General features: G+C 68.3%; 45 protein-coding genes, 1 tRNA gene and 1 pseudogene (1 of these 47 running past the window's edge). 15 read left to right on the top strand and 32 right to left on the bottom strand.

The genetic code is table 11. From position 1 onward, the window contains the following. The 10 genes from AC1DKV_RS22485 to AC1DKV_RS22440 form a co-directional block, all read right to left on the bottom strand. Positions 1–156: the 5' portion of a hypothetical protein gene (locus AC1DKV_RS22485; protein WP_441612870.1), read on the bottom strand. 399 nt of this gene lie to the left of the window's left edge; the window shows 156 of its 555 coding nt (coding positions 1–156); its start codon is at positions 154–156; its stop codon lies beyond the left edge, outside the window. 296 nt (positions 157–452) lie between these two features. After that, the gene (locus tag AC1DKV_RS22480) at positions 453–1,481 is read right to left on the bottom strand and encodes a branched-chain amino acid ABC transporter permease (protein ID WP_441612869.1); all 1,029 of its coding nucleotides are present in this window, start codon (positions 1,479–1,481) and stop codon (positions 453–455) included. Then, complete coding sequence (locus AC1DKV_RS22475; protein WP_441612868.1) at positions 1,481–2,365, bottom strand: branched-chain amino acid ABC transporter permease; 885 nt, start codon at positions 2,363–2,365, stop codon at positions 1,481–1,483. Before AC1DKV_RS22475 ends, AC1DKV_RS22480 begins: the two co-directional genes overlap by 1 nt. Positions 2,366–2,497: 132 nt before the next feature. Then, entirely contained in the window at positions 2,498–3,706 is a 1,209-nt protein-coding gene (locus tag AC1DKV_RS22470; RefSeq protein ID WP_441612867.1) for an ABC transporter substrate-binding protein, read from the bottom strand. A gap of 99 nt (positions 3,707–3,805) precedes the next feature. Beyond that, a complete protein-coding gene (locus AC1DKV_RS22465; protein WP_441612866.1) occupies positions 3,806–4,531 on the bottom strand; it encodes an ABC transporter ATP-binding protein in 726 nt (241 codons plus the stop codon). Positions 4,532–4,540: 9 nt separating this feature from the next. After that, positions 4,541–5,317: an ABC transporter ATP-binding protein gene (locus AC1DKV_RS22460; protein ID WP_441612865.1), complete on the bottom strand. Its 777-nt coding sequence runs from the start codon at positions 5,315–5,317 to the stop codon at positions 4,541–4,543. A gap of 311 nt (positions 5,318–5,628) precedes the next feature. Beyond that, complete coding sequence (locus AC1DKV_RS22455) at positions 5,629–7,371, bottom strand: GMC family oxidoreductase (RefSeq protein ID WP_441612864.1); 1,743 nt, start codon at positions 7,369–7,371, stop codon at positions 5,629–5,631. 130 nt (positions 7,372–7,501) lie between these two features. Next, positions 7,502–8,461, bottom strand: coding sequence for an alpha/beta hydrolase (locus tag AC1DKV_RS22450; protein WP_441612863.1), 960 nt, complete (start codon positions 8,459–8,461; stop codon positions 7,502–7,504). 49 nt (positions 8,462–8,510) lie between these two features. Beyond that, the gene (gene cueR, locus AC1DKV_RS22445) at positions 8,511–9,017 is read right to left on the bottom strand and encodes a Cu(I)-responsive transcriptional regulator (RefSeq protein WP_441612862.1); all 507 of its coding nucleotides are present in this window, start codon (positions 9,015–9,017) and stop codon (positions 8,511–8,513) included. Beyond that, complete coding sequence (locus AC1DKV_RS22440; RefSeq protein WP_441612861.1) at positions 9,014–11,473, bottom strand: heavy metal translocating P-type ATPase; 2,460 nt, start codon at positions 11,471–11,473, stop codon at positions 9,014–9,016. The genes cueR and AC1DKV_RS22440 overlap by 4 nt, the downstream gene beginning before the upstream one ends. Before the next feature lie 248 nt (positions 11,474–11,721). Here AC1DKV_RS22440 and AC1DKV_RS22435 point away from each other — a divergent pair, with 248 nt between their 5' ends. Further along, entirely contained in the window at positions 11,722–11,916 is a 195-nt protein-coding gene (locus AC1DKV_RS22435) for a heavy-metal-associated domain-containing protein (RefSeq protein WP_441612860.1), read from the top strand. Positions 11,917–12,031: 115 nt separating this feature from the next. Here AC1DKV_RS22435 and AC1DKV_RS22430 read toward each other — a convergent pair whose 3' ends face one another. From AC1DKV_RS22430 to AC1DKV_RS22400, 7 genes are all read right to left on the bottom strand, one after another. Beyond that, on the bottom strand, positions 12,032–12,760 hold the full coding sequence (locus AC1DKV_RS22430) for an OmpW/AlkL family protein (RefSeq protein ID WP_441612859.1): 729 nt from the start codon (positions 12,758–12,760) through the stop codon (positions 12,032–12,034). A 286-nt stretch (positions 12,761–13,046) separates the two neighbouring features. Then, positions 13,047–14,024, bottom strand: coding sequence for a delta(1)-pyrroline-2-carboxylate reductase family protein (locus tag AC1DKV_RS22425; RefSeq protein ID WP_441612858.1), 978 nt, complete (start codon positions 14,022–14,024; stop codon positions 13,047–13,049). 114 nt (positions 14,025–14,138) lie between these two features. Then, entirely contained in the window at positions 14,139–15,143 is a 1,005-nt protein-coding gene (locus AC1DKV_RS22420) for an aldo/keto reductase (RefSeq protein WP_441612857.1), read from the bottom strand. Between the two features lie 104 nt (positions 15,144–15,247). Next, positions 15,248–17,488 (bottom strand): penicillin-binding protein 1C, encoded by a 2,241-nt coding sequence (gene pbpC / locus AC1DKV_RS22415; protein ID WP_441612856.1) that lies wholly within the window; start codon positions 17,486–17,488, stop codon positions 15,248–15,250. Between the two features lie 5 nt (positions 17,489–17,493). Next, positions 17,494–18,195, bottom strand: a complete 702-nt coding sequence (locus AC1DKV_RS22410) for a lysoplasmalogenase (RefSeq protein ID WP_441612855.1) — start codon at positions 18,193–18,195, stop codon at positions 17,494–17,496. Then, a complete protein-coding gene (locus AC1DKV_RS22405) occupies positions 18,192–24,248 on the bottom strand; it encodes an alpha-2-macroglobulin family protein (protein WP_441643307.1) in 6,057 nt (2,018 codons plus the stop codon). Before AC1DKV_RS22405 ends, AC1DKV_RS22410 begins: the two co-directional genes overlap by 4 nt. A gap of 113 nt (positions 24,249–24,361) precedes the next feature. After that, the gene (locus tag AC1DKV_RS22400) at positions 24,362–24,835 is read right to left on the bottom strand and encodes an Lrp/AsnC family transcriptional regulator (RefSeq protein WP_441612853.1); all 474 of its coding nucleotides are present in this window, start codon (positions 24,833–24,835) and stop codon (positions 24,362–24,364) included. Between the two features lie 203 nt (positions 24,836–25,038). Between AC1DKV_RS22400 and phhA the strand changes: the two genes are divergently transcribed. The 4 genes from phhA to AC1DKV_RS22380 all read left to right on the top strand — a co-directional run bounded on the left by phhA (position 25,039) and on the right by AC1DKV_RS22380 (position 28,901). After that, positions 25,039–25,989, top strand: a complete 951-nt coding sequence (gene phhA / locus AC1DKV_RS22395; RefSeq protein ID WP_441613048.1) for a phenylalanine 4-monooxygenase — start codon at positions 25,039–25,041, stop codon at positions 25,987–25,989. 175 nt (positions 25,990–26,164) lie between these two features. Beyond that, positions 26,165–26,473 carry a 4a-hydroxytetrahydrobiopterin dehydratase gene (locus AC1DKV_RS22390; RefSeq protein ID WP_441612852.1) on the top strand — a complete coding sequence of 103 codons (309 nt, stop codon included), beginning with the start codon at positions 26,165–26,167 and terminating at the stop codon, positions 26,471–26,473. A gap of 92 nt (positions 26,474–26,565) precedes the next feature. Further along, positions 26,566–27,270, top strand: a complete 705-nt coding sequence (locus AC1DKV_RS22385; RefSeq protein WP_441612851.1) for a response regulator transcription factor — start codon at positions 26,566–26,568, stop codon at positions 27,268–27,270. 26 nt (positions 27,271–27,296) lie between these two features. After that, on the top strand, positions 27,297–28,901 hold the full coding sequence (locus tag AC1DKV_RS22380) for a sensor histidine kinase (RefSeq protein ID WP_441612850.1): 1,605 nt from the start codon (positions 27,297–27,299) through the stop codon (positions 28,899–28,901). Between the two features lie 29 nt (positions 28,902–28,930). Here AC1DKV_RS22380 and AC1DKV_RS22375 read toward each other — a convergent pair whose 3' ends face one another. Next, the gene (locus AC1DKV_RS22375) at positions 28,931–29,533 is read right to left on the bottom strand and encodes an SET domain-containing protein (protein WP_441612849.1); all 603 of its coding nucleotides are present in this window, start codon (positions 29,531–29,533) and stop codon (positions 28,931–28,933) included. Positions 29,534–30,884: 1,351 nt separating this feature from the next. Between AC1DKV_RS22375 and AC1DKV_RS22370 the strand changes: the two genes are divergently transcribed. From AC1DKV_RS22370 to AC1DKV_RS22355, 4 genes are all read left to right on the top strand, one after another. Beyond that, complete coding sequence (locus AC1DKV_RS22370) at positions 30,885–31,163, top strand: HU family DNA-binding protein (protein ID WP_017227089.1); 279 nt, start codon at positions 30,885–30,887, stop codon at positions 31,161–31,163. Positions 31,164–31,412: 249 nt separating this feature from the next. Continuing rightward, positions 31,413–32,405 carry a DUF2272 domain-containing protein gene (locus tag AC1DKV_RS22365; RefSeq protein WP_441612848.1) on the top strand — a complete coding sequence of 331 codons (993 nt, stop codon included), beginning with the start codon at positions 31,413–31,415 and terminating at the stop codon, positions 32,403–32,405. A gap of 107 nt (positions 32,406–32,512) precedes the next feature. Continuing rightward, complete coding sequence (locus tag AC1DKV_RS22360; RefSeq protein ID WP_441613047.1) at positions 32,513–33,310, top strand: class II aldolase/adducin family protein; 798 nt, start codon at positions 32,513–32,515, stop codon at positions 33,308–33,310. A gap of 57 nt (positions 33,311–33,367) precedes the next feature. Continuing rightward, positions 33,368–34,360: a 2-dehydropantoate 2-reductase gene (locus tag AC1DKV_RS22355; protein WP_441612847.1), complete on the top strand. Its 993-nt coding sequence runs from the start codon at positions 33,368–33,370 to the stop codon at positions 34,358–34,360. Positions 34,361–34,588: 228 nt separating this feature from the next. On the opposite strand, the gene rarD is transcribed toward AC1DKV_RS22355, so the two are convergent. Together rarD and AC1DKV_RS22345 are read right to left on the bottom strand one after the other, a co-directional pair. Further along, positions 34,589–35,479, bottom strand: coding sequence for an EamA family transporter RarD (gene rarD, locus AC1DKV_RS22350; RefSeq protein ID WP_441612846.1), 891 nt, complete (start codon positions 35,477–35,479; stop codon positions 34,589–34,591). Positions 35,480–35,594: 115 nt separating this feature from the next. Continuing rightward, on the bottom strand, positions 35,595–36,728 hold the full coding sequence (locus AC1DKV_RS22345) for a TRAP transporter substrate-binding protein (protein WP_441612845.1): 1,134 nt from the start codon (positions 36,726–36,728) through the stop codon (positions 35,595–35,597). Between the two features lie 480 nt (positions 36,729–37,208). Between AC1DKV_RS22345 and AC1DKV_RS22340 the strand changes: the two genes are divergently transcribed. Beyond that, a complete protein-coding gene (locus AC1DKV_RS22340; RefSeq protein WP_441612844.1) occupies positions 37,209–38,972 on the top strand; it encodes a carbohydrate porin in 1,764 nt (587 codons plus the stop codon). Here the strand turns inward: AC1DKV_RS22340 and AC1DKV_RS22335 are convergent. The 10 genes from AC1DKV_RS22335 to def form a co-directional block, all read right to left on the bottom strand. Beyond that, positions 38,956–39,765 carry an aquaporin gene (locus tag AC1DKV_RS22335; protein ID WP_441612843.1) on the bottom strand — a complete coding sequence of 270 codons (810 nt, stop codon included), beginning with the start codon at positions 39,763–39,765 and terminating at the stop codon, positions 38,956–38,958. The two genes, AC1DKV_RS22340 and AC1DKV_RS22335, sit on opposite strands and share 17 nt — an antisense overlap. A gap of 706 nt (positions 39,766–40,471) precedes the next feature. Next, positions 40,472–40,547, bottom strand: a tRNA-Phe gene (locus AC1DKV_RS22330). A gap of 59 nt (positions 40,548–40,606) precedes the next feature. After that, positions 40,607–41,311 (bottom strand): response regulator, encoded by a 705-nt coding sequence (locus tag AC1DKV_RS22325; protein ID WP_441612842.1) that lies wholly within the window; start codon positions 41,309–41,311, stop codon positions 40,607–40,609. Positions 41,312–41,366: 55 nt separating this feature from the next. Beyond that, a complete protein-coding gene (locus tag AC1DKV_RS22320; RefSeq protein ID WP_441612841.1) occupies positions 41,367–43,835 on the bottom strand; it encodes a sensor histidine kinase in 2,469 nt (822 codons plus the stop codon). After that, positions 43,832–44,695, bottom strand: a complete 864-nt coding sequence (locus tag AC1DKV_RS22315; protein ID WP_441612840.1) for a DUF4390 domain-containing protein — start codon at positions 44,693–44,695, stop codon at positions 43,832–43,834. Before AC1DKV_RS22315 ends, AC1DKV_RS22320 begins: the two co-directional genes overlap by 4 nt. Positions 44,696–44,714: 19 nt before the next feature. Further along, the gene (gene rsmB / locus AC1DKV_RS22310; protein ID WP_441612839.1) at positions 44,715–46,076 is read right to left on the bottom strand and encodes a 16S rRNA (cytosine(967)-C(5))-methyltransferase RsmB; all 1,362 of its coding nucleotides are present in this window, start codon (positions 46,074–46,076) and stop codon (positions 44,715–44,717) included. Between the two features lie 242 nt (positions 46,077–46,318). Further along, a complete protein-coding gene (htpX, locus tag AC1DKV_RS22305) occupies positions 46,319–47,179 on the bottom strand; it encodes a zinc metalloprotease HtpX (protein WP_441612838.1) in 861 nt (286 codons plus the stop codon). Positions 47,180–47,332: 153 nt separating this feature from the next. Continuing rightward, a complete protein-coding gene (locus tag AC1DKV_RS22300; protein WP_441612837.1) occupies positions 47,333–47,974 on the bottom strand; it encodes a LysE family translocator in 642 nt (213 codons plus the stop codon). 43 nt (positions 47,975–48,017) lie between these two features. Further along, entirely contained in the window at positions 48,018–49,037 is a 1,020-nt protein-coding gene (gene fmt, locus AC1DKV_RS22295; protein WP_441612836.1) for a methionyl-tRNA formyltransferase, read from the bottom strand. Between the two features lie 237 nt (positions 49,038–49,274). After that, on the bottom strand, positions 49,275–49,781 hold the full coding sequence (gene def / locus AC1DKV_RS22290; RefSeq protein ID WP_441612835.1) for a peptide deformylase: 507 nt from the start codon (positions 49,779–49,781) through the stop codon (positions 49,275–49,277). Positions 49,782–49,943: 162 nt separating this feature from the next. On the opposite strand from def, the gene AC1DKV_RS22285 reads away from it, so the two are divergent. From AC1DKV_RS22285 to AC1DKV_RS22270, 4 genes are all read left to right on the top strand, one after another. After that, entirely contained in the window at positions 49,944–51,116 is a 1,173-nt protein-coding gene (locus tag AC1DKV_RS22285) for a LysM peptidoglycan-binding domain-containing protein (RefSeq protein ID WP_441612834.1), read from the top strand. Between the two features lie 41 nt (positions 51,117–51,157). After that, positions 51,158–52,273: a DNA-processing protein DprA gene (dprA, locus tag AC1DKV_RS22280; protein ID WP_441649827.1), complete on the top strand. Its 1,116-nt coding sequence runs from the start codon at positions 51,158–51,160 to the stop codon at positions 52,271–52,273. 77 nt (positions 52,274–52,350) lie between these two features. Then, positions 52,351–52,755 (top strand): thioredoxin family protein, encoded by a 405-nt coding sequence (locus AC1DKV_RS22275; RefSeq protein ID WP_441612832.1) that lies wholly within the window; start codon positions 52,351–52,353, stop codon positions 52,753–52,755. Between the two features lie 183 nt (positions 52,756–52,938). Continuing rightward, positions 52,939–55,638: a DNA topoisomerase III gene (locus AC1DKV_RS22270; protein ID WP_441649826.1), complete on the top strand. Its 2,700-nt coding sequence runs from the start codon at positions 52,939–52,941 to the stop codon at positions 55,636–55,638. 57 nt (positions 55,639–55,695) lie between these two features. Here the strand turns inward: AC1DKV_RS22270 and AC1DKV_RS22265 are convergent, their stop codons facing one another. After that, on the bottom strand, positions 55,696–56,601 hold the full coding sequence (locus AC1DKV_RS22265; RefSeq protein WP_441649825.1) for a LysR family transcriptional regulator: 906 nt from the start codon (positions 56,599–56,601) through the stop codon (positions 55,696–55,698). A 194-nt stretch (positions 56,602–56,795) separates the two neighbouring features. Between AC1DKV_RS22265 and AC1DKV_RS22260 the strand changes: the two genes are divergently transcribed. Then, entirely contained in the window at positions 56,796–57,101 is a 306-nt protein-coding gene (locus tag AC1DKV_RS22260; RefSeq protein WP_441612829.1) for a hypothetical protein, read from the top strand. A gap of 382 nt (positions 57,102–57,483) precedes the next feature. On the opposite strand, the pseudogene AC1DKV_RS22255 reads toward AC1DKV_RS22260, so the two are convergent. Continuing rightward, positions 57,484–57,671 (bottom strand): annotated as a pseudogene (locus AC1DKV_RS22255) (hypothetical protein); the annotation flags it as partial.

The raw sequence follows: 57,671 nt of genomic DNA, 5'->3' as shown, positions 1-57,671 counted from the left end.
CAGCGGCCGGGCGGCCTGCAGCCAGTCGCTCAGCGCTGGCGCGTCGGCGGCGGTAGCAAGGCGGATATGGGGATACGAGCCGGCAGCGGAGGAAGCGTCCTCAGAAGGCGGTTTATGTGGCGCCGGAGGCACCGCTGATGGGAATTCGGGGGACATGGCAGGCGTCGGGGAGAGAAGCAGATTGTCTCATGTGGCCCTCGCCCTTCTTATGCCGATTCCGCATGGTGGCGTGCGATGCACCAGAAACAGGCATTAAAAAAGGCGTTGCCGGGGATCACCCGGCAACGCCCTCATCTTATATGACACTGCAGCCTAGTGACCGCGCGCCTGTCGTCTCCTCGCTTCCGCCTCCATTTAACCTGCGAAAACCGTATATGGAATGTAACTAAGCGGTGCGTTCCGAACAAGCTAGAAGAAACCCTAGCCCCAAAACCGGGCATGTTGCCCCGTAATCACTCCCGGGCCTTGCCGAAGCGCGCCAGCAGCTCTCCCATGATGCCGCGGCGGAAGGTCAGCACGCAGATCACGAAGATCACGCCAGTGACCATGGTCACCGATTCGCCCAGCGAACCAAACCACTCGATTCCGGTGAGCGAGGCGAGGAAGTTGCCGATATCGCCCAGCTTGTTCTCGAGTGCCACCACCACGAAGGCACCGACCAGGGGACCCGACAGCGTACCCAGCCCGCCCACCAGCGTCATCAGGATCACCGAGCCCGACATCGACCAGTGCACGTCGGTCAGCGTGGCAAAGCCCAGCACCAGCGCCTTGATGGATCCCGCCAGTCCCGACAGCGCCGCCGACAGCACAAATACCATCAGCTTGAAGCGGTCGGTGTCGTAGCCCAGCGAGATGGTACGCGGCTCGTTCTCCTTGATCGCCTTGAGGATCTGCCCGAACGGCGAATGGACCGTCCGCACGATCAGCGCGAATGCCAGCACGATGATCAGCAGCGCCACGTAGTACAGCGTCAGGTCGCTGGCCAGCGGCAGCACCCCGAACAGCTTGCCGCGCGGGATCCCCTGCAGGCCATCCTCGCCGCCGGTATAAGGCACCTGAAGGCAGAAGAAGAACAGCATCTGCGCCAGCGCCAGCGTGATCATCGCGAAGTAGATGCCCTGGCGCCGGATCGCGATCCAGCCCACCACGTAGCCGATCAGGGCGCCCGTCAGCGTACCCAGCACCAGGCCGACCTCCGGCGTCACGCCCCAGGCCTTCATGGCATGGCCGGCCATGTAGGCCGCGCCGCCGAAGAAGGCCGCATGGCCGAACGACAGCAGCCCGGTGTAGCCGATCAGCAGATTGAAGGCGCACGCGAACAGCGCGAAGCACAGCACCTTGAGCACGAACACCGGATACGCCCCGGCCATCGGCGCCACGATCAGCGCCACCAGCAACAATCCGTACCACAGTTTCTTCTGCACGCCCTGCCCCTGTCTTGTCTGCCCCGCGGCCACTGCCGCGCCCGATGGTTGGCTCATCACTTCTCCCTCCCGAACAGCCCGGCCGGGCGCAACATCAGTACGATGACCATGATGAAGAACACCACCGTGGAGGAGGCCTCGGGATAGAACACCTTGGTCAGGCCCTCGATCACGCCCAGCCCCAGGCCGGTCAGGATCGAACCCATGATGGAGCCCATGCCGCCGATCACCACCACCGCGAACACGATGATGATCAGGTTCTGCCCCATCAGCGGCGAGATCTGGATCACCGGTGCGGCCAGCACGCCGGCGAACGCCGCCAGCGCCACGCCGAAGCCGTAGGTCAGCGTCACCATCAGCGGCACGTTGACGCCGAATGCTTCCACCAGCTTGGGGTTCTCGGTGCCGGCGCGCAGGTAGGCGCCAAGCTTGGTCTTCTCGATCAGGAACCAGGTGGAGAAGCACACCACCAGCGAGGCCAGCACCACCCAGGCCCGGTAGTTGGGCAGGATCATGAAGCCGAGGTCGGTGGCGCCGGTCAGCAGTTCCGGTGGCGAATACGGCAGGCCGGACACGCCGTAGATCGAGCGGAAGATGCCTTCGACCACCAGCGTGATGCCCAGCGTGAGCAGCAGGCCGTAGATATGGTCGAGCTTGTAGATCCAGCGCAGCATGGTGCGCTCGATCAACACGCCGAGCAGCGCCACCACCAGCGGCGACAACACCAGCATCACCCAGTAGTTGAGCTCGAAGTAGTTCATGCCCATCCAGGCCAGCACCGCGCCAAGCATGAACAGCGCCCCGTGGGCGAAATTGATGACGTTGAGCAGGCCGAAGATCACCGCCAGGCCGAGGCTCAACATCGCATAGAAGGCACCGTTGACCAGCCCCAGCAGCAGCTGGGACAGCATGGCGGGCAGAGGAATACCGAAGATGTCCATCGCGGGCGTTACCGTTCGCGCACCAGCCGGGATTCGTCGTGGCCTCCCGGGAAGGCGCAGTCAAATGAAGCGAAGCCGCGGCGCCCGGGTCACGAGCCGCCGCGGCAGGGACAACACACTCAGCTCAGGCGCTTACTTCTTGAGCAGCGCGCACTTCGACTCCGCCACCGTGGCGAAAGCCTGGTCACCCGGAATGGTGGCGACCACCTTCAGGTAATCCCACGGCTTCTTCGATTCCGCCGGCGACTTCACTTGCATCAGGTACATGTCGTGGATGCCACGGCCGTCCTGGCGGATATAGCCCTTGGTGTAGAAGTCGTTGATCTTGGCCTTCTTCAGTTCGGCCATGACCTTGTCCGGATCGTCCGTCTTGGCCGTCTCCACCGCCTTCAGGTAGGTGCGGATGGCGGAGTAGTCGGCGGCCTGCAAGCTGCTCGGCATCTTCTTCATCTTGCCGAAGAAGCGGTTGGCGAACTTGCGGGTCTCGTCGTTCATGTCCCAGTACCAGCTGTCGGTCATCAGCAGGCCTTCGGTGTTCTTCAGCCCCAGGCTGTGCACGTCGTTGATGAACATCAGCAGCCCGGCGATCTTCATCGACTTGGTGATGCCGAATTCCTTGGCCGCCTTGATCGCGTTGATGGTGTCGCCGCCGGCATTGGCCAGGCCCAGGATCTGCGCCTTCGACGACTGCGCCTGCAGCAGGAAGGAGGAGAAGTCGGAGGCGTTGAGCGGATGGCGCACCTGGCCCACCACCGTGCCGCCGTTGGCCTTCACCACCGCGGCGGTATCCTGTTCCAGCGAGTGGCCGAAGGCATAGTCGGCGGTCAGGAAGAACCACGACTTGCCGCCCTGCTTGACCACCGCGCTGCCGGTGCCCTTGGCCAGCGCAATCGTGTCATACGCATAGTGCACCGTGTACGGCGAGCACTCTTCGTTGGTCAGGCGCGCCGAGCCTGCGCCGATGTTGAAGTAGACCCTCTTCTTCTCCGATGCGACCTTGGCCATGGCCAGGCCGGTAGCGGAGTTGGTGCCGCCCAGCAGCATGTCCAGGTTCTGCTGGTCCATCCACTCGCGCGCCTTCGAGGCGGCGATGTCGGCCTTGTTCTGGTGATCCGCCGAGACCAGTTCGATCGGCTTGCCCAGCACCTTGCCGCCGGCATCCTCGATCGCCATCTTGATGGCCTCGAGACCGCCCGGGCCGTCGATGTCGGCGTACAGGCCGGACATATCGGTGATGTAGCCGATCTTGACCGTATCGCCCGAGACCTGGGCCGAAGCCGAACCCATTGCCACGCCCGCTACGATAGCCGCCAGAGCAACCGCCAGCCGAGTCATCTTCATTGCTTGTCTCCTTAGTTTCGGCGGCCCTTGTCGCCACCCGTTCCTGCCCTAAAACAATGCCTGCGATGCATGCGCGCCATACCTGTCAGGCGCGCCGCATCAGACCCCAAGCAACTCGTTGAGCACCGGCATCTTGGCCTGCAGTTCCGCCGCGGCGAAACGCTCGACGATGGTGCCGTGCTCCATCACGTAAAACCGGTCGGCCAGCGGCGCGGCGAAGCGAAAGTTCTGCTCCACCATCACCACCGTGTAGCCCTTCTTCTTGAGCATCAGGATCATGCGCGCCAGCGCCTGCACGATCACCGGCGCGAGACCCTCGGAGATCTCGTCGAGCAGCAGCAGGTTGGCGCCGGTACGCAGGATGCGCCCCACCGCCAGCATCTGCTGCTCGCCGCCCGACAGGCGCGTGCCCTGGCTCTGGCGGCGCTCCTTCAGGTTGGGGAACATCTCGTAGATCTCGGCTTCGCTCATGCCGGCGCCGACGCCGCTGCCCTTGGCTTTGAGCAATGGCGGCAGCATCAGGTTTTCCTCGCACGACAAGCTGGCGAAGATGCCGCGCTCCTCCGGGCAGTAGCCGATGCCGCAGTGCGCGATCTTGTGTGTCGGCATGCCGATGGTCTCGGTGCCATTGACGCGGATCGAACCCTTGCGCTGGCCGGTCAGGCCCATGATGGCGCGCAGCGTGGTGGTGCGCCCGGCGCCGTTGCGGCCCAGCAGCGTGACCACCTCGCCGGGGTTCACGGTCAGGTCCACGCCGTGCAGGATGTGCGATTCGCCGTACCAGGCGTGCAGGTCCTTGATTTCAAGTGCGGGCGTTGTACTCATCCTGGCTCCTCAGTGCGCGCCCTGCAGTTCGGCCTCGACGGTGCCCATATAGGCTTCCATCACGCGCGGGTCTTTCGATACCTCGGCGTACGGCCCTTCGGCCAGGATCGCGCCGCGCTGCAATACGGTGATCTTGTCGGCGATCGACGACACCACGTTCATATTGTGTTCGACCATCAGGATGGTGCGTCCCACCGCGACCTTGCGGATCAGGTCGGTGACGCGCGCCACGTCCTCGTGGCCCATGCCCTGCGTGGGCTCGTCGAGCAGCATCAGCTCCGGCTCCATCGCCAGCGTGGTGGCGATCTCGAGCGCGCGCTTGCGGCCGTACGGCAGGTTGACGGTGACGATCTGCGCCGCGTCGGTCAGGCCGACCTGATCGAGCAGTTCCATGCCGCGCGCATTGAGCGCATCGAGCGTGCGCTCGCTGCTCCAGAAATGATAGGAAGTGCCGAGCTGCCGCTGCAGGCCGATACGCACGTTCTCCAGCACCGTCAGGTGCGGGAATACCGCCGAGATCTGGAACGAGCGGATCACGCCGCGCCGCGCGATCTGCGCCGGCTTCTCACGCGTGATGTCGATGCCGTTGAAGAGGATGGTCCCCGTGGTCGGCTCGAGAAACTTGGTCAGCAGGTTGAAGCATGTCGTCTTGCCGGCGCCGTTGGGGCCGATCAAGGCATGGATGGAGCCGCGCCGCACCTTCAGGTTGACGTCGCTCACCGCGGTGAACCCCTTGAATTCCTTGGTGAGGTTCCGCGTTTCCAGGATCGTGTCTTGCTCGTTCATGGTCTCCTGCCCGCCCTCTTGCTGCGGCACCGGCTTCTGGTCGGCACCGCCAAATGGTCAGAACCGTGGCGCTGTTTGCGCCACCACCGCACGAGTCACGCCAATCCAGTTGCGCTCCCCGTGGCTATTGCGGCTTGCACGCCGCTTCTCTTCTTGTCGCCGCCGCCCGGCATGCTCACCAAGGCGCGACGCGCCCTGGGAGGGGCGCGCCAATGTGAGCGCTGCTGCACGGCATATGGGCGTCTATTGTGTGCGTCTGCTGCGTCGCAAAACATCCGGGTTTGCACTGATTATGAAACATGAACCAGATGTCAGGTCTGTGTCGTGGCTCCGTCTTTCTCTTGACCCACGTCATTGAGCGTGCCGCGCGCGCGGGCTTCGGCGGAGGAAACCTGCAGATTGGCGGGCGCGGCCGGCGCCGCGCCCTCGCCCGCCGCGCCGGCCATGCGCCGGCGGCGGTCTTCCCGGATCATGTCGCTGGCGCGCTCGGCGATCATGATGGTGGGCGAATTGGTGTTGCCCGAGGTGATCAGCGGCATCACCGACGCATCGACCACGCGCAGCCCGTCGATGCCGATCACGCGCAGGCGCTGGTCGACTACCGCGCCCGGGTCGTCGGCGCGCCCCATGCGGCAAGTGCCGACCGGGTGGAAGATGGTGGTGCCGATCTCGCCGGCAGCCTGCGCCAGCTGTTCATCGGTCTCGAAAGCCGGGCCGGGCAGCCATTCCTGCGGCTTGTATGGCGCCAGCGCGGGCGAGGCCACGATGCGCCGCGTCAGCCGCAGCGAATCCGCCGCCACCTTGCGGTCCGCTTCGGTGGACAGGTAGTTCGGCGCGATCACCGGCGCCTTGCGGAAGTCGGGGTCGCCGATGTGCACGCTGCCGCGCGAGGTCGGGCGCAGGTTGCACACGCTCGCGGTAAACGCGTTGAAGCTGTGCAGCGGATCGCCGAACTTGTCGAGCGAGAGCGGCTGCACGTGATACTCCAGGTTGGCCCGGCCCTGCGCGGCATCCGAACGCGCGAAGGCGCCGAGCTGCGACGGCGCCATGCTCATCGGCCCGCTCTGGTTGATCGCGTACTGCAGGCCGATGCCCAGCTTGCCCCACCAGCTGCCCGCGCGCGTATTGAGCGTGCGCACGCCCTCCACCTTGACCACGGTGCGCAGCTGCAGGTGGTCCTGCAGGTTCTCGCCCACGCCCGGCAAGGCGTGGCGCACCGCGATCCCGAGCGCCTGCAGGCGTTCGGGTTGGCCGACGCCGGACAGCTCCAGCAGCTGTGGCGTATTGACCGCGCCGGCCGCCAGGATGACCTCCTCGCGCGCGGCCACCGCATGCGCGGTGCCGCCGCCGAGATAGGCCACGCCACTGCAGCGGCGGCCGTCGAAGCTCAGCGCGCTGACCTGCGCCCCGGTGACGATGGTCAGGTTGGGCCGTTCGGCCGCGCGGCGCAGGAAGGCCTTGGCGGTATTCCAGCGGATGCCGCGGCGCTGGTTGACCTCGAAGTAGCCCACGCCGAAATTGTCGCCGCGGTTGAAGTCCTCGGTGCGCGGGATGCCGGCCTGCTCGGCGGCTTCGATAAAGCGCTCCAGGATATCCCAGTGCAGCCGCTGCCCCTCGACCCGCCACTCGCCGCCGGCGCCGTGGAACTCGCTGGCGCCGCGATGATGGTCCTCGCTGCGCTTGAACAGCGGCAGCACGTTGTCCCAGCGCCAGCCGTCGTCGCCCGTCAGGCGCGCCCAGTCGTCATAGTCCTCGCGCTGGCCGCGCATGTAGATCATGCCGTTGATGGACGACGAGCCGCCCAGCACACGCCCGCGCGGATAGCCGAGCGCGCGGCCGTTGAGCCCGGCCTGCGCCGTGGTGCGGTACATCCAGTCGGTACGCGGGTTGCCGATGCAATACAGGTAGCCCACCGGGATATGGATCCAGTGATAGTCGTCGCGCCCGCCGGCTTCGAGCAGCAGCACGCTCACCTCGGGGTCCTGCGTCAGGCGGTTGGCCAGCACGCAGCCGGCCGATCCCGCGCCGACGATGATGTAGTCGTAAGTCTCCATGTTCTTGTCTTTGTCTGGCCTTGCGCCGCGAGTGGAAGGATTGAGGAAGGGCCTGCGCCCTGGCGCGGCCCGCCGTTCTTGGGCTACCGATGCGCGCGATGGTTCATCGCGCACGCCATCATGCACGCATTCACGCCTGTGGCTGCAGGTGCCTGCGCAGCCAGCCTGCCAGCACGTCGAACACCTGGCCACGCAGCGGCTGCGCCTCGTTGAAGATCTCGTGATAGGCGCTGTCGAACCAGTGCGCCTCGCACAGGTCGGGCGGCGCGCCTTCGGCGAAGCGCCGGCTACCGGCCGGGTCGACGATATGGTCGTCGCCGCCCACCAGCAGCAGCGCCGGGGCTTCCAGCATGGCCGCATCGGCCTGCGCCTGCGCCATGCCCTGGATGAAAGTCTCCAGCACGCTGGCGCTGATGGTGCCCTGCACCAGCGGATCGGCGCGGTACCGCGCCACCGCCGCCGCATCGTGCGACAGGTAGCGCGCATTGATCGGATTGGGTACGCGCAGGCGCGGCGCCAGCACCAGCAGCGTGCGATGCACCGCCAGCATCGCGCCGGACAGCCGCAGCGCCAGCGCCGGCGACGACAGCACCAGCGCCCGGATCGGCCGCACGCGTGCGGTGGCGAAGCGGGCCGCCACCAGGCCGCCCATGCTGTGGCCCAGCAGGAACGGCAGTTCCTGCCACTGGCCCACGGCCGCGTCGTGGATCTCGGTCAGGTCTTCGACATAGATATCGGGATGGCCGGCCACCATGCGCGGGCCACCGCTGGCACCGTGGCCGCGCTGGTCGTAGGCGCGCACGCGCAGGCCGAGGCCGCACAGCAGTTCGGCCACATGCTGGTAGCGCCCGCAATGCTCGGCCAGTCCGTGTACCAGCAGCAGCGAGCCGGTCGTCTCGGGAAACAAGGCAGGATCGGGCTGCCAGGTGCGCAGCAACAGTTCGGTGCCGTCGCGCATGCGTTGCCGGCTTTCGGTCGGCACCAGGGGCTGGGCGGGCTGCGCGGCCATGCCGGCACCCTCGCCGGCATGGCCGCCGGCACCGGCGCCCGGCAAGGGCTCGGCAGGGACAGCGGTACTCGGTTGGTCCATCCGGTTGGTCTCCATCTCCGTTCCGCCATGCTGCGCACCCACAACAGCGCTAGGCCGCCGTGCTGTCCTCGCCATGGCGATGGCAGGCAGGCATCCTCATTGCGCCATCGCCATCGCCATCGCCATCGCCATCGCCATCGCCTCCGCCGTCGCCGCCCTCGCCCTCGCCCGGCCGCGCCATGTCGGCCAGGATCGGGCAGTCGGGCCGGTCGTCGCCGCTGCAGGCCTCGGCCAGCTGGCGCAAGGTGTCGCGCATGGCGGCCAGTTCGGCGATACGCTGCTCGAGATCCGTCACGTGGCGCAAGGTGAGCGCCTTGACGTCGGCGCTGGCGCGCGCACGGTCGTGCCACAACGACAGCAGGCCGCGAATCTCGTCCAGCGAGAACCCGAGATTACGGGCACGCCGCACGAAGCGCAAGGTATGCACCGCGCGCTCGTCGTAGCGGCGGTAGCCGCCTTCGCTGCGCGGCGGCGCCGCCACCAGGCCGATCGACTCGTAGTGCCGGATCATCTTCGCGGAGACGCCTGAGGCCTGGGCCGCTTCACCGATATTCATACCTTCTCTCCCACCGGCTTCCAGCGCCGCAGCAGCAGTGCATTGCCGACCACGCTCACGCTGGAGAAAGCCATGGCCGCCCCCGCCACCACCGGGTTGAGCAGGCCGGCGGCCGCCAGCGGGATGCCGATCACATTGTAGAAGAAGGCCCAGAACAGGTTCTCGCGGATCTTGCGCACGGTGCGGTGCGAGATGCGCAGTGCATCGGCCACCAGCACCGGATCGCCGCGCATCAGCGTGATGCCGGCGGCATGCATGGCCACGTCGGTGCCGGTCGACATGGCGATGCCCACGTCGGCCGCGGCCAGTGCCGGCGCGTCGTTGATGCCGTCGCCCACCATCGCCACCACGGCCCCTCCCGCCTTGAGCGCGAGTACGCGCTCGGCCTTGTCGGCGGGCAGCACCTCCGCCTGCACTTCGTCCAGGCCAAGCGCCTGCGCCACGCGCGCAGCGGCGCCCTGGTTGTCGCCAGACAGCATCACGGTGCGCACGCCGGCGGCGCGCAGCCGCTCGATGGCGCGGCGCGCGCCAGGCTTGATGGCATCGCCGAAGGCCACCAGCCCCAGCACGCGCGGTGCATCCTGCGCGCTGGCGTCGATCAGCCATGACACCGTGCGCCCCTCGTCCTGCAGCGCGCGCGCGCGCGGCTCCAGCGCCCCTGCCGCCGCGCCCAGCGAGGCTCTCAGGCGCTCGCTGCCCAGTTGCAGCACCGCGCCGTCCACCGTGCCGGTCAGGCCCATGCCGGGCAAGGCGCGCACCGCGCCGGCCACCGGCGCCGTCACGCCGCGCGCGCGTGCCGCGGCCAGCACCGCGTGCGCCAGCGGATGCTCGCTGCCGGCCTGCAGCGCGGCCAGGCTGGCCAGCAAGCGCTCCTCGGCGCCCGCGCCGGCGTCGGCGGGTACCGCCAGCGCCACCACCTCGGGCTTGCCCACGGTGAGCGTGCCGGTCTTGTCGAAGGCGACCACCGTGACCCGGTGCGCAATTTCCAGCGCCTCCGCGTCCTTGATCAGGATGCCGGCACGCGCGCCCGCGCCGGTGCCGGCCATGATGGCGGTCGGCGTGGCCAGGCCCAGCGCGCACGGGCAGGCGATCACCAGTACCGCCACTGCATCGAGCAGGGCCGTTTCCCAGTTGCCGCCGATCACGCCCCAGCCCAGCAGCGTCAGCAGCGCGATGCCCAGCACCACCGGCACGAACACCGCGCTGACGCGATCCACCATGCGCTGGATCGGCGCCTTGGCCGCCTGCGCATGCTCGACCATGCGGATGATGCGCGCCAGCACCGTTTCCGCCCCCACCGCCACGGTGCGCGCCACCAGCCGGCCCTCATAGTTGATGGCGCCGCCGGTCAGGCGCGCGCCCGGCGCCTTGGGCACCGGCAGGCTCTCGCCGGTCAGCATCGATTCGTCGGCATGGCTGTTGCCTTCGATCACTTCGGCATCCACCGGCACGCGCGCGCCCGGCAGCACCACGATCTCGTCGCCCACCTGCACCGAGGCCAGCGGCACCGTGGTTTCGGCGCCGCCACGGCGCACGATGGCGCTGTCCGGGCGCAGCGCCGCCAGCGCGCGGATGGCGTCGGCGGTCTGGCGCTTGGCGCGCGTTTCCATCCACTTGCCCAGCCGCACCAGCGTGATCACCACCGCCGCGCTCTCGAAGTAGAGGTGCGGCATGCCGTCCGCGCCGCGCCACATCAGCCACAAGGACAAGCCGTAGGCCGCCGAGGTGCCCAGCGCGACCAGCAGGTCCATATTGCCCGCGCCGGCGCGCACCGCCTTCCAGCCCGCCTTGTAGAAGCGCCAGCCGAACACGAACTGCACGGGCGTGGCCAGCAGCCACTGCACCCACGCCGGCAGCATCCAGTGCACGCCGAACCACGCAAGCACCATCGGCGCCACCAGCGGCAGCGACAGCGCCGCCGAGATCGCCACCGGCCACGGACCGGACCAGAAGCCCTCGCCCGGCGCCGCGCCGGCCGGCTGCCCGCTGCTCACGGGCACGGCGCCATACCCTGCCCGCGTCACCGCCGCCGCCAGCGCGGCGGCATCCACCGCGCCGCGCAGCACGGTCACCGCGGCCTGCTCGGTGGCCAGGTTGACCTGGGCGTCGACGACGCCCGGCACGGCCTTCAGCGCGCGCTCCACGCGCGCCACGCAGGACGCGCAGGTCATATCGCTGATCGACAGGTCGATGGCCTGGCGCGGCACTTCGTAGCCGGCCGCCTTCACGGCCTCTGCCGCGGCCGGCAACACGGCCGCGCTGTCGGCCTGCAGCGTGGCCTCCTCAGTGGCGAGGTTGACCGCAACCTGGCGCACGCCGGGCACCTTGCCCAGCGCGATCTCGACACGCCGCACGCACGAGGCGCACGTCATGCCCCCAATGGGCAAACGCCATTCGGCATCCGGCGCGCCTGCTTTCGCGCCCGGCAGGGGGAGGGTCTGGGATTGAGCTGACATGGCTTTTGAGAGTGGTCCTGGTGACGACGAACTCATCATGGACCTTACCATGTTGGGAAGGTCAAGGCCGGATACAAGCAGCGAATCCGGCACGTCATGGCGCGGCGGATGCGGGCGAGAAAGCCCTTGCGCTTCCCACCATGGGAAGGTGCAAACTCCAGGCTAGATTGCAATCCGGCCGCCGCAAGCGCAGCGGTGGGTACGCGCCCGATGCAACACTTTTCACCCGTTCCAGCAGGAGAACCCAGATGATCCAGTTCCAGGTTGAAGGCATGTCGTGCGGCCATTGCGTGGGCGCCATCACGCGAGCCGTGCAGGCGCTCGATCCGGCCGCCAAGGTGTCCGCGGATATCCCCGCGCAGGCTGTCACCGTGGAGGCCACGGCCAGCAGCGAAGCGCTGCGCGCAGCGATCGAAGAGGCGGGCTACCCCGTCAAGGGATAAGGTGCTGGCGGCGGTGCGGTCGCGATGCCGCCCGCTCGCCTGCCCGCGGCCCCAAAGAAAAAGCGCCTCGCAGGCGCTTTTTTGTTTGCCCCGCGCAAGCGCGGGAGAAGTCCGCTCAGAACCGGTAGCCCACGTTCAGGAAGGTCACGACCGGGTCGATCTTGATCTTGGTATGCGACTGGACCGTCTGGTTGCCGGCCGCACCGGCGTTCTGCGCCGTGAAGCTGGCCGTGGTCGACAGCGGCACGTAGGAAACCGAGATGCCGACGAACCAGTTGTCGGTCACGGCGTAGTTCGCGCCCACGTTGAACACCGGGTTCCACGAACTCTTGGCGCTGGCCGACATCGTGGCATTCGGGCCGAACTCGGACTTCACGAAGGTCTGGTTGGTAATGGTTTCGCCGGTAAACCAGGTGTAATTCACGCCAATGCCGATATACGGGCGGAACTTGGACTTGGCATCCAGGAAGTGGTACTTCACCAGCACCGCGGGGCTCCACTGCTTCACACTGCCCAGCATGCCGTACTTGGCAAAGCTGCCCTCTCCCGCGACGTCGTGCTTGGGCGGGATACCGAAAACGAAATCCACGCCGATGTTGTCGGTGAAATAGTGCTCGAGCGAGATGCCGACCGTGTCGGCGGACTGGATCTCGGCGCCGGTGCCGGGCTTGGGCTGGCCAACCGGGAAGCCGTTGACGCTGTCCACGGTGAGCGGGTCGGCCGAGCTGTTCGGCATCACGCGGAACCAGCCCAGGCTGAGGACATTGCTGCCGGCACTTTGGGCTTGCGCCGCACCGGCGATTAGCATGGCAACGCTGGCCACCAGGATTTTTTTATGGGTCATGCCTACTCCTTGAATGCTCTTCTGCCTTGAGGTGAGGCGTGCATTATCCAGTCTGGTGTGAAGCGTCTGTTTCAAACCTGTAACGTTTTCATAGAAGCACCCCCCTAAAGGGCGGGTTAACCATTAGAAAAACGGGAAATCGGCAAGGAATCGGCGCCAAAACTGTACCGAAATTGCGACGCCTCTCCGCCGCGCGTGCTGCTGTGCGGCATAGGCCTACTGGCAAGGAGGGAATTCGGGCAGCGGCCGCCACCCGGAGCGGCTTCGGCCGCCCCTGGCGAATGCCTTACACGGCACCCGATCCGGCCGAAAGGCCGGCGCTGGCCAGCACGCAGGCCGCAAGATCCCACAAGGCATAGCCCACGCTCTTGAACACCAGGGGACTGCCGCCCCGGGCGCGTAGCGCGTCGGCAGCCAGGATGGCCTGCTCGAACGGCTGCACGGTGGCCCAGTCGATACCGGCCTGCAGCAGGTCGCCCGCCTCGTCCTCGATACCGAAGAGGGTGTCGGCCAGCAGGCGGCCATGGGCGGATGCGGCCTGGCACAGCGCGGGCGGCAACTCGCACATCTCGGGCCGGAAGGCGCCCACCGCGGCAATGAAATGGTCGTCGCGCCACAGGCCGCTGTCGAGGTCAGGCAGCACCGGCACGAGGCTCGAAGTCACGGTGACCACCATCGACACGCGCGCCAGCACGCTGCGCACGTCGTCCACCACCTGCGCCTCGGTCCCCAGCGTGCGGGCGTGCGCGGCCAGCGCCTGCGCCTTGGCGGGCGTGCGCGAATGCAGCCACACCCGGCGCGGCGCCAGGCCCGCGACAAAGGCTTCGAGATGCGTCTCGGCCTGCACGCCGGCGCCGATGATCAGCAACTCGCCATCGGGGCGCGGCGCGAACTGCTGGGCGGCAAGCAGCGATACCGCCGCGGTGCGCCGCCCGGTCACGGTGGGCCCGTCCAGCAGCGCCAGCCGCTGGCCGCTGTGCGCATCGGCCACCACCACTTCACCGAGGATGCTGGGCAGGCCGCGCGACGGATTGCCCGGGTGCACGGTGATGTTCTTGGTCATCACCAGCTCGCGGTTGCGCGCCGGCATCACCAGCAGCGTGCCCGCACCGTTTTCGGCGTCGCCGACCGGCAGCGCGATGCGCGGCGGCGCCACGGCGGTACCGGCGCGCAGCTCGGCCAGCATGTCGGCGATGGCGCGCGCCAGTTCCGGGTAAGGCAGGCGGGCGGCGGTCTGGGCGGCGTCGAGCAGGGCGAGGGACACGGCGAATGGCTCCGGAGGCGGTTTGCGATGGCGGATTATCCGCGATCTCCGTCAACGGCCCGCCGCCGGCCTGTCCTGCCCCTGCCTGCCCCACCCTGCCCGGCTACTGCGCGCTCAGCGTGCCAGCAGCGACATGGCCTGCTCCGGATAGCGCGAACCTGCCGCTGCGTCCGGCGGGAACACGGCGTCGATGGCCGCCAGGTCCGCCGCGCCGAGTTTCACGGCCAGAGCCCCCAGGTTGTCGTCCAGGTTTGCCACGCGGCGCGTGCCGGGAATCGGCAACAGATCCTCGCCCTGCGCCAGCACCCAGGCCAGCGCCAGCTGCGCCGGCGTGCATCCCTTGCCGTGCGCGATCTCCTTCACCTTGTCCGCCAGCGCAAGGTTGCGCGCGAAGTTCTCGCCCACGAAGCGCGGGCTGGTGCGGCGATAGTCGTCCGCCGCGAAATCGTCCGGGCTGCGCAGCGCACCCGTGAGGAAGCCGCGGCCGAGCGGGCTGTACGGCACGAACGCAATGCCCAGCCGCCGGCAGGTGCCGAGGATGCCCTGCTCGCCGCCCGCCTCCACGTCGCGCGTCCACAGCGAGAATTCGCTCTGCAATGCTGCGATGGGATGCACCTTGTGCGCGCGTTCCAGCGTCTGCGCGCCGGCCTCGGACAGGCCAAGCCAGCGCACCTTGCCCGCCGCCACCAGGTCGGCCATCGCACCCACGGTCTCCTCGATGGGCACCTGCGGGTCCACGCGATGCTGGTAATACAGGTCGATGTGGTCCACGCCAAGCCGTTTCAGGCTGGCATCGCAACTGGCACGCACGTACTCGGGACGGCCATCGACGCCGCGCGCGACCGGATTGGCCTGATCCCGCACGATGCCGAACTTGGTGGCCAGCACCACGCCGTCGCGGCGATCGGCAATGGCGCGCCCGACCAGGCTTTCGTTGGTATGCGGGCCGTAGATATCGGCGGTATCGATCAGGTTGACGCCGCGCGCCAGCGCATGGTGGATGGTGCGGATGGATTCGGCGTCGTCATGCGCGCCGTAGAACTCGCTCATGCCCATGCAGCCGAGGCCGAGCGGAAAAATCTCCGGGCCGTGGCGGCCCAGCTTGCGTAGTGCGGTCATGCCGACTCCTGGAAAGACGTTGGCGAAACAGCGGGACTGCCGCGCCGGCCGGCACGCGCAGCCTTGCAGCATATGCCTGTTTGGCGGCCGCCGCCGGTGCCCGCTCAGCCGCGCGCTGCGGGCCCCTTCGCCACCGCGCCGCGCACCTCGATGCCGATGCGGTCCACTATCTTGCCGTTGCCGTCGAGCAGTTCCACCTGATGCCGGCCCGGCCATGGCAGCCACGCCAGTTGCGCACCGCGCCCGAGCGGCTTGCCGTCGATGCGCCAGCGCACGCGCGGCGCCGCCTGCCCGCCCGCGCCTTCGGCATGGAACCACACGCGCTGCGCCTGCGGCGGGATATCGGGATCGAGCGCGAACACGGTGCCGTCGGCAGGGCTGGCGATGGCGGCGACGCCATCCTGCGCGGCGGCCCCGGCCTTCGCCACCGGCCGCGCACCGGCCATCTCGACCACGCGCATGGCCGTGCCCGCGAGGAACACTTCCTCGCGCGCCGGCTCGAGATCGCCGGCAAAACGCAGCGCCACGCGCTCCACGCCCGCGGGCATGGCCGGCGCCGCGCTCGGTACCGAGCGATGCAGCGCTTCCATGATGTCGTGCCACACGGGCGCCGCGCCGGAAACGCCCGATACCTCGTGCATGCTCGCGCCGCTGGCGTTGCCGACCCACACGCCCACCGTATAGCGCTGCGACCATCCGATGCACCAGTTGTCGCGCATGTCCTTCGAGGTGCCGGTCTTCACCGCGGTCCAGAAGCGCGTGGTGAGAGGGCTGTCGAGGCCGAACGTGCGCGCCCGCGCGTGACGGTCCGACAGCACGTCGGCGATCAGGTAGCTCGCCGCCGGCGACATCACCGCGCGCGCGGGCGCCGCCGGCGCATCCGCGCGCATCCGCACCGCGCCGTAGCTGCCGCCGTTGGCCAGGGCGCGATACGCATTGGCCAGCGCCAGCAGCGGCACGTCGGCGCTGCCCAGCGCCAGGCTGTAGCCGTAATAGTCGCCTGCCTGCGGCAAGGGCAGGCCCAGCGCGGTGAGGCGCTGGTGAAAACGGTGCGGCGTCACCATCACCAGCGTGCGCACCGCGGGCACGTTGAGCGACGAAGCCAGCGCCGCCCGCATGCTGACCCAGCCAGCGTAGCGGCCGTCGTAGTTCTGCGGCACGTAGAGGCCGCCACCGCCGCCGGTGGGCAGGTTGACGGGCCGGTCGTCGAGCAGCGACGCCGGCGTCAGCCTGCGCGTCTCCAGCGCCTGTTCATAGAGGAAGGGCTTGAGCGTGGAGCCGGCCTGGCGCGGCGCCGCCGCGTGGTCCACCTGGGCGGCGCCGGACAGCACGCCGGACGAGCCCACGTAGGCCAGCACATCGCCGCTCGCGTTGTCGATCACCACCACCGCGCCGTCTTCCACGTTGCGCCCGGCGAGCTCGCGCAGCTGGCGCCCCAGGCTGCCCGCCGCGATGCGCTGCAGGCCAGCGTCGAGCGTGGACGTGATCGACGGCGGCAGCGTGCCCCCCGCGGCCCCCATGCGCACCTGCGCCCTCGCCTGCGCCACCAGCAGGCGCGCCAGGTGCGGCGCAAGGTCCTGGCCGAGGGTCGCGGCCTGCGCGCCGGCCGCGCCCGGCCCGCTGCGCAGCAGGGTCAGTTGCGCGAAGCCGTCCAGCCCTTCGCAGGCTTGCGGCAACTGCTGCTCGCGCAAGATGCCGCACGCACGTTGCGCGACCTGCCCGGCGCGTGCGTTGGGCGCACGCACCAGCGCCACCGCCAGCGCGGCTTCGCGCGCGTCGAGCCCGCTGGGATATTTGCCGAACAGCGTCTGCGACAAGGCGGAAAGACCGACCATTTCACCGCGGAACGGCACCAGGTTGAGATAGGCCTCGAGGATCTGCTCCTTGCTCCAGCTGCGCTCCAGCGCGGCGGCGCGCATGGCCTGCGCCATCTTCTGGCCCACGTCGCGCCCGCTGCCGGCGCGGCGCAGGTCGTCGTCGAGCAGGCCGGCCAGCTGCATGGTCAGCGTGGACGCGCCGCGCGTGCGCGTGTTCCAGAGATTGGCCCATGCCGCCGCAGCCACGCCCTGCCAGTCCACGCCGCTGTGCGCATAGAAGCGCCGGTCCTCGGACAGCACGATGGCGGAGCGCACCGCCGGCGACATATCGGCCAGCGTGACCCAGTCGCCGCGCCGCGCGCGGAAATCATCGCGCACGCGGGACAGCGGCGCGCCGTGGCGGTCGAGCACGATCACATCCGCGCTGCGCCATCCCGCACGCACGCTGTCGAACGACGGCAACGCACCGGCACCGGCAGCACCGCCTGCGCACACCATGCAGGCGGCGACGAATACGGCGCGCAGCATCGGCTTCACTTGCCCCGCCCCGCCACCACGCCCGCCACCAGCAGCACCTGCGCCACCGCGTAGGTCCACCAGATGCCAAGCGCGAAAGTATCGAAAGGGACCAGGAAGCGCGCGCTGCCGATCAGCGCATCGGAAATGGTGAAGCACAGCGCGCCGATGGCGGCCAGCGGCGTGGGCAGCTTCGCCACCATGGCGGCGCAGGCCATGGCAGACAGTGCCGTGACATAGAGGCAGACGGGCACCACCAACGCGCCGAGGTTGGGCCAGAAGCGCAGGAGCATGGCCAGCGCCGCGCCCAGCACCAGGCCGCAGCCGACCAGGCGGTGCGCGCGCCAGTCGCCGGCCATCGGCACGAACAGGCCAAGGTAGGCGAGGTGCGCCAGCAGGAAGGCGCCGAGCCCGCCGATGAACGAGACCGACAACCACGGCATCGCCAGGAGGAAATCACCGATCGCCGAGAACAGCAGCGCCGCCATCAGCCAGCGCCGCTCGCGCCGCGCCGGGTGGTAGCGCGCGGCGCGCGCCAGCATCAGCGCCATCGCCGTCTTCCAGAGCGGCTGGAAGACGATCTGTCCGTTGAGCGGCGCGCCGGGCTGCGCATCCATCGCCACCGTGACCAGCAGGCCGCCATAGACCACGCCGGCCATGGTGCCGGCCAGCCACCACTCGCGCACGCGCGCGGGCATCATCATTGCAAGCCAGCTCACGGGCGCGCTCCTACGATCATCCTGGCATTGGGCTGGGCGCCGAAGACATCGGGCGCATACATCGCCTCCACGCGCGTGGGCGGCAGCGCGAACTCGCCCGCGTTGTTCAGGCGCACCGTGTATTCGACCGTGGCGTTGCCGCGCGGCAGGTAGGCGTAATACTCGCGGTAGGCCTGCTGCGTGCGCTCGGTGAAGGCGGGCCACGCGCCCTTGCGCCGCTCGCCGCGCGTGGCGATCTCCGAATCGCGCCCGAGGCCACTGCCGAGGATGGTCGCGCCCGCGGGTAACGGATCGCTCACCACCACCCAGGTCATGTCGGCCTGCGCGTCGATCTGCAGCTTCACGCGGTAGGTGTCGCCGCGCGACCACTTGCCCGCCACCGCCTGCTCCACCGCCGTCACGCTGCGCGTGATGCGGTAGCCCGCCGACAGCGGCGCGGACAGCGGCACCGCCGCCAGCGCGCGCACCGTGGCCCATGGCCTGCCCGCGCCCTGCTGGTCGGCCTGCAAGGTGGCCGTGCCTTCCTTCGGCCACGGCAGGTTCATGCTGCCGCCCGCCACGCCATCGCGACTGGCCGCGCGCGCCCAGTCGAACGTGCGCGCGGCATCGGGCACGCCTTCCAGCGTGACGCGCGTGCTGCCGGCGACCGGCGTCTTCTCGAAGGCCTGCGCGAAGCGCGCGATGGCCAGCGAGCCCCAGGCGTTGGCGGTGGTGGTACCCCACGCGCCGCGCACCTGGCGGCCAAGCAGGCCGGTGGCAAGCTGCGCCGCCTCGTCCTTCCAGCCCGGCAGGTCGAGCGACAGCGACAGCAGCCGCGCGGCATTGAGATCCGCGCCGCTCATCAGCCACCACCAGTTGTCGTCGCGCTCCGTGGAGAACGCCAGCCGCGTGCCCTGCACCGTCAGCCGTGCGCGCAGGATCTGCTGCGCCTGCGCGAGCCGCTCCTCGCGCTGGGGAATTTCCTGCACGCGGCCGAGCAATGCGATCCAGTCGAGCAGCGCCGAGGTGGGCCATTGCTGCGGCAGGATCTGGATCGAGCCGAGCATGCGCGCCTGCGCGTGGCCGCTGCGCGAAAGCGCTTCTAGCGCGGCCAGCTTGCGCACTTCCAGGTCCTGCGTGGGCGCCCAGCGGTCGCGCTTGATGCGGCCCTCGACGAAGGCCGTCAGCCCGCGCTCCATGCGCGCACGGGTCTCGTCGGGCAAGCGCAGCGGCAGGCCAGCGCGTACCGCTTCGTCGGACATCGCCAGCAGATAGGCCGTGAGCACTTCGCTGCCGGCGGCGGCGTCGTTCTGCAGCGGGAAATACGCCGCCAGGCCATCGTTGTCTAGATAGCCCGGCAGTTGCGCGGTGAGCGCATCCCACTGCGCCGCATCGCCCAGCCCCACCGCGCGCGAGGCCCGCTGCTCCAGGCAAGAGAACGGATAGTTGCGGAACCACTCTCGCACGCCCGGCATGCCGCCCGCCAGCGACGATTGCAGGCTGACCTGCAGGCCGCCGCGCGGCAGGCCCGCGGCATCGGCCAGCGCGCCTTGCGGTGCGCGCACCGGTACCGACAGGGTCGGCGCGAGCTGCGCCATGGTGGCCTGCTGCACCGCCAGCGGTACTGCCGGCACCAGTTGCTGGCTGAGCTTGATGCGGTCGGCGGCAAGGGCCGCGCCACCGCCCTTTGCCTGTTCGCTGGCTTCCACCTCCCACTGCACCGTGCCCTGCTGCGCAAGCCCGCCCGCCGGCATCAGCGGCGCGCTCACGTCCCAGCCGATCTCGCGCGATGCGCCGGCGGGAATCTCCACCGTCTGCGCCGGCAGCGCCTGCCCCTGCGCGGCCTGCTGGGCGGACTGCAGCGGCGCGCTCACGCGCGCCACCGCCTGCACCGTCATCGCGCGCTGCGTGGTATTGCGCAGCGTGAACATGGCGCGATAGCGGTCTTCCTCGCGCACCAGCGGCGGCAGGCCTGAGATCAGTTGCAGGTCCTGCGTGGCGGCGACGGTGGCGCTGCCGCTGCCGAAACGGCCGATGCCCAGGTCGGCCACGGCGACGATGCGAAAACGCGTCAGCGAATCGTTCAGCGGCACGGCCAGCGTGGCGCGTCCCGCGCCATCGAGCTGCACGCGCGGATTCCACAGCAACAGCGTATCGAACAGCTCGCGCGTGGGACTCTTGCCGCCGCCCCCGCCGGCCGGCACCGCCTTGCGGCCATAGTGCCGGCGCCCGATGATCTCCATCTGCGCGGTGGCGGTCTCCACGCCGTAGCTGCGCCTGCGCAGCATGGCGTCGAGCAGGTCCCAGCTGGTGTTTGGCATCAGCTCGAGCAGGGCCTCGTCCACCGCGGCCAGCGCCACTTCGCCGTTGGCGGCGGGCTTGCCGTCGGGCAGCGTGACCTGCACCACGACCTGCGCCTTCGCGCGCACGGGATAGCTGGCCTTGTCCGGCGTCACCTTCACATCGAGCCGGTAGCCTTCGTTGCCGACGCGGATCTCCGCCAGGCCGAGGCGGAAGGCTGGCTTGGCCAGGTCGACCAGCGTGCTGGGCGCCACGTACTCGCGTCCTTCGCTGCGAAAGGCCTGCCACCATTCGAGCGGCTGGCGCCAGCCCCACGTGAAGAGGGAATACCACGGCACCTCGCGCAAGCGCCCGCGCAACGCCAGCACCGATACGTACACGTTTGGCCCCCACTCCGGCCTGACCTTGACGCGCACCGTCGGATCGCGGCCGTTCAACTCGACCACGCTGCTCTCCAGCACGCCTTCGCGCTCCACCGTGACCAGCGCCGTGGCGTGACGGAACGGCATGCGCACCTGGAATACCGCGGTTTCGCCCGGCGCGTAGGCCTTCTTTTCCGGCAGCAGGTCGATGCGGTCGTTGTTCTCGCCGCCGAACCACAACTCGCCCTGGCGCGTCACCCATACCGTGGTGGCGGCCTGCGACACGCGCCCGGCGTTGTCCCTGGCCTGCGCCACCAGTTCGACTTCGCCGGCCTCCGGCAAGGACACTTCGCATTGCATGCGGCCCTGCGCATCGCTGCGGCCTTCGCAGATGCTGCCGAGGTCCCTGGTCTGGCTGCTGTTGTCGTAGCGGTAGAAGCCGCCCACCACGCGCTTGCGCACCGAGGTGGTGGTGCGCAGCAGCGCGCGCACGGCGATCGGCGCATTGGCCTGCGGGCGGCCCTGCGTATCGAGCGCGAGGCCATGCACGACCAGCTTCTGCTTCACCGACACCCAGTTCTCGGTGCGGATGCCCGCCACCACGGCCGCAGGCCACAGTGGCACGCTCTGGCGCAGCGTCTGGATCTCGCCGTTGGGATCGGCAAAGCCGGACTCCACCACCATGACCTTGGGCGCGTCCACGCGCGGCAGGTTCTTGAGCGTAAGCGCCCCGCCGCCGTTCTTGTCGAGCCTGAGGGGCAGCTTGTCGGCCACCAGCGTCTGCGCATCGTCACGCGCCGCGCTGCTCTCCTCGCTCTCGTCCTCGTCGCCGCTGTATTCCGTGCCGCCCTTGCGCTGCGCGCGCGGCGCGGCGAAGGCGTAGCCCGGGTAATCGCCGAAGCTCACGGCCTTGTCGCGCAGCAGTGCCGACACCTGCACCGGCAGGCCCGCCGCGCCGCCACCGGACACGTAGTGCACTTCGAGGTTGAGCGGCACCTCGGCCGGCGCCACCAGCGCGCCGCCGCTGCCGGCCTTGAGCGTGCCGGCCAGCACCGGCAGGCGGAACGCCTCCACGCGGAAGCTGCCGCTGTCGAGCACGCGCTCGCGCGCGTCCTGGAATGACACCGCATAGACACCGAGTTTCGCCGCCGGCGGAATCGCGAACACGCTTTCCGCGCTGCGCCCTCCGGTGGCGGTAGTGCGCCACTGCACCGCCTGCTCGTAGGTCTGCCCGCTGCCCTCGTGGCGGATCACCAGTTTCTCCGGCACGCCATCGTTGCCGGACGGCAGCGCGAAGCCGGCGGCGGTCTCGGTGCGGATCAGGTGCTTCATCGACACGGTCTCGCCGGCGCGCAGCAAGGTGCGGTCGAAGATGGTGGCCACGCGCACGTCCGGCGTGGCGCTGGTGTCGGTGGGCACGTTGAAGCGCCAGCTCTCGATGCCCTGGTTCCAGTCGGACATCACGAAGGCCATGTCGGCCTGGCCGCGCGCCTGCGGGTGGTCAGCACCAATGCGCGCCGAGACGAAGTAGCCCGACAGCGCGGTGTCGCTGCACTCGCGTTCGCGCACGTCGTCCACCGCGCCGAAGCTGGCCACGCCGGCGGCATCGGTGCGCACCGAGCCCAGCAGGCGGCCGCTGCAGTCGCGCAGCGCCACCGCGGCATCGGCCACGGGCTTGCCGTCGTCGAGCGTGGTGACCCACGCCAGCGCGGTCATCTTGCCGGGGCCGCGCGCCAGCTTGAAATGCACGCCGAGATTGGTCACCAGCGCGGCGGTGCGCACATACATCGGCGTGTTGCGGCCGAGCAGCGCCTGCCCCAGCATCGGCGAGGCGATCTCGACCACATGGAAGCCCGCTTCGGGCAATGGAATGCCGACCACCTCGAACGGACGCGGCGCCTTGCCGCCGGGCTCGGCGAGTTGCGGTATGGCGAGCTTGCGCGCGCCGGGCACACCGTCGAGCAACGATACGGAGCGGGTCTCGATGGAGGGCGCGTTGCGCGGGTTGCTGACATCGGCAGGCGAATGGCCGGCCAGGATGGCGTCGAGTTCGCCGCGGGTCCAGCTGCTTTCGTGCAGGCGCCGCACCAGCGCGTACCAGCGCATCACCGCGCCGTCGTCGTCGACCTTGAGCCGGCGCACCGTGCCGGCCTGCGCACGCATGCCGAGGGCGGGCAGATCGGCCTCCACATTGCGCAGCGTGACCGGCAGCAGCGCGGGATAGTCGGCCGGCGACTTGCCCTTCGGCAACTCGCCAAAGCGCTCGAGCACGCCGAATGGCGCCGCGGAGAACTTGGCCAGCGGCGGCATCGCGGCGGTGGCGAACTTGAGCGGGAACAGGTCGGCATTGGCGAGCGCGCGGCCGCTGTCGTCCTTCAGGCCGGCCGGCAGCGTCAGCGTGAACTCTGCCTTCTCTGCAAACGGCGGCGCGAAGCTGACGCTGCTGACCGGCGCATCGCGCGCCGCGCGGGGCTCGAATTGCGGCGCACGCGGCCCCTTGGGCGTATTGAGCAGGATATGCTCGGCGTCCTTGCGCGAGACCGGCGCGGAGAACGACACGGAGACCGGCCGCAGCGGCGTGCAGGGCGACTGCGCGCGTTCACGCTCGCACGAGAAGCTGGCCCTGAAGGGTTCGCGCACGGTGTAGTCGAAGCGCCGTTCCTCGCGCGTGGCAAGGCCCGATGGCGTGGCGATGCCCTTGCCCAGCACCAGCTGCATGCGGGCGCCGGCCGGCAGGCGCTGCTGGCAGGCCAGCAGATGCACGGTATCGGCCTGGTCGGGCTTGAGTTTCCAGCGCAGCGCGGCCAGCACGGCCTCGCGTTCCTTGCCGGCAAGCAGGCGCACGGGGATGCGCTCGCCCAGGCCTTGCGCCTGGCACCACGCGGCGGCGCGCACGGAGTCCGGCGTGGCCGCGCCGTTGAAGCGCAGCGCGAAGACCTGTTCTTCCTCGATCTCGCCACCGCCCGGGCGCGCCGACACCACGCTGGGCCCGCCGGTCTCGAAGCGGTATTCCGGCTTGCCCGCATAGGCCTTGCCGGCCTCGCTCTTGAGGCCGGGCGCCATGCGCAGCGAGCATTTCACGCCGGGCGGCAGGTCGCGCAGGAAATCGAAGACCCAGTTCCGTGCATCGACCCAGCGCGCCTGGCCCTCGACGGCCGCGCCGCTGCAGGACAGGATGGCGGGGGGTGCGGCCTGCGCATCGCCCAGCGGCACCATGGCCTCGTCGAAGCGGATCGCCACCTGCCGCACGCGGGACACCTCGCCCTCGGGCGCGAAGCGGACCACCTGCGCGGCCTGGGCCATGCCGGGCAGCGCGGCGAGCATGGCCGTTGCCACCGCGCCCCGCAGGCAGGCCATGAGAGCACGCCCGCGCCTTGCGCGCTTGCCAATCCGAGCGACGATCTGCGTCATCCTGTCCTCATCCGTTTACGGCTCCGGGCGAGGGTGACATGCGCCGATGGCAAGTGCAAGCCCGCGCACGCGGGCGCGGCGCCGGCGCGGCATCGGCGCGACAGCGCGCCGCGCTAGCGCAGGTGCGACAGCGGCAGCGGCCCGTCGCGCTTGAGCGCGGTCAGCACGATGTTGGAGCGCACGCTCTCCACGCCCGGCACGCGCATGAGCTTCTTCATGGTGAATTCGGCCAGCGTGGGCAGGTCCGGCACCATGATGCGCAGCAGGTAGTCCGCCTCGCCCGCCACCGAGTAACACTCCTGCACTTCCTCGAGCAACAGGATGTCTTCGCGGAAGCGCTCGATGATGGTGTCGCCGTGATGCGCCAGCTTGACGCTGGTGAAGACCTGCACGCCAAGCCCGAGCAGCGGCGGCGACAGCACTACGCGGTAGCCGGTGATGACGCCGTCGGCTTCCAGCCGCGCCAGGCGCCGCCCGATCTGGCTGGGCGACAGGTGGATGCGTTCGGCGAGTTGCTGGTGGGTGGAGCGGCCGTCGGTCTGCAGGGCCGCCAGCAGTGCCAGGTCGAAGGGGTCTAGATTGAGCATGATGGGTTCGCCCGGGAAGCGTGACTTGTCATGAGCGGCGCGGGGCAGACGGGGCTGGCAATGCACACGCGCATATTTCCCGCAAACAATACCAAAATTCTGCGTGTTCCGCGCGCCATCAGACGAAAACAGGCCCATTTTGCGGACCATCTGCGGCATCTCCTGGCTAAACTGTGCGGCAAATCTGCAGGAGATACGACATGATGGAAGCCACCGCAAGCCGCCAGCCACGCGATAGCCAGTCCGACGCGCAACCCGGCTTTGCCGGCACGCTGACCGACAAGCTCAGGGAGCAGTTCGACGCCGGCCTGCTGTCGGGCCAGACGCTGCGCGACGATTTCACCATCGAGCAGCCGCTGGAGCGCTATACCGACACGGACCACGCGGTATGGCGCAAGCTGTACGAGCGCCAGGCCTCGATGCTGCGCGGGCGCGTCTGCGACGAATTCCTGCAGGGCCTGTCCACGCTGGGCATGGAACGCGACCGCGTGCCCAGCTTCGCGCAGCTCAATGAAACCCTGATGCGCGCCACCGGCTGGCAGGTCGTGGCCGTGCCCGGCCTGGTGCCCGACGCGGTGTTCTTCGAGCACCTGGCCAACCGCCGCTTTCCGGCCAGCTGGTGGATGCGCAAGCCAGAACAGCTCGACTACCTGCAGGAGCCGGACTGCTTCCACGATGTGTTCGGCCACGTGCCGCTGCTGATCAACCCGGTCTTCGCCAATTACATGGAGGCCTACGGCAAGGGCGGTCTCAAGGCCGCGTCGCTCGACGCGCTGGACATGCTGGCCCGGCTGTACTGGTACACGGTGGAATTCGGCCTGATCCGCACGCCGGCCGGGCTGCGCATCTACGGCGCGGGCATCCTGTCGAGCCAGGGCGAATCGATCTACAGCCTGGATTCGGCCAGCCCCAACCGCGTCGGCTTCGATGTGCGCCGCATCATGCGCACGCGCTACCGCATCGACACCTTCCAGAAGACCTATTTCGTGATCGACAGCTTCGAACAGCTGTTCGACGCCACGCGGCCGGACTTCGCGCCGCTCTACGAATCCCTGCGCGCGCTGCCGACGCTTGGCGCCGGCGACGTGGTCCCCGGCGACCTCGTGCTCAACCGCGGCACCCGCGAAGGCTGGGCCGACAGCGACGACGTCTGAGCGCGCGGCGCTTGTTGCGCTCCCTGCGTTTTCACCGGCGCGCGCCCGCCCGGACACTTTGTGGAACAATGGCTGCATGCCCGCCGCGCCGCCCGCCGCAACCAGGCCGGACAGCGCGGCGGGCGGGCCGGTATTCCGCTCAGCTTCTTTTCCTCCATACCATCTAGCCCCCATCATGTCCCTCGTGCCCCTCACCCAGGAACAACGCGCACCGCTGCTTGCCAGCCTGCCCGGCTGGCAAGCCGTCGAGGACCGCGACGCGATCCACAAGCGTTTCACCTTTGCCGATTTCAACGCCGCCTTCGCCTTCATGACGCGCGTCGCGCTGGCCGCGGAAAAGGCAGACCATCACCCCGAATGGTTCAACGTCTACAACCGCGTCGATATCACGCTGTCGACCCATGATGCCAATGGCCTGACCCAGCGCGACATCGACCTGGCCGGATTCATCGAGCGCGCGGCGGCCTCGCTGGGCAAGAAATGAGGGGCGGACTGTAGGGAAACCGAAAGGTCGGTGTCGGTCGCCGCCTGTACAATTGGCGGCTCCTGCTTCTCTCCCGGACCCTCCCTGCAGCCATGCGTATCCTTCTGATCGAGGACGATCGCCAGATCGCCAGTGGCGTCGAAGCCGGCCTGTCCCAGGCCGGCCATCAGGTGCGCGTGGTGCACGATGGCGTCTACGCCACCGAGCACCTGCTGCGCGAACAGCACGACCTGGTCATCCTCGACCTCGGACTGCCCGGCATCGACGGCATGACGCTGCTGGCGCGCTACCGCGCCCGCAACCGCACCACGCCGGTCATCATCCTCACTGCGCGCGACGAACTCGAAGACAAGCTCTCCGGGCTGAACGCGGGCGCCGACGATTACCTAGTCAAGCCCTTCGCGCTGCCTGAGCTGGAAGCGCGCGTGCGCGTGCTGCTGCGGCGCAGCCAGCACGGCGAGGCCGCTCCCGAGCGCGACGTGCGCCTGGGCCGGCTGCGCCTGTCGGGCAATGACCGCCGCATGTTCATCGACGGCAAGCCGCTGGAACTGTCGCCGCGCGAGTTCGCCGTGCTGGAGTTGCTGCTGCAGCGGCAGGGCCGTGTGGTCAGCAAGGCACAGCTGCAGGACCACCTTGCCACGTTCGCGCATCCGGCCGGCGAAGGCGGCGACACTGTCGGCGACACCGCCATCGAAGTCTATGTGCACCGCGTGCGCAAGAAGCTGGAGGAAAGCGACGTGGAGATCGTCACCGTGCGCGGCTTCGGCTACCTGCTGCAGATCCGCGCCAGCGCCTGACGCTGCGCAGCGCGAGCAAGCCCGCCATGTGGCCGCGTCCACGCCCCCCCAAGCCGCCGCAGGCCACCGGCGCTGCCACCAAAGCCACAGAGCGCGCTCCCGGCCCGGCCGCGCGCGCCGCGTCCACGCAAAGCCTGCGCGTGCACCTGCTGCGCGCGCTGGCCACGCCGCTGTTCGCGCTGGTGCTGACCAGCGGCTCGCTGTCCTACTGGCTGGCGGCCCACTACACCACGCAGGTGTTCGACCGCGCGCTGTACGGGGTGGCCAACAATATCGCCCAGCAGATCCGGATTGCCGGCCCGCGGCTCGAGCAGGACATCCCCATGATCGCGCAGACGCTGGTCGAGGCCGAAGGCACTGATCGCATCTACTGGCGCATCCATGGTCCCGATGGCCTGATCGGCGGCATGGACACCTGGCTGGGCTACGGCACCGGCCAGACCTCGCTGCACGATGCGCGCCTGTTCTATGCGTGGTTCAGCGGGCGCCAGGTGCGTGCGGTGCGCCTGCCGGTCAACCTGCCCAGCCCGGCATCGGACGAGCTGGCCACCAGCGAGGCCGGGCGCGTGCCGCGCGGACCGGTGGTGGTGGAAGTGGCCGAACTGCTGGACCGGCGCGAGACCGCCGCCAACGAGATCCTGCTCTCGGTGTCGGTGCCGCTGATCCTGCTGCTGGTGGTGGGCAGCCTGATCCTCTCGCACGTGCTCAAGGAAGAGCTGGTGCCGCTGCAGATCCTGACCGACAAGCTCAACCGGCAGACCGCGCGGTCGCTGGCGCCGCTCGATGAAACCCAGGTGCCGGCCGAAGTGGAGCCGCTGATCCGCGCGCTCAATGCGCTGCTGGCCAGGCTGCGTGATGCGCTGGACGCGCAGCGCAAGTTCATCGCCGACGCCGCGCACCAGTTGCGCACGCCGCTCACGGCGGTCAAGCTGCACGCCGACCGCGCCGTGCAATCGGACGATCCGGAGGTAACCGGCCACGCGCTGCGCGAGCTGCAGGCGGCGGCCGACCGCGCCGTGCGGTTGTCGAACCAGCTGCTCTCGCTGGCGCGCGCGGAGCCGGGGCTGTCGCTGGAGCGGCTCGGGCCGATCGAGCATTTCGACCTGGCCTCGCTCGCCTTCGAGACCGGCGCCGAGTGGGTGCCGCAGGCGCTCTCGCGCCAGATCGACCTGGGCTTCGAGACCCTGCCCGGCCCCACCTTCACCGGCGCGGCGCCATCCACGGTGCGCGGCAACCGCCTCCTGATGCGCGAAGCGCTCAGCAACCTGATCGACAATGCCGTCAAGTACGTGCCGTCGGGCGGGCGCATCACCGTGCGCGCCGGCGGCGAGGCACTAGGCCATCGCGGCATGGCGGTGGTGATGGTGGAAGACAACGGCCCCGGCATCGCCCTGGCACGCCGCGAGGAAGTCTTCAAGCGCTTCTTCCGCGGCGACCACACGCCCGAGGGCAACGCGCCGGCGCAAGCGCCCGGCGGTGCCGGCCTGGGCCTGGCCATCGTGCACGAGATCATCGGCTTGCATCACGGCACCATCCGCATCGAGGATGTGCCGCCCGCCACCCCCGGCGCCGAGACGCGCGGAATGCGGTTCGTCATCCGCATTCCGTGCGAGGCGGCCGGCACCGCATGAGGCTGCCGTGCCCTGCCCGGCCCTGAGGCCTAGCGCTTCTTCTTTTCCTTCGGCGCCAGCATGGTGCCGCGGCATTGCGGGCTGCCGCAGCGGCACTCGAATTCCTTCTTGAGCTTCTTGGTGTAGCGCGCGTCGATCACCAGGCCGTAGTCATAGAACAACTCTTCGCCGGCGGCGATGTCGCGCAGCGCGTGGACGAACACGCGGCCCTTCTTCTCGCGCGCCTCGCAGTTGGGCTCGCAGGCATGGTTGATCCAGCGCGCGCGGTTACCGCCGAACTTGGCGTCGATCACGTCGCCGTCTTCCAGGCTGAAATAGAAGGTGTGGTTGGGATCGTCCGGATCGTGCGGATGGCGCTCGAGCGCTTCCTTCCACGAAATATGCTCGCCCTTGTACTCGATGACGCGTTCGCCCTCGGCGATCGGCGCAATCGCATAGACGCCCTTGCCGTGCACGCCTGAGCGGCGCACTTCGACGCGGTCGGAAGCGGTCTTGCGCTTGCCGGCCTTTGCCTTCTTCTTGCCTTGCCCGGCTTCCTTCCCGGCTGCCGCCGCGTCAGCCGTTCCTTCCGTACCCTGCCTTGCGTCCCCGCTTTGCAGCTCCGCACCGCTCCGCTTCACCTGTTCCACCATTTGCCATCCCAAAGTGATCCGCCGGCCTGCCACCCCACGTGGCTGCGCGCTGGCGATGATACCTGCGCCCCATGGCGGCGGCATCCCCTTCCACGGCAAATGTCGGTATACGGCAGCGCCATGCGACACCGCCGTATACCCGGGTCGGCCAGGTATACGGAATGGCGTCAGGCCAAGGCTGACGTATACGTCAGCCCGACCCGCGCCTGCGCACGGGGAAACCACCGCGCCGCCGACGACGTAAACGGGCGCCCAAGGTCAACAAGGCATGTGGATAAGCCCGCAAAAATCTGTGGATAAGAACGCGTGATTCATGTGGGCTGCCTGGGGTTGAGATGGGGACGCATCAGGCATAAGTCGGAGGCTTGCGTTTACCGCCTCGGCCGGAAGGCGGAGTCATCCACGCCGGCCAACATGGCGTTCCAGCACTTCTACTTTCTGTAAACCGTTGATTTACATGACGTTAACGGTGTTATCCACAGAAAGGCGCGACGTTTACCTACTACTACTATCTGTATACATGAAAGAAAGATGTAAACAGAAAGGACTGCGTCCGGCCGCCGGGAACAGACAGGGCTGGCAGGAAAACCAAATGAACCGGAAGCCGCTTTTCACATGGCTTCTTTTTTGAGCAGCCTGTGATTGACGGCTGCGGCGTATACGCTCGCGATGTATACGCCGCCAACAAAGGGCCGAGCCCGGGACGCTGGCGCCACGTATACGCACCCGAAGATGGCCGGGGATACGCAGGTGCAGGTGCAGCCGCAGGGCGGCACCCAAGGCTGGCATTCGCGGCGCGAATATGACTGTTTTCACCATGCACGATAGTGCAGGCCGCCCCGCCGGGTCGCCGGCCATCGCGGTTTCGGCGCCCCGCCGGCAGAACGGTGCGATCGGCATCCTTTCCCTAGCCAGACGGAGTCCGGCCGGCCAGGCCGCCCTTGCAGCGCGCCAGGCACGCTATGCGGGTCCCAGGCGCTCCGGAGAGGCCTGGGCGGGCCTGGGGGCCGTATACGCGTCTCGATGGTGATGGGGGGCGCCTGAGGGGCTCTGCGAGCGTTCAGGAGGCCCCTGACGCCGTTTTTTCCTTCCGTATGCCCTGCGGGACGCCTCGCAGCCGTGCTTCGCCTGGGGCGTTCTCCCGGTCCGTCGTGGTCATTCCGGAGCCCGGCCGTTGCCTTCAAAGCCCCAGCCGGCGCGGCCTGGCGCGGGATACGCTGTAACAATCTGTTCCCGGTCAGCCTTGCCCGACACGGTATGATGTGGCCCGCGGCGCCTTTGCCAGGGCCGGCGCCCAGCGTGCCGGTCCGGTCGGGCGTCCCTGTTTTATCAACTCGAGACGGAGTGAAGCATGACGAAAACCGAACTGATCGACGCCATCGCGGCCGGCGTGGACGGCCTGACCAAGGCCAAGGCTGAACAAGCGTTGAATGTGACGCTGGGCGCCATCATGGACGCCGTCGCCAAGGGCGACACGCTGAGCCTGATCGGCTTTGGCACCTTCAGCCAGGGTGAACGCGGCGAACGCATGGCGCGCAACCCGCGCACCGGCGAAGAAATCAAGGTCGAAGCCGCCAAGACTGTCAAGTTCAAGGCCGGCCAGAAGTTCAAGGATGCTGTGAACCAGTGAGCATCAATGTCCCGCAGGCAGCCCTCGTGCCGGCCTCGCAGGAACAACCCCGCCGTGTCGCCGCCAGCTGCCGCCTGGCGCGGGCGAGCGCCAGGCGGGGGGCGTTATCCACAATATCGGCGCACTGGTTATCCTGACGCTTCGCGGTATACGCCGCACCCTTCCTCCAGCCCGGTAAGATGGTGTCCTATCGGCGCCTTCCCTCAATAAATACAAGGGCCTAGGGCGTCCTGCCGTGTAGGGACCCGCATGGAACCCAGATCGCCGCCAGGCAGATTTCCACAGTTTTATTCACAGCGTTTCCCACAAAATTTTCCACAGGCGCGCCGGCTTGGACTGAGCGTGCTGGTGACACTCGCGCTGCTCGGCGGTTGCACCACGCCATCGCAGCCGGCCCGCCCGCAGGCGGTGCCGTTGCCCGACACCGAACGGCCGTCTACCACGCCCGGCGCCAGCCAGCGCCAGCGCATCGTCGAGATCGCCTGGCAGGAGTGGCAGCGCTGGGGTGGCCAGACCGTGCGGCTGGGCCGCGACGACACATCCTGCGTGGCCGACAGCCCTCTTCCGGCGCCGGTAGTGCCCGGCATGCCCGCCCCGCCGGCAGACGCAGCGGCGGGTACGGATGCCCCCGACATGGCGAGCCGTTCGGCCGACCGTGAGGATGACCGCGACGAAGACGACAGCGGCGGGCCGAGCTGCCTGCGTTTTCCCGACGGCACCGGCATGGAGGCCACCGCGCAGGGCTGCAAGCTGGCGCAGCGCTACTGGGGCATCGTCGGCAAGGCGGTCACGTGCCGGCAGATCACGCAGGGAAGCTGGGCCTGGTCGGCGGTCTTCATCTCGTGGGTGATGCGCAAGGCGGGCCTGGACGAGCGCCAGTTCCTCACCGGCGATTCGCATTCGATGTACGTGGTGGATGCGCGCGACGGCATCCTGCCCGCGCCGGCCTTCCGCATCGAACCGGTGCCCGCCATGCCCCGGCCGGGCGATGTGATCTGCGCAGGACGCGGAGCCGACAAATACCTGGCCAGTGCCGCGGATATCGGCTTCGGCACCACGCCGATGCATTGCGATATCGTCGTGGAGGTAGATCCGGCCGCGCGCCTGGTCAAGGCCATCGGCGGCAACGTGCAGCAATCGGTTTCGATGGAGCTGATCGAGCTGGGCGACTCCGGCATGATCGACAGCGCCACCAATTCGCACATGCCGTGGGTGCTGATCATGCGCAATACCCTGCCGTAAGCCCTGCTTGACCGGCCCCGCAAAATCATTAACATGGTAATTAATCGGGCCGGCAACCAGGGTGCCGCGACCCGACCCCACCCTGGCAGTACCGGGCAAGCGCGCGCATCGACGCCGCACGACACGCAGAGGAGACCTGCATGGCTGTCGCCAACATTCATCCCATGGAATGGGAGGCCCGCGTCAAGCTGGCCGCCTGCTACCGCATCTTCGACCGGCTCGGCTGGACCGAATTGATCTACAACCACATCACGCTGCGCCTGCCGCCCGAGGCGGGCGGCGATCCGGCCAGGCCGCATTTCCTGATCAATCCCTTCGGGCTGCGCTATGCGGAGGTGACTGCCTCCAACCTGGTCAAGATCGGCCTGGACGGCCAGGTGGTCGGCGAGAGCGCGTGGCCGGTCAATCCGGCGGGCTTTACCGTGCACGCGGCCATCCACGCCGGCATCGAGGGTGCGCATTGCGTGATGCACACCCACACCACGGCCGGCATGGCAGTGGCCTGCTCGGCGCAGGGCCTGTCGATGAGCAACTTCTACGCCGCCCAGCTGTTCGGCAAGGTCGCCTACCATCCCTTTGAAGGCATCACCGTGCATGAGGACGAAGGGCCGCGCCTGGTGCGCAATATCGGTGACAGGCCGGCCGTGATCCTGCGCAACCACGGGCTGCTGGCGTGGGGCGACAGCATCGCACGTACCTTCTCCACGCTATGGCTGCTCAACCGCGCCTGCGAGATCCAGATGGCCACGCTGGCCATGGGCGATGCGCTGGCGGTGCCGGAGGAGATCCAGCGCAAGTGCACGCGCGATTCGCTCCAGTTCAATCCCGCGTTCGGCGCCGGCGAGGATGTTTTCGCCGCGCTGACGCGGGAAATCGACCGTATCGATGTGTCTTATCAATCTTAGTTTGCGTTCATTCTTCCCGAGAATGATTCTGGCAATCACCAGAGAGGCAACACAGCCATGACTTCCATCTGCATCGTCGGCGCCGGCGCCGTTGGCGGCTTTATCGGCGCCAGGCTGGCCCGCTCCGGCCAGCCCATTCATGTGCTGGCGCGCGGCCAGACGCTGGCCACATTGCGCGAACGGGGCCTGACGCTGATCGAGGGCGAGCGCACGGATACTTTCCGCGTGCGCGCCGAGGGCGATTCCGCAGCACTCGGTACGCAGGATGTGGTCATCCTGGCGGTCAAGGCACCCGCGCTGCCAGCGCTGGCCCAGACCATCGGGCCGCTGATCGGCCCGGGCACGGTGGTGGTGACGGCGATGAACGGCGTGCCGTGGTGGTTCTTCGAGCGGCCGGGCCAGTTCTCGGGCTTGTCCCTGCATGCGGTGGACCCGGGCGGCGTCATCGCGCGCGCCATCCCGGCGGCGCAGGTGATCGGCTGCGTGGTGCACCTCACTGCGTCCTCGCCGGCGCCGGCCACGGTCCGCCATGGTTTTGGCGCGCGGCTGATCCTCGGTGCCGCGGGCGGCGCAACCAGCCCGGCCGGCGCGCGGCTGGAGATGCTCGCGGACGTGCTCATGCGCGGCGGCCTGGAAGTGGAGCGTAGCGCCGCCATCCAGCAGGACATCTGGTTCAAGCTGTGGGGCAATATGACGATGAACCCGGTGTCCGTGCTGACCGGGGCCACGTGCGACCGCATTCTCGACGATCCGCTGGTCAATCGATTTTGCCTGGCCGTGATGGAGGAAGCCGGCCGCGTGGGCGCCGCCATCGGCTGTCCGATCGCCCAGAGCGGGGAAGAGCGCAGCCAGGTCACGCGCAAGCTGGGCGCCTTCAAGACGTCGATGCTGCAGGATGCCGAGGCCGGGCGTCCGCTGGAGATCGACGCGCTGGTGGCCTCCGTGTGCGAGATTGCCGGGCATGTCGGCATCGCCACGCCGAATATCGATGCGCTGCTTGGCCTGGTGCGGCTCCATGCGCAGGTCAAGGGGCTCTATCCGGCGGGGTAGGGTTGCATGTCATTCCCACCAAGAATGACATGATTGAATAGACGAGCTGCTTGATAAATGCGGCGAATGAAATGGGCAGTGAATCGAACTGGATACGGCCTTTCGCCTCATCGACCTATCGCGGAATACGCCAAAAGCATCGCCGCGACAAATAATTGATCAATTCTGATCGCCTGATTCATTGATAGCGCGAATCATTGCCGGGGCGCGCAGAACGCGCCCTGCCCTTCAGCTTCCCGCCACGGCGGCAACCCGGCGCCTGCCCGCGAGGATGCCCTCCACCGCATAGACCGCCAGCGAGATCCAGATCAGCGCATAGCCGGCCTGCTTGCTGGCCGGGAACGGCTCGTGCCACAACCACACTCCCAGCAACAGTTGCAGCGTCGGGCCGGTGTATTGCAGCAGCCCGAGCAGGGAAAGCGGGATGCGCCGGGCGCCGGCGGCGAACAGCAGCAGCGGCACCGCGGTCACCGGGCCGGCCAGCAGCGCCAGCAGTTGCACGCCGCCCGCGGCATGGCTGAAGCCGGCCTGCCCGCTGACAAACAGGTAGGCCAGCGAGGTGGCCGCCAGCGGGAACAGCAACAGTGTCTCGAGCGAGAGGCCTTCGAGCGCGCCCAGCGTCGCGGTCTTGCGCAGCAGCCCGTAGCCGCCGAAGGTGCCGGCAAGCGCCAGGGCGATCCAGGGCAGCTGCCCGGCGGCCACGGTCAGCCACAGCACGCCGGCCGCCGCGATGGCGATCGAGAGCCACTGGACGGGCCGCAGCCGCTCGTGCAGGAACAGCACGCCCAGCAGCACATTGAACAGCGGATTGATGAAGTAGCCCAGGCTGGCGTCAACCACCCGCCCGTTGGAGACCGACCAGATGTAGAGGAACCAGTTGCCGCTCAGTAGCAGCGCGCTGGCCACGAAGCCGGCCAGCAGGCGCGGGTTTGACCACACGCCGCGCAGCCAGCCCCAATGGCGGCGCCAGGCCAGCACCAGGCCCAGGAAGACCAGCGACCACACCATCCGGTGCAGCAGGATCTCCATCGGCGCGATGCCGTGCAGGGATTTGATATAGAGCGGCAGCAGGCCCCAGATGATGTAGGCCAGCAGCGCGTAGAGAATGCCGATTTGCATGAGAAGTCCCAAAGAATCGGGCGATTCTACCGGCGTAAAAAAGCCCGCGCTGGGCACGGGCTTGCAGGCGGCTGGCAAGGGTGCGGGCCGAGGCCCGCCTCCCTCGTGCGCATGCCTAGAGTTTGCGCGCGAAGCTGAACTGCGAAAACGCCTGCTCGGCCACGTTGAACCATGCGGCCTCGTTGTTGCGGAACACGCGCCAGTCGTCGTAGATCTTCTTGAACGACGGGTTCTTGGCGGTCTCTTCGGCGTAGGCTTCCTGGGTAGCCTTGAAGCAGGCTTCCATGATTTCCTTGGAGAACGGGCGCAGCTTGACGCCGTTTTCCAGCAGGCGGGCCAGGGCTTGCGGATTGACCGCGTCGTACTTGGCCATCATGGTGGTGTGGGCCTCGATGGTGGCCGTTTCCAGCGCGCGCTTGTACAGCGACGGCAGCTTCTCGTATTCGGTGGCCGAGGCGTAGAACGACAGCTGCGCGCTGCCTTCCCACCAGCCCGGGTAGTAGTAGTACGGGGCCACCTTGTAGAAGCCGAGCTTCTCGTCGTCATAGGGGCCAACCCACTCGGCCGCGTCGATGGTGCCCTTTTCCAGCGCCGGGTAGATATCGCCGCCGGCGATCTGCTGCGGCACCACGCCCAGGCGCGACAGCACCACGCCGGCAAAACCGGCGATGCGGTACTTCAGGCCCTGCAGGTCCGCCACGGTCTTGATTTCCTTGCGGAACCAGCCGCCCATCTGGGCATTGGTGTTGCCGCCCAGGAAGTTGATGACGTTGTATTCCTTGAAGAACTCGCGCATCAGCTTCATGCCGTTGCCCTGCAGCATCCAGGCGTTCTGCTGGCGTGCGGTCAGGCCGAACGGGATGGTGGTGTCGAAGCACAGCGTCGGGTTCTTGCCGAAGTAGTAGTAGCCGGCCGTGTGGCCGATCTGCACCGTGTTGTTCTGCACGGCATCCAGCACCTGCAGGCCCGGCACGATCTCGCCCGCGGCGAAGACCTTGATGTTGAACTTGCCGTCGGTCAGTTCCTTGACCCGGGCGGACAGCAATTCAGCACCGCTAAAGATGGTGTCGAGTGATTTCGGGAAGCTCGAAGCCAGGCGCCATTCCACGGCCGGATTGCTGCCCACCACGGCCGGTGCACCGGCAACGGCGGCGGCCGGCGCCGCGGGTTTTTCTTCCTTGCCGCAAGCGGCCAGCGCGCCGGTGGCCGCCACGGCCGATGCCTTCAACAGAAAGGAACGACGTTCCATTACTTCTCCTCTTTATCGATTTTGTAGTGCGGCAGCAGGACCGGGACAGCCCGCGTCTTGCGCGAACCTCCGCCCCCGTACCGAGACGCGCATGGAGCCGGGATACGGCTGCGGCGCAACAATGAGCCTGTTACGGAGACTTGCCATGGCAATGACGTATGCTGGCATGCCTTCGTAACAGGCTCGAGAGGCCGGCCCGTACCCGTCGGGCTAGCCCGCTGATTATAGCGGTGGCCCTTTCGCCACGGGGGGCCGGGAAAGTCCGGGTTTTCGCTAGGAGCGAGCCGCGGGAGAACACGACATGCGGAGTGGTGGACAGCATTTGCCATGCTGCGGCCGCACATGATGTCCCAGGTGCTTTCCGGTAGCCCTGACCCCGTTTTTCGTATGGTGAGAAGGCCGCTTCGCCGCGGATTTTGTAACCCCGCTTGCTGTCCAATTGCTCGACTGTTAAAAAATCACGCCTTGCCCGTATCGCCTATGTTGTTCGCCTCGCCTGTCCCCCGCTTCCCGCCGGATCGTCTCCCGCGCTGCCTCGTGCTGGCCATCCTGGCCACCTGGGGTTTGAATGCGTGCGCGCAGACGCCTGCCGGCGCGGATGTGACGCCGCCGGCGGTGCAGGCGACGCCGCACGGCGTTGCGAAGCAGTCGCTGGCAATGATTCCAGCGGCGGCGGAAAGTGATCCGCTGGCAGCACTGATCGCGGGCGCGCAAGACCCGGCGCCTGCCGCCGCACCTGCTGCACCGGCCGCACCGGCCGCACCGGCCACACCGGCCACACCGGCCACACCGGCCACATCCGCCCCACCTCCCGGCGCGGAGCCTCAAACAGCAGCCGGCGCTGCCGCATCCGGGGCAGTGGCCCCGCCGCCGCCCGCGCCCGCCAGCTGGGTCAATGCCGGCTTGTCTGACGATGGCACCGAACTCGCCGGGCCGCCCGATCCCGAATTCCCGCTGCAGCCCTACATAGCCCCGCCGCCGCCGGTGGTGCTGTTCCCCAAGCGCCTTGGCCAGTTCGTGGCGGAAACACCACCCAGGCTGCCGGACGGCGACGCCCCCGAAGCGCCCGCCGCGGAAGGTTTCTCCCTGGCCTCCCGATTGCCGGCCGACGATCCCGCCGGCGACCAGGTCTGGCGCCTGGGCTACAGCGGCCGCGCCGCCTACGATGACCGCACGACCACCACGCGCGCCTGCGCGGGCGGCGGCACGCCGTCCGCCGGCATCGGCGGGCTGGCCTGCCGCAGCACCGGCGAGGTCAAGGTGAAGGAATCGCTGTTCTCGCTCGATGGCGGCGCGCAGGTGCAGCTGGTGGCGCAGGCCAAGGGCACGGATGCCACCTCGGTCAATGGCCGCCCCGCCGCGGTCGACCCGTATGCGCTGCTGCCGCAGTTCTACACGGCGGTCAGCGGCCTTTCCGTGCTCGACGGCGCCACCATGTGGGCCGGCCGGCGCGAGGATTCGTCCTTCCTGATGTCGTCGGGGCTGCTGCCGCCCACTTCGCCGGCCATGCGTTTCGGCGTGGATAACGCGCGCTTCGGCGATATCGCGCTGAACTACCAGTACACCTCGCGCAACGATCTCAATGGTGCCAACCTGCCGAGCTACCATTCGCTGCGCACCGCGCCCATCAACACCAACGAGAAAGGTTCGGTGCAGCTGGGCTATACGCGCGTGGAAGCCGAGCCGCTGATAGCGCAGACCGGCAGCGCATGGTGGGTTTCCGCCATGCATGAACAGAAAGGCGTGCTGGCAGGCACCAACCGCTTCGGCATGCAGTTCGGCGAAGGCAGCCGCAACGCCCTCACCGGCTATACCGGCATGGGGCCGTCGCTGTCGCGCGTGCGCGTGGCGGAATCGATGGAGTGGAAGCGGGCTTCGGGCCTGGGACTGGCCGGCTCGGTGGAATCCAGCATGCAGTTCGACCGCTCGCCGGTGGGCACCCTGCAATGGACTGCCACGCGCGTGCGTCCGGCCTACATCGCCAGCGACCAGTTCAAGCTCACCTTCGAGGTCGCGCACGACCAGATCACCTCTGGCTTCGGCACCAGCGGCCAGCGCACCGCGCTGACGGTGGCGCCGACCTTCACGCTCGGCAAGGCTGCCGGTAACGCCAACCTGCGCGCGTTCTACACCTACAGCCGCGCCAGCGATGTCGACGGCATCGCCTTCACCGCGCCCTCGGACACCTGGGCGACGCAGAACTCCGGCTCGGTCTTCGGCGTACAGCTCAATCGGCGCTGGTAGGCGCCGCCCCGGCGCGCCACCTGGCACCGCGCCCTGCCCCCGGCAGGCTGCGGCGGGGCACGCCCAGCAGCCATTGGAACACCAGCGTGGCCCCCAGCCCGCCGGCCAGTTGCGCCAGCACGAAACCGGGTACATCGATGGCGCGGATACCGGTGAAGGTCGCCGTCAGCGCGCACCCGATGGTCAGTGCCGGATTGGCGAACGAGGTCGATGCCGTGAACCAGTATCCCGCCGTGATGTACGCTGCCACCGCGAACGGCACCACGCCAGGCCGGCTGCGCGCGGTGCCCATCGCCACGCCGATCAGGCCGAAGGTGGCAACGCATTCGCTCCACCACATCGATGCGCCGCTACGGCTTTGCGCCGACCAGGCCAGCATGGGCTCGCCGAACATCGCATGCGCACACATCACGCCGCCAACGGCACCGCCCACCTGCACCAGCGCATAGCGCCATGCATCGCGCGCGGCCAGTTCCCCGCGCAGCATCGCCGACAGGCTCACCACCGGGTTGAAATGCCCGCCCGACACCGGCCCCAGCGCAAGCAGCAGCGCGATCAGCCCGCCACCCGTGGCCAGCGCATTGGCCAGCAGCGCCAACGCGACATTGCCGCTCGCCAGCTGCTGCGCGCGAATGCCCGAGCCCACCACCACCGCTACCAGCAGGGCCGTACCCAATGCCTCCGCCACCAGGCGCCTGGCGAGCGGGACCGCAGGCGTGGGTACGCGCGGACTGCCGTCTTGCGGGCCAAGGGAGCGGACCGGGGCCGCGGTCACATCGTGGGAAGCGTGCATCGGGTTTGCAAAGGAGGGGCGCGGAGGAATCCAGCGCGAATGGCAGAGGGCGCAGTGTTCCGTTTTTCCGCCTGGAGCGTCAATGCATGTCCGGCATCTTATGAATGAACCGGAGGTATCGAATGTAGGAAGGGGTCGGTTTTCCGCAGGTATCGGGAATGCCCGATCTACTCCATGCGACGACGAATTTCGGCGCGCAGGATCAAATTCAAAAGGCGGATTTCAAGGGGAATTGACGCAATGCCGATAATCGCTGACGCGGCGGCACTCGAGCAGGAATTCGCGGCGGAATTCGTGCATGAACATTAGGCGGTGAGGGGCAACAATGCAAGCGCGCATGCGCCGCGCCACAGGATGGCGAGGCGTGCCTGAAGGGGCGTCGGGGACAAGGTGCGATGCAAGCTCGAAGGCGCTGTGCAGGCGCGCGTGATGCCCTCCTGCTCGACAGTGCAATACGTCGTGTTACGTCGCAATACAGTGCAATGCGGTGCAATACGCCGCCTTCGTCGCGACACGCTACGCTACGCCGCGACACGTCGATACGCAATCGTGCGCGCAGGCGCGCTGCGGGAAACGGAAGCCCATATGCAATTGCAAGCGCATGGGCGATATGCGCGGCGAATGCCCTGGGAAGGCACGGGCCATATGCTGGCCCCAATGAAAAAAGCCCAAGACCTTTTCAGATCTTGGGCTTTCTCATTAATGCTGGTGGCCTGGGACGGAATCGAACCGCCGACACAAGGATTTTCAATCCTCTGCTCTACCGACTGAGCTACCGGGCCAAAGAAGCGAAATAATAGCAGTGCTTTTTTGCCCGGTCAAGCACTGCCCGAAAAATAACTTACTGTTCCGCCGGCTCCGGCTTGTTGCGACCCAGTTCCACGCCGAGTTGCTTGAGCTTGCGGTACAGGTGGGTGCGTTCAAGGCCGGTTTTCTCGGCGACGCGGGTCATGCTGCCGTGTTCGCGCACCAGGTGGTACTCGAAATAGGCACGCTCGAACAGGTCGCGTGCTTCGCGCAGGGGCATGTCGAAGGAGAAATGCATCTCGGCTTCGGGCAAGCGTTGCGGGCTGCCGTTGACTGCCTCGGCAGCGGCCTCCGTGGCCACCAATGGTGCGGCTTCGCCGTTACTGGCGGTGGGCAGTGCGGTGCCGGCGCCAGCGCTTGCGCGCGGACGTTCGACGCCGCGTGCGAGCCCCTGCTCGACGGCGGACAGCAGCTTCTGCAGTGCGATCGGCTTCTCGAGGAAGTTGAGCGCACCGATCTTGGTCGCCTCCACCGCGGTATCGATGGTGGCATGGCCCGACATCATGATGACAGGCATGGAAAGCAGGCCCTGCGCCGACCACTCCTTGAGCAGCGTGACGCCGTCGGTATCGGGCATCCAGATGTCAAGCAGCACCAGGTCAGGCGTATTGCCGGCACGGTACTCACGCGCTTTCTGCGCGTTTTCTGCCACTTCGACCACATGGCCTTCGTCGCTGAGGATCTCCGAGAGCAACTCCCGGATACCCATTTCGTCGTCGACTACGAGGATGGTTGCCATACTTCCCCTCTTGACCCCACCGCGGCTCACCGGGTTCGGGGCCGCTACATTGTGACTATGCCAGTTTAACGAACAGGATGGAGATCTGCGCCCCGATGAGTTCGGTGCCCTCCATGCGATTGCGCAGTTCGATGCGGGCGCCGTGTTCGTCAATGATCTTCTTCACCATCGCGAGCCCCAGGCCGGTACCCTTGGCCTTGGTGGTCACGTAGGGTTCGAACGCGCGGCTGAGGATGCGCGGGGCGAAACCGGGACCGTTATCCGCAATGGTGAGCTTGACGGCCTGCCGGTCTTCGCCGGCAGAATCTTTGTATTCTACAGTCTCGGTGTGCAGAGCGATACGGGGCGCCGGACGGGCCGCCGCAACGTTGTCCGCCACCGCGTCCTGCGCATTCTGCAGCAGATTGTGAATCACCTGGCGCAACTGGGTCGGATCGCCCTTGATCTCGGGCAGGCCGGCCGCCAGCGCCGGATGAATCACGGCATGCTCGTGCACGCCGGCGTCGTCGATGCCGTACAGGTGCAGCACCTCGGCAACCAGGGCATTGATCTGCAGTGACTGCAACATCGCCGGCGGCGTGCGCGCGTAGTCGCGGAAGTCGTCGACCATGCGCTTCATGGCCGCCACCTGGTTGACGATGGTGGTGGCGCCACGCTTGAGCACGTCGGCATCGGGCCCCTCGAGCTTGGGCGAGAGCTTCATCTGCAGGCGCTCGGCCGAGAGCTGGATCGGGGTCAGCGGGTTCTTGATCTCGTGCGCGAGGCGCCGCGCCACTTCGCCCCACGCCACCGAGCGTTGAGCGGAAATCACATCGGAGATGTCGTCGAACACCACCACGTAGCCCGGCTCGTCGCGCTCGCCGACACTGCCACCCGGCAGCCGTGCTCCGCGCACCAGCAGCGTCAGCGCCTGTTCTTCGTCGCTCTGCGGCAGCTCGATCTGCTTTTGCCAGTGCTGCGAGCCGCCCAGCATCTCGCTGGTGCTCTGCTCGGAAAACGCTTGCCGCACGATGTCGCCGAACGCGCCGAGCACCGGGATGCCTTCGATGGGCTGGCCCAGCGCGCCGGCAAAGGGCTGGCGGAAGATGCGCTCGGCGCCGGGGTTGGCCGTGATCAGCACGAAGCGGCGGTCGAATACGAACACGCCGGCGGTCAGGTTCTGCAGCACGCTCTCCAGGTAGGCGGTGGATTTCTCCAGCGCGCTGCGGTTCTGTTCCACCGCGATGCGCGCCTCCGACAACTGGCGCGTCATCATGTTGAACTGCTGCGTGAGCATGCCGAGCTCGTCGCGGCTCTTGAGCTCGCGCTTGGGCGAGAGGTCGCCCTCGGCGACTTCCTTGGTCCCTTGCAGCAGCATCAGCAACGGCCGCGCCAGCTGGCCACCGAGCAGCAGCGCCAGCATCACGGCGATGAACACCGCGAGGAACAGCGTGAGCGTCAGCGTGCCGATATACATCTTGCGCAGGCCGGTGCGCCCGAGCGCCTTCTCCTGGTACTCCTGGTAGGCGCGCTGGACCTCGTCGGCATTGCGCGCCAGCGCCGTCGGCACGGGATGCACGACTTGCAGGTAGCGCTCTTCGCGCACGGTCTCGCCCATCAGGCCGAAGCCCGATGACGCGGCATCCTCGGGCCGGCGCTCCACCGACAGGCCGGAGCCGGCCCAGCGGCTGGCCAGGTTCAGCGGCGCCTTGGCGCCCGGCTGGCTGGCGGTGCCGGCGGGGCTCGCCGCGCTGGCCTGCGCCGTGGGCGCGGGGCCCAGCGGCACGATCACGCGCAGGCGGTAGAGGTGGCTGGCATCGGTGCGTTCGGGCGGGTGATGGCCATCGACGGCCGGGTCGGTGCCGCCTTCCACCGCGGCGTAGCCGCCGGCCAGGCGGGCCTGCTCTGCCAGCACGCCCGAGGGCAGGTCCGGCACCAGCGATGCATAGCTGCTCGAGGCCGTGGCGATCACGCGTCCGCTGCCGGTGAAGATCGCGGCTTCCTGCACGCCGTATTGCTCGCGCAACCGGTTGAGCTGCAGCGAGGTGGCCACGTTGGACGAACTGGTGAGCTGGTCGGCCATCAGCCGGGCCTTGCCCTGCAGGTCGGACAGCGCGCTGTCGATGGTGGAGCGGCCCAGGTTGAGGCCGGCCTCGAGCGCAGTCTCCACGCGCACGTCGAACCATGACTCGATGCTGCGCGAGACGAACTGCAGCGATACCAGGTAGATCAGCACGCCCGGCAGCACGCCCACCACGCCGAAGAACACGGCGAGCTTGGTCATCAGGCGCGTGCCGAACTTGCCGCGGCGATAGCGCAGCCACAAGGTCAGCGCCAGCGCACCGATGATCAGCACCAGCAGCACGCCGATCACCAGGTTGATCTTGAACAGCAGCGTGAAGTAGCGGTCGAAGAATTCCGTGTTGGCCGAGGCGCCGGCCAGCAGCGCCACCAGCACCAGCGCCAGGAAGACGATGATGCCCGCCACCACGCGATAGAGCACGCGCCGGAAGCGGCTGTCCCACAGGCTGTTGCTGGCGATCATGGCTGGCCCGGGGCCGGCTGCACCAGGGCGGTGGGCGACAGCGCCGTGGACACGGTCTGCGCGAACGGCACCGCGCGCGTTTCGCCGGCCACGGGCGCCGGAGCGGCCGATGCAGGGGCCGGCGCAGGTGGCGGCACTGGCACCACCGGCGGCGCGGGCGGCGGCGCCGGATACTCGGTAGGTACGGTGAAGCTGAAGCGGCGCCATTCCGAGGCGAGATTCCATTCGCGCGTGTTCACGGCGTTGATCTGGAATGGCTTGGGCAGCTGGGTCAGGTCCAGTCGCATGCGCGCCTCGGCCTGGTAGGTTTCGCCGGCCTTGACCATGCCGCGGTCGAATACGCGCCAGCCGCGCACGCGCTGGATGAACTGCAGCGCGCCCTTCAGGCGCGTGAACGGCAGTTGCAGCCCGCCGGTGGAGACGCGGTACTGGCGTGTGAGCGGATGGTAGGACAGCCGCACGCTGCGGCTGGCATTGACCGGCTTCTCGTCGAACCAGTACCAGCGCGGGCGCGTGAGCTGGAAATCGACCACGAAATAGAGCGAGATACCTTTGTTGAGCGCGTCCTCGAGCGGTGCCGGCAGGTCGAAATCGAAGCTTGCGGCGAGGTCGAAACCGCCATCCTGGTATTCGATGCGGGCCTCGTTGACTTCGATGACGTCGGCGCGCGCGCTACCCGGGAGCGCCGTCAGCGTCAGCAGCACGGTCAGCGCGACGGCTGCCGCGAACCACCACGATGCGAGCCAGGCGCGCGCGCCGCGCCTGCCGCGTGCACCATCCCGGCCACCGCCTGCCGCCACGCAACCGCACGCATTGTCGTCAGGGACGCGAAGGACGAACAAGCGCAGCGGGTTCGGCATTGGAATCGGTCGGGAGCGGTCAGGGTCGTTTCTGGAAGCGCGCGTAGAAGAAGCCGTCGTGATCGGAGGGCAGGCCTTCCTGGCTGGCACTCCCGCCGCCGGCCGCCTGGCCTCCATGGTCTCTACTGCCGGGCAGCATCTGGCCGGGCGCTTGCAATCGTATCGCATCTGGTAGCTGTGCACCAAACCAGCGCGCCTGCTCTTCCCCCTCCGTTGGGAAAATAGAACAGGTGACGTAGACCAGGATGCCGCCCGGCTTGAGCAGGTTCCACAGCTGGGAGACGATGCGCCGCTGCTCGGTCACCAGGCGCGCGATATCCACCTCGCGGCGCAGCCAGCGGATGTCCGGGTGGCGGCGCACGATGCCGGAGGCCGAGCATGGCACGTCGGCCAGGATGCGGTCGTAGGGCTGGCCATCCCACCAGTCCTGCGGGCGGCTCGCATCGCCCACCACCACCTTGGCCTGCTGGCCCAGGCGGGCCAGGTTCTCGTCGATGCGCGCGGCGCGCAGGGCATCGCTCTCGAGCGCGGTGACATCCACGCGGGCCAGCTCCAGGATGTGTCCGGTCTTGCCGCCGGGCGCGGCACAGGCATCGAGCACGCGCTGGCCGTCGGCCAGCTGGAGCAGCGGCGCGGCCAGCTGCGCGCCGGCGTCCTGCACCGAGACGTCGCCCTGGGCAAACCCGGGAATCTGCGACACCGGGAAGGCGCGCACCAGGCGTACCGCCTGCGTGCCGATGGCCGTGGCCGCCATGCCGGCATTGGCCACATGCGTGAGGTACTCAGGCACCGAGACGCGCGCGGTGTTGACGCGCAGGGTCATGGGCGGGCGCACATTGGCGCTTTCGGCAAGCGCCGTCCACTGCTCGGGATACGCCTCGCGCAGCATCTTCAGCCACCACGCAGGCAGGTTCCAGCGCGCCTCGTCGTCGCGGCGCACTTCGTCGAGCAGCGCGCGGCGCTCGCGCAGGAAACGGCGCAGCACGGCATTGACCAGCCCGCGCGCGTGCGCGGTCTTCGGTTCGGAGGCGGCCGCGCTGACGGCCTGGTCCACCACCGTGAACTCGGTGTAGCCGCCCTCGCCCTGCTCGTCTTCGACCAGCAGCGCCAGCGCCACCGCCAGCAACGAGTCCACCTGCGCGCCGGGCGGGCGCGTCACCAGCTTGGTGACCAGTGCGCGCGCCGTGCCGAACTGGCGCATGGTGCGGTAGGCCAGGTCCTGCAGCGCGCCGCGCGTGGCGGCATCGCGCACGCGGTCGAGGCGGAACTGCGCGGCGGCATTGTCGATGGCCAGCGGCAGCGCACTGCCTTCGTTGACGCCGCGTACGGCAGTCGCGGCAGCGAGCATCTGGAAGGCGAGGGATTCGTGTGGCAGGCGCATGACAGTGGGCAGCGAAGCGGTGAGGCAGTGATACGGAATGGCAAGGGACCCGGCCGCAAGCACTGGCGGCAAGACCCGACAGGCCGGACAGGCCCGGAACGGCCGGAAACGAACTGCCCGCCGTTTCCAGGGGAAGCACGGCGGGCAGTTTACCCTGTATGCGCCCCGGGCCGGCGTTTTTGCCGGCCTTCGGGGCGGCTCGGCGCGGGATCAGGCTCCGATCGGGCGCTGATCGGGCGCCATCACACCGGATAGGTGCCGGTTTGCGCCATCTGCATCAGGCGGGCGATCCGTTCCTCGGTGGCCGGGTGGGTCGAGAACAGGTTGGCGATGCCGCCACCGGAGAGCGGGTTCATGATCATCATCTGCGCGGTGGCGGGGTGTTGCTCCGCGGTCTGGAACGGAATGCCCTGGGCGTAGCGGTGGATCTTGTCCAGCGCCATCGCCAGCGCCTGCGGGTCGCCGCTGATGGTGGCGCCACCCCGGTCGGCCTCGAATTCGCGCGCGCGCGAGATGGCCATCTGGATCAGCGAGGCCGCCAGCGGCGCCAGGATCGCCACCGCGATGCTGGCGATGGGATTGCTACGGTTGCCGTTCTCGTCGCGCCCGCCGAAGAACATGGCGAAGTTCGCCAGCGCGGCGATGGCGCCGGCCATGGTGGCGGCAATGGTCGAAATCAGGATGTCGCGATGCTGCACATGGGCCAGCTCGTGCGCCATCACGCCGCGCAGCTCGCGCTCGGACAGCACGCGCAGGATGCCGGTGGTGGCCGCCACCGCGGCGTTCTCGGGGTTGCGGCCGGTGGCAAAGGCATTGGGCGCGTCCTCGTTGATCAGGTACACGCGCGGCATCGGCAATTGGGCGCGCTGCGCCAGCTCCTGCACCATGCCGTAGAACTGCGGTGCCGTGCTGGCATCGACCTCCTGCGCGTTATACATGCGCAGGACCATCTTGTCCGAGAACCAGTACGAGAAGAAATTCATGCCCAGCGCCATCACCAGCGCGAACATCATGCCGCTGCGGCCCCCGATCATGCCGCCGATGACGATGAACAGGGCCGTGATGGCCGCCATCAACATGAAGGTCTTGACCCAGTTGAACATTGCCTTGATCTCCGAAGAAGTCATTGCCGGCCGTGGTGCGCACGACCGGGCCGGCCAGTTCGCGCAAGCGCGGCGCGGTGATGTTTAGATGGGCGCCACAGGCGGAAATTCAACGGGTCGCTGCCTGAAAAACAGGCAGTGGCCCGGCCCTGGCTAGCGCTGCACCAGGGCCAGCCGGGCACCCAGGGCGATGAACGCCGCGCCGACAAAGCGATCCAGCCAGCACTTCAGGCGCGGCGCCTGCCCGACCTTGCGCGTCAGCGTGCCGGCCATCCAGGCCACCAGCCCGTTCCACAGCGTCGACATCAGCACCATCACCCCGCCCAGTGCCAGGAAGGCCGCGGCCTGGTGTCCCGCCTGCGGATCGACGAACTGCGGGAAGAAGGACACGAAGAACAGGATCACCTTCGGATTCAGCACATTGGTGAGGAAACCCTGCATGAACAGCGAGCGCAAGCCGCGCGAGCCCGGCGGCACGGTGGCGGCCGCCTCGGCGCGGCCTGGCGCCTGCCGTTGCCAGATCAGGCGCAGGCCCAGCCACACCAGGTAGGCGGCGCCGGCGAACTTGATGACGGTAAAGGCCGTGGCCGAGGCCGCCAGCAGCGCGGTCAGGCCAAAGGCGATGGCCACCGAGTGCACGCAGCAGCCGGCGCTGACGCCAAGTGCCGAAACCACGCCGGCCGCCCTGCCTTGCGCGACGCTGCGGCCGACGATATACGCCGTATCCGGGCCCGGCGTCACATTGAGCAGGAATACGGCGCCGACGAACAAGGGGAAGTCAGTAATGCCTAGCATCGGGGGCTCCTGGCGGCGAAAGCGGGTCGGGGTGCCTGGCGGACTATGCCGCGCCTTCGGGCAAGGCGCAGCGCGTGCCCGGCGGCAGCGGCATGCCTTGCAGGAACTGCTGCGCCGGCAGGCGGCGCCCGCCCGGCTTCTGCAGCTCGGTCACGCGCAGCGCGCCGTCGCCGCAGGCGATCACCACGCCGCCGGCGTCGGCCGCCAGCACCGTGCCCGGCGCCTCGCCCGCGCCCGCCGCGGGCAGCGCATCGGCCTGCCAGCACTTGATGACGGTCTGGCCGACCTGCAGCGTGGCGCCCGGGAACGGGTTGAAGGCGCGCACCTGCGCGGCCAGCGCCGTGGCGGGGCGGCGCAGGTCCAGCGGGGCTTCGTCCTTGCCGATCTTCTCGGCGTAGGTGACGCCCTCGGCGGGCTGCGGCGTGGCCGGCAGGCGCTCGCCGGCGGCCAGGCGGCGCAGCGCCTCCACCACCATGCGGCCGCCCAGCGCGGCCAGGGTGTCGTGCAGCGCGGCGGTGGTGTCGTGCGCAGAGATGGGCACGGCCTCCAGCGTCAGCATGTCGCCGGTGTCCAGGCCTTCGTCCATCTGCATGAGCGTGATGCCGGTCTGCGTGTCGCCGGCCTCGATGGCGCGGTGGATCGGCGCGGCGCCGCGCCAGCGCGGCAGCAGCGAGCCATGGATATTGAGGCAGCCCAGGCGCGGCAGCGCCAGCACCTCGGCCGGCAGGATCAGGCCGTAGGCGGCCACCACCATCACGTCCGGCGCGATCTGCGCCAGCGCATCGACGGCGGCGCCGGCTTCCTCGGGATACTTGCCGTGGCGACGCAGGGAACGCGGCTGCAGCACCGGCGCCAGGCCATGCTCCAGCGCGTACTGCTTGACCGGGCTGGCCTGCAACTGCAGGCCGCGCCCGGCGGGGCGGTCCGGCTGGCTGAGCACCGCCACCACCGGAAAGCCGGCCTCGTGGATGGCGGCCAGCGCCACCCGGGCGAATTCGGGCGTGCCGGCGAAGGCGACGCGCAGCGGCGCGGGCTGGCTGGCTGGTTGGGACACGTCTGACATGGAGCGCTCCGGCGTAAAGCGGCACCGGCCGCATCAGCGGCCGGCGAGGGAATCATCGGGAAGGCAATACGATAGCAGAGCGCGCCGGAGCGGCGAAGCCGCCGGCTGTTCTTGCGAGATTGCTTCGGCATTCAGGGCGAAGCGCAGCGGTTCTGGCCTGGCGCGTGGCCGCAGGCAGCACAAGCGGTACGACAAGGCCGCGCAATGGCGCCAGCACCGTTGCGCAGCCGCCCGGGCCTACATGCGGCTGCGTTCGCGCTTGTGCAGCTTGGACTTGATGCGCTGGACCTTCAGCGGCGACAGGTATTCCACGAAGACCTTGCCCTTGAGGTGGTCCATCTCGTGCTGGATGCACACGGCCAGCAGGTCGTCCGCGTCCAGCTCGAAGGTCTCGCCCTTCTCGTTCAGGGCGCGCACGCGCACGCGGTCCGGGCGTTCCACGCGGTCATAGACCTCGGGCACCGACAGGCAGCCTTCTTCCCACACCTTGCGGTTATCGCTGGCCCAGGTGATTTCCGGGTTGATGAAGACGCGCAGTTCGTCGCGGCTTTCGGAGATGTCGATCACCACCACCTGCTCGTGCACGTTCACCTGTGTCGCGGCCAGGCCGATGCCCGGCGCCTCGTACATGGTCTCGGCCATGTCATTTACCAGCTGGCGGATGCGGTCGTCCACCGCGGCAACCGGTTTTGCCACGATATGCAGGCGGGGATCGGGGTAGGTCAGGATATCGAGTTTGGCCATGATGCTGGGGCGCAACGCCCCCACTGCTCACACATGTGGCCCGCGTTGCGGCAACGGGTGTTTACATGCAGAATCGGGGCGCAAGTACAAAAATTCAAGGCGCGTCGCAGCAGGCGCGCTCTCCAGGGTCAATCCGGCTGTTCTGCCAGCCGGTTCGAGAAAATGCGCGATCTTACCAAAGAACACCAGGCGGCGCCGGGCCGCAGGACGTACGCGTTTGCCTGTTCAATGCTGTGTGCGGCTGGCATCACTGTCGCTACGGGGGCGATGGTCCAGGCTGCCGAACTGGTCGTCACCCCTGCCCAGCAGGCGCGGGCGTCGACCACGGCGCAGCAAGGCATACCCGCCGCCGACCTGGCCGCGAACGCGCCCACCCAATATGTGGTGCGCGGCGGCGATACGCTGTGGGGCATCTCCGGGCGCTTCCTGCGCCAGCCCTGGCGCTGGCCCGAACTGTGGGGCATGAACCGGCAGCAGATCCGCAACCCGCACCTCATCTATCCGGGCCAGGTCCTGTACCTGATCCAGCGTGACGGCCGGGCCTGGCTCTCGACCACGCCCGCGGCGGGCGACACGGTGCGCCTCACTCCGGCCGTGCGTTCCGAGGGCGGCCCCGACGGCGCCATTGCCAGCATCCCCGCCAAGGACATCGAGCCCTTCCTGATCCGCCCGCAGGTGGTCGACGAGGGCACGCTGCAGACGTCCGCGCGCATCATCGGCCTGCCCGAGTCGCGCGTGTACCTCGGCATGGGCGACACCGCCTACGCGCGCGGCATCTCCCCGCCCGAGGCCGTGGTCGGCAGCGACTGGCAGGCGTTCAAGCCGGTCAGGCCGATCAAGGATCCCGTCACCGGCCAAGTGCTGGCTTTCGAGGCAGAGTACCAGGGCAACGTGCGCATCTCGCGCCCGCCGGAAGGCTTCGAGGCCGTCACCACGCTCAAGGTCACCCAGGCCCAGCAGGAAATGGGCACGGGCACGCTATTGATGCCGCAACCCGCTCGCGAGGCCGTGCGCTATATCCCGCACGCACCGGATGCCCTGCTCGACGGCCGCATCGCGGCGGTCTACGGCGGCGTGCAGTTTGGCGGCGCCAAGCAGGTGGTGGTGCTCAACCTGGGCACCGCGGCCGGGCTCGAACCCGGCCATGTGGTGGCGCTGTCGCGCGCGGGCCTGGTGGTGCGCGACCGCACCGATGGCAACCGCCCGGTCCAGTTGCCCGATGAGCGCTACGGCCTGGCCTTCGTGTTCCGGGTCTTCCCTGGCGTTGCGTACGCCCTGGTCACCGACGCCTCGAATGCGATCGAGGTGGGCGACCACGTCACATCGCCGCGTTGAGCGCATGGCCAGCAGCCGGCCCGGGCGCGGCGCCGGCCGCCGTGCCTGACGCCGTGCCTGGCGCCGTGCCAGACGCCGCCGAGATCGCGGCCTGGCTGCGGCTGACCCAGGCGCCGGGTCTTGGCAAGGCCGGGGTGCGGCAGCTGCTGGCGGCCTTCGGGCTGCCGCAGCAGCTGTTCGCGCTGGACTTCGCCACCCTGTCCCGGGTCATACCCGCCAGGCAGGCCCGCGCCCTGCTGGCGGACCCCGACGCGGCCACGCTGGCGCTGATCGAGCGCACCGTGGCCTGGGCCGGCGAACCCGGCAACCATCTGCTGACTCTGGCCGATGCGGCCTACCCGCGCGCCTTGCTGGATCTGTCCGATCCGCCCCCCATGCTCTACGTGAAAGGCCGGCCCGAGGCGCTGGCCGGCCCGGCCGTGGCCATGGTGGGCGCGCGCAATGCCACCGTGCAGGGCGTGGAGGATGCGCGGCGCTTTGCCACCGTGCTGTCCCGGGCCGGGCTGACCGTGGTCTCGGGCATGGCGCTGGGCATCGATGGCGCCGCCCATGACGGCGCGCTCGCCGGCCCCGGCGGCACCGTGGCGGTGATCGGCACCGGCGCCGACCTGGTCTACCCGGCGCGCCACCGCGAGTTGGCCCACCGCATCGCAGCCGAAGGTGCGATCGTCAGCGAGTTTGCGCTTGGCGCGCCGGGACGCAGCCAGCATTTTCCCCAGCGCAACCGCATCATCGCTGCGCTGGCGCGTGGCGTGCTGGTGGTGGAGGCGGCGGCGCGCTCGGGCTCGCTGATCACGGCACGGCTTGCCGCCGAGCTCGGGCGCGAGGTCTACGCCATGCCCGGCTCGATCCACGCCCCCTTGTCCAAGGGTTGCCACCTGCTGATCCGGCAGGGAGCCAAGCTGGTCGAGACTGCGCAGGACGTGCTGGAGGAGCTCGGCATGGAAGCCGGCGGCGTGCCGCGCGTGGCGCCAGCGCAGGTGCCGCGGCTGGACGACCTGCTGGGTCAGGCGCTCACCCACGATCCGGTCACGCTGGACGCGCTGTGCGCGCGCTGCGCCCTGCCGCCCGAGCAGCTGGCGGCCACCCTGCTGGCGCTGGAGCTGGAGGGCGCGGTGGAGCGCCTGCCCGGCAACGTTTACCGGCGCATCGGGTGAGCGCGCCGAACGGTTTTCCCGCCGCCCGCTACAATCAAACGATTCCCGTGCCTGAAAAGGCTCATGTTTATTCCGCCATGACCGTTTACTTTCCGGAGCACAATGCGGGCGAGATCGCCCAGGCGCTGGCAGCGCGTCCGCAAGGCCGCCTGGTGGCCTGCCTGTGCGCCGAGTGGTGTGGCACCTGCAAGGACTACCTGGAGGCGCTGCGGCGGCTGGCGGCGCGTTTCCCGCAAGACTGCTTTGTCTGGATCGATATCGAGACCCACGCCGACCGGCTTGGCGACCTCGACATCGAGAATTTCCCGACCGTGCTGGTACAGCCTGCGGCCGGTGGCGCGCCGCAGTTCTACGGCACGTTGCTGCCGCATATCGAAGTGCTCGAACGCATGCTGGCGCGCGGCGCCGCCATGCGGCTTGCAGCCGGCACGGAGCTCCCGGAGGTGCTCGAGTGGCTGCAGGCCGGAGACAGCAACGCCTAGCCGGCGGGGCGGGCCGGATGGCACCGCCCGGGGGCAGCGACGCACGGGCCAGCTTGCACCGCCGTCGAAACCGCGCTTATTATTGGCGCCTCAAAGCCCAGGCTCGCTGTTTACATATAGTGCATAGCCTTCAGTGGCAATAATTCGCAGGCCGCCAGTGAGCGGCCAGCAAGGACCCGATCCATGTCAAAAGCCCTCATCATCGCGGAAAAGCCATCGGTTGCGGCCGATATCGCCCGTGCCCTCGGGGGCTTTACCAAGCATGACGAATACTTCGAAAGCGACGAATACGTCCTTTCGTCGGCCGTCGGCCACCTGGTTGAGATTGCCGCCCCGGACGAATACGAGGTCAAGCGGGGCAAGTGGAGCTTCGCCAACCTGCCGGTGATCCCGCCCCACTTCGACCTGCGCCCGATCGCCAAGACCGAGTCGCGCCTCAAGGTGCTGAACCGCCTCATCAAGCGCAAGGACGTCACCGGGCTGGTGAACGCCTGCGACGCGGGGCGCGAGGGCGAACTGATCTTCCGCCTGATCCAGCAGCAGGCCAAGGCCCGCCAGCCGGTGCAGCGCCTGTGGCTGCAGTCGATGACGCCGCAGGCCATCCGCGACGGTTTCGCCCGCCTGCGCGACGACGCCGACATGCTGCCGCTGGCCGATGCCGCGCGCTGCCGCTCCGAGGCCGACTGGCTGGTGGGCATCAACGGCACGCGCGCCATGACGGCCTTCAACAGCAAGGGCGGCGGCTTCTTCCTGACCACCGTGGGCCGGGTGCAGACCCCGACGCTGTCGATCGTGGTGGAGCGCGAGGAGAAGATCAAGAAGTTCGTCCCGCGCGACTACTGGGAAGTGCGCGCCGAGTTCATCGCCGCCGCGGGCCTGTATGAAGGCCGCTGGTTCGATCCCAAGTTCAAGAAGAACGAGTTCGATCCCGAGGCGCGCGAATCGCGCCTGTGGAGCGAGGCCGAGGCCAAGAGCATCGTGGTGGCCTGCCGCGACAAGACCGGCACCGTCACCGAGGAATCCAAGCCCTCCACGCAGCAGTCGCCGGCCCTGTTCGACCTGACCACGCTGCAGCGCGAGGCCAACTCCCGCTTTGGCTTCTCGGCCAAGAACACGCTCGGCCTGGCGCAGGCGCTGTACGAAAAGCACAAGGTGCTGACCTACCCGCGTACCGACGCGCGCGCGCTGCCCGAGGACTACCTGGACACGGTCAAGCAGACCATGGACATGCTGGCCGACAGCTCGCCGAACTACCTGCCGCATGCCAAGAAGGTGCTGGCCAGCGGCTGGATCAAGCCGAACAAGAAGATCTTCGACAACAGCAAGATCAGCGACCACTTCGCCATCATCCCGACGCTGCAGGCGCCGAAGAACCTGTCGGAGCCGGAGCAGAAGCTGTACGACCTGGTGGTGCGCCGCTTCCTGGCAGTGTTCTTCCCGGCGGCCGAGTTCCTGGTCACCACGCGCGTCACCGAGGTGGCGGGCCATCATTTCAAGACCGAGGGCAAGGTGCTGGTCAACCCGGGCTGGCTCGTGGTCTACGGCCGCGAGTCCCAGGGCGACGAGTCCAACCTGGTGGCGGTGGCCAAGGACGAGCGGGTCAAGGTCGACAAGGTCGATTCGGTCGGCCTGACCACCAAGCCGCCCGCCCGCTATAACGAAGCCACGCTGCTGTCCGCCATGGAAGGCGCTGGCAAGCTGGTGGACGACGACGCGCTGCGCGAGGCCATGGCCGGCAAGGGCCTGGGTACGCCAGCCACGCGCGCGGCCATCATCGAAGGCCTGCTCGCCGAGAAATACCTGGTGCGCGAAGGCCGCGAACTGATTCCCACCGCCAAGGCCTTCCAGCTGATGACGCTACTGCGCGGCCTGGGCGTGCTGGAGCTGACCCAGGCCGAGCTGACCGGCGAATGGGAGCACAAGCTGTCGCAGATCGAACGCGGCGGCCTGAAGCGCGACGAGTTCATGCGCGAGATCGCGCAGATGACGCAGCAGATCGTCAAGCGTGCCAAGGAATACGACAGCGACACCATCCCGGGCGACTACGCCACGCTGGCCACGCCGTGCCCGCAGTGCGGCAGCCAGGTCAAGGAGAACTACCGCCGCTTTGCCTGCACGGCTTGCGAGTTCTCCATCAGCAAGATCCCGGGCGGGCGCCAGTTCGAGATCGACGAGGTGGAAGAACTGCTGCTGAAGAAGGAAATCGGTCCGCTGCAAGGCTTCCGCAGCAAGATGGGCCGGCCCTTCGCCGCCATTCTGAAGCTGGGCCGCGACGACGAAGGCCATTACAAGATGGAATTCGACTTCGGCCAGAACGACGACGACAACGACGGCGAGCCGGTGGATTTCACCGGCCAGGAATCGGTCGGCGCCTGTCCCAAGTGCGCCGGCGCTGTGTACGAGCACGGCATGAAGTACGTGTGCGAGAACGCCGTGGCCAGCCCGAAGACCTGCGATTTCACCACCGGCAAGATCATCCTGCAGCAGGAGATCTCGCGCGAGCAGATCGGCAAGCTGCTGGGCGCGGGCCGCACCGACCTGCTGACCGGCTTCAAGTCCTCGCGCACCGGGCGCAACTTCAAGGCCTACCTGGCCAAGCAGCCGGACGGCAAGATCGGCTTCGAGTTCGAGGCACGCGAACCCAAGGCGGGCGCGAAGGGCGCGGCGGCGAAGACGGCTGCCGCCAAGAGCGGCGGCGACGAAGCACAGGCCGAGGAAAAGGCCGGCAAGGCGCCGGCCAAGGCCGCCACCAAGACGGCGGCCAAGGCACCGGCAAAGAAGGCGCCCGCGGCCAAGAAGGCCGCTGCCAAGGCGCCAGCTGCCAAGCGCGCCACCGGCAAGTCGCGCACCGGCGACGAAGCCACGGCCGACGCCGAGGAGTAAGTCCGCGGCGCGGGCGGTGCCAATGTGGCGCCGCCCGCGCCAACCGCACCGGGCTGGCTAGACCTGGTGCTTGCTGCGCTCCATGCCATCCGCCAGCAGAAAATCGATAAAAGCGCGCACCTTGGTCGGCAGGAACTTGCGGCTGGGGTAGACCACGCTGACGTCGCGCCGTGGCAACTGGTACTGCGGCAGGATGTGCGTCAGCCTTCCGGACTCGATATTGGGCCGCGCCAGGTAGGACGACAGCATGGCCACGCCCATGTCGGCCAGGGCCGCCTGGTGCGCCAGTTCCGCATTGCTGCACAGCAGGCTGGGCCGGATCGGCACCGTCACTTCGCCCTCGGGCCCCGACAGCGTCCACTCATGCTCCGCCGTGGGCAGGCGCATCGCAATGCAGCGGTGATGGCTGAGTTCGTGCGCGTGGCGCAGCGGCGCGTGCTGGCGCAGGTAGCCCGGCGAGGCGCACAGGATGATCTCGGCGGAAATCAGGGGACGCGCCACCAGGTGCGAGCCTAGCCCCAGGTCCGACAGCACCACGCCTACGTCGCGGCCTTCTTCCACGATATCGACAATGCGGTCGGACAACTGCACGTCGAACACCACATCCGGGTACATGGCCTGGAAACGGGCCAGCGCTTCCGGCAGCAGGTGCAGGCCGAACATCACCGGGGCCACCAGCCGCAGCGTGCCTGACAGCGACTGGCTGCGCGCCGTTACCACCGATTCGGCCTCTTCCACGTCCTCCAGGATCTGCTGGCAACGCTGCAGATAGGTCTCTCCGGCGTCCGTGAGCGACAAGCTACGGGTCGTGCGGTTGAGCAGCCGGGTGCCCAGATGGCTCTCCAGGTCGGCCACGTAGCGCGTCACCACGGCATTGGACATTTCCAGTTGCTGCGCTGCACGTGCAAAGCTGCCCAGCTCCACTACTTTGGAAAAGACGCGCATCGATTGCAGCCGGTCCATGACATAGTCTCCAGTCTTGCTCGTGAACTCTTACGGATTGTGGGCTATTTATTGCGAAAACTAGAACTAATCATTGTCCGCAACAATATTTATTCATATGAGGGAAATGCCTAATATCGAGCCATCGGATGCCGCATTGCAGCGAAGCTGCTGAAAAAAAGAGCCGGTGTCCTCGCCAGTGGAAAGGAACCATCATGAAGACCCAACGTTTTGCCCTGATCGCCGCTGCCGCCACGCTCGCCGCCACCCTGTCGGCCGCGCCCGCGTTTGCCAAGAGCGGCAAGTTCGATGTGTTCGCCGATGGCGCCCGCATCACCCAGACTTCGGTGTACAGCAACGGTGGCAAGACCGGCAAGTTCGACAGCTTCACCGATGGCGCCCGCGCCGGTAAGTTCGACCCGTTCACCGACGGTGCCAAGGTCGGCAAGTTCGACCCGTACACCGACGGCGCCAAGGGCGGCAAGTTCGACGTCTTCACCGACGGCGCCGCTGCCCTGTAAGGCAGCCTGCCCGTTGGCCGGGGCCGCCCGTGGCGGCCCCGCCCCATTCGGCTGATCTCCACAGGCCGGTGGGGAGGGAGCGCAAGCGCTCTCCCCGCATCTAACGGAGAACACGCCCGTACCGCGCCGGTACGGGCGTGTTTGTTTTTGGGCTCCACACCGGGGCTCCACCCCGGGGCTCCGCATTGAGGGTCCGCAAAACCGGTTCCGCAAACCCGGTCCCGCATCGCGCCGGCGAAGCGGCATGAACGTGATCCATGATACCCCCGGCATGGCCCGCATTCGTGCACCGCTTCCCCGTGCCTGGTCGAGCGCCCACCCGGGCCAATGAAAAACGGGCCCCTCGGGGCCCGTTTTGCTGCTGATCGTCCGATCCTGCCGATCAGTCGTCGTGGTGGTGATGCTTGTGCTTGCGCTTGTAGCCGCCACGATAGCCGCCACGATAGCCGCGGCCGCGGTCATCGTCGTAGGAATTGCTGCGCGACACATTGCCGCCCAGCGCCGCGCCCGCGCCGCCGCCCACGGCCGCGCCCAGCAGGCCGCCGGTGCGCCCGCCCATGGCATTGCCGG

This window comes from Cupriavidus sp. 05T41, from assembly GCF_056396525.1.
This window is presented reverse-complemented; position numbering and strand designations above follow the sequence as displayed.

Bases quoted from the DNA above. Each gene is read 5' to 3' on its own strand.
- AC1DKV_RS22340 (WP_441612844.1), top strand. From the start codon at position 37,209: ATGTTGTTCGCCTCGCCTGTCCCCCGCTTCCCGCCGGATCGTCTCCCG.
- AC1DKV_RS22465 (WP_441612866.1), bottom strand. From the start codon at position 4,531: ATGAGTACAACGCCCGCACTTGAAATCAAGGACCTGCACGCCTGGTAC.
- AC1DKV_RS22370 (WP_017227089.1), top strand. From the start codon at position 30,885: ATGACGAAAACCGAACTGATCGACGCCATCGCGGCCGGCGTGGACGGC.
- AC1DKV_RS22345 (WP_441612845.1), bottom strand. From the start codon at position 36,728: ATGGAACGTCGTTCCTTTCTGTTGAAGGCATCGGCCGTGGCGGCCACC.
- rarD (WP_441612846.1), bottom strand. From the start codon at position 35,479: ATGCAAATCGGCATTCTCTACGCGCTGCTGGCCTACATCATCTGGGGC.
- AC1DKV_RS22270 (WP_441649826.1), top strand. From the start codon at position 52,939: ATGTCAAAAGCCCTCATCATCGCGGAAAAGCCATCGGTTGCGGCCGAT.
- AC1DKV_RS22365 (WP_441612848.1), top strand. From the start codon at position 31,413: ATGGAACCCAGATCGCCGCCAGGCAGATTTCCACAGTTTTATTCACAG.
- AC1DKV_RS22285 (WP_441612834.1), top strand. From the start codon at position 49,944: ATGCGCGATCTTACCAAAGAACACCAGGCGGCGCCGGGCCGCAGGACG.
- AC1DKV_RS22335 (WP_441612843.1), bottom strand. From the start codon at position 39,765: ATGCACGCTTCCCACGATGTGACCGCGGCCCCGGTCCGCTCCCTTGGC.
- AC1DKV_RS22405 (WP_441643307.1), bottom strand. From the start codon at position 24,248: ATGACGCAGATCGTCGCTCGGATTGGCAAGCGCGCAAGGCGCGGGCGT.
- AC1DKV_RS22385 (WP_441612851.1), top strand. From the start codon at position 26,566: ATGCGTATCCTTCTGATCGAGGACGATCGCCAGATCGCCAGTGGCGTC.
- AC1DKV_RS22440 (WP_441612861.1), bottom strand. From the start codon at position 11,473: ATGTCAGCTCAATCCCAGACCCTCCCCCTGCCGGGCGCGAAAGCAGGC.
- AC1DKV_RS22480 (WP_441612869.1), bottom strand. From the start codon at position 1,481: ATGAGCCAACCATCGGGCGCGGCAGTGGCCGCGGGGCAGACAAGACAG.
- AC1DKV_RS22375 (WP_441612849.1), bottom strand. From the start codon at position 29,533: ATGGTGGAACAGGTGAAGCGGAGCGGTGCGGAGCTGCAAAGCGGGGAC.
- AC1DKV_RS22460 (WP_441612865.1), bottom strand. From the start codon at position 5,317: ATGAACGAGCAAGACACGATCCTGGAAACGCGGAACCTCACCAAGGAA.
- AC1DKV_RS22355 (WP_441612847.1), top strand. From the start codon at position 33,368: ATGACTTCCATCTGCATCGTCGGCGCCGGCGCCGTTGGCGGCTTTATC.
- AC1DKV_RS22400 (WP_441612853.1), bottom strand. From the start codon at position 24,835: ATGCTCAATCTAGACCCCTTCGACCTGGCACTGCTGGCGGCCCTGCAG.
- AC1DKV_RS22320 (WP_441612841.1), bottom strand. From the start codon at position 43,835: ATGATCGCCAGCAACAGCCTGTGGGACAGCCGCTTCCGGCGCGTGCTC.
- def (WP_441612835.1), bottom strand. From the start codon at position 49,781: ATGGCCAAACTCGATATCCTGACCTACCCCGATCCCCGCCTGCATATC.
- AC1DKV_RS22265 (WP_441649825.1), bottom strand. From the start codon at position 56,601: ATGGACCGGCTGCAATCGATGCGCGTCTTTTCCAAAGTAGTGGAGCTG.
- AC1DKV_RS22315 (WP_441612840.1), bottom strand. From the start codon at position 44,695: ATGCCGAACCCGCTGCGCTTGTTCGTCCTTCGCGTCCCTGACGACAAT.
- fmt (WP_441612836.1), bottom strand. From the start codon at position 49,037: ATGTCAGACGTGTCCCAACCAGCCAGCCAGCCCGCGCCGCTGCGCGTC.
- AC1DKV_RS22470 (WP_441612867.1), bottom strand. From the start codon at position 3,706: ATGAAGATGACTCGGCTGGCGGTTGCTCTGGCGGCTATCGTAGCGGGC.
- AC1DKV_RS22455 (WP_441612864.1), bottom strand. From the start codon at position 7,371: ATGGAGACTTACGACTACATCATCGTCGGCGCGGGATCGGCCGGCTGC.
- AC1DKV_RS22435 (WP_441612860.1), top strand. From the start codon at position 11,722: ATGATCCAGTTCCAGGTTGAAGGCATGTCGTGCGGCCATTGCGTGGGC.
- AC1DKV_RS22300 (WP_441612837.1), bottom strand. From the start codon at position 47,974: ATGCTAGGCATTACTGACTTCCCCTTGTTCGTCGGCGCCGTATTCCTG.
- AC1DKV_RS22390 (WP_441612852.1), top strand. From the start codon at position 26,165: ATGTCCCTCGTGCCCCTCACCCAGGAACAACGCGCACCGCTGCTTGCC.
- htpX (WP_441612838.1), bottom strand. From the start codon at position 47,179: ATGTTCAACTGGGTCAAGACCTTCATGTTGATGGCGGCCATCACGGCC.
- AC1DKV_RS22275 (WP_441612832.1), top strand. From the start codon at position 52,351: ATGACCGTTTACTTTCCGGAGCACAATGCGGGCGAGATCGCCCAGGCG.
- pbpC (WP_441612856.1), bottom strand. From the start codon at position 17,488: ATGCTGCGCGCCGTATTCGTCGCCGCCTGCATGGTGTGCGCAGGCGGT.
- AC1DKV_RS22325 (WP_441612842.1), bottom strand. From the start codon at position 41,311: ATGGCAACCATCCTCGTAGTCGACGACGAAATGGGTATCCGGGAGTTG.
- rsmB (WP_441612839.1), bottom strand. From the start codon at position 46,076: ATGCGCCTGCCACACGAATCCCTCGCCTTCCAGATGCTCGCTGCCGCG.
- AC1DKV_RS22475 (WP_441612868.1), bottom strand. From the start codon at position 2,365: ATGGACATCTTCGGTATTCCTCTGCCCGCCATGCTGTCCCAGCTGCTG.
- AC1DKV_RS22260 (WP_441612829.1), top strand. From the start codon at position 56,796: ATGAAGACCCAACGTTTTGCCCTGATCGCCGCTGCCGCCACGCTCGCC.
- AC1DKV_RS22420 (WP_441612857.1), bottom strand. From the start codon at position 15,143: ATGACCGCACTACGCAAGCTGGGCCGCCACGGCCCGGAGATTTTTCCG.
- AC1DKV_RS22430 (WP_441612859.1), bottom strand. From the start codon at position 12,760: ATGACCCATAAAAAAATCCTGGTGGCCAGCGTTGCCATGCTAATCGCC.
- cueR (WP_441612862.1), bottom strand. From the start codon at position 9,017: ATGAATATCGGTGAAGCGGCCCAGGCCTCAGGCGTCTCCGCGAAGATG.
- AC1DKV_RS22450 (WP_441612863.1), bottom strand. From the start codon at position 8,461: ATGGACCAACCGAGTACCGCTGTCCCTGCCGAGCCCTTGCCGGGCGCC.
- AC1DKV_RS22380 (WP_441612850.1), top strand. From the start codon at position 27,297: ATGTGGCCGCGTCCACGCCCCCCCAAGCCGCCGCAGGCCACCGGCGCT.
- phhA (WP_441613048.1), top strand. From the start codon at position 25,039: ATGGAAGCCACCGCAAGCCGCCAGCCACGCGATAGCCAGTCCGACGCG.